The sequence below is a fragment of the Cobetia sp. ICG0124 genome (assembly GCF_004006355.1).
Classification (GTDB): domain Bacteria; phylum Pseudomonadota; class Gammaproteobacteria; order Pseudomonadales; family Halomonadaceae; genus Cobetia; species Cobetia marina.
The window spans coordinates 2180636-2235802 of the sequence record NZ_CP024893.1; the positions used below are offsets into that span (position 1 = coordinate 2180636).

Annotated in this window: 58 protein-coding genes and 3 pseudogenes (2 of these 61 only partly in view); 23 read left to right on the plus strand and 38 right to left on the minus strand. The window is 63.7% G+C overall.

The features are described from left to right. Positions 1 to 606 carry the 5' portion of a glycine cleavage system aminomethyltransferase GcvT gene (gene gcvT / locus CU110_RS10115; RefSeq protein WP_084209002.1) on the minus strand. Its footprint begins 528 nt before the window's first position, so 606 of the gene's 1134 nt are visible here — the first part of the coding sequence; the start codon lies at positions 604 to 606; the stop codon falls past the left edge of the window. 39 nt (positions 607 to 645) lie between these two features. Further along, positions 646 to 2013, minus strand: coding sequence for a sodium:alanine symporter family protein (locus tag CU110_RS10120; RefSeq protein ID WP_077372732.1), 1368 nt, complete (start codon positions 2011 to 2013; stop codon positions 646 to 648). Between the two features lie 256 nt (positions 2014 to 2269). Here CU110_RS10120 and gcvH point away from each other — a divergent pair, with 256 nt between their 5' ends. Then, a complete protein-coding gene (gene gcvH / locus CU110_RS10125; protein WP_077372729.1) occupies positions 2270 to 2662 on the plus strand; it encodes a glycine cleavage system protein GcvH in 393 nt (130 codons plus the stop codon). A gap of 106 nt (positions 2663 to 2768) precedes the next feature. Then, the gene (gene gcvP, locus CU110_RS10130; protein WP_084209003.1) at positions 2769 to 5663 is read left to right on the plus strand and encodes an aminomethyl-transferring glycine dehydrogenase; all 2895 of its coding nucleotides are present in this window, start codon (positions 2769 to 2771) and stop codon (positions 5661 to 5663) included. A 156-nt stretch (positions 5664 to 5819) separates the two neighbouring features. Here gcvP and CU110_RS10135 read toward each other — a convergent pair whose 3' ends face one another. The 8 genes from CU110_RS10135 to CU110_RS10170 all read right to left on the minus strand — a co-directional run bounded on the left by CU110_RS10135 (position 5820) and on the right by CU110_RS10170 (position 13687). Beyond that, entirely contained in the window at positions 5820 to 7472 is a 1653-nt protein-coding gene (locus tag CU110_RS10135) for an ABC transporter substrate-binding protein (protein ID WP_240499748.1), read from the minus strand. Between the two features lie 179 nt (positions 7473 to 7651). Beyond that, positions 7652 to 8710, minus strand: a complete 1059-nt coding sequence (locus CU110_RS10140; protein WP_127735796.1) for a DUF4955 domain-containing protein — start codon at positions 8708 to 8710, stop codon at positions 7652 to 7654. Next, a complete protein-coding gene (locus CU110_RS10145; protein WP_127735799.1) occupies positions 8635 to 9117 on the minus strand; it encodes a hypothetical protein in 483 nt (160 codons plus the stop codon). The genes CU110_RS10140 and CU110_RS10145 overlap by 76 nt, the downstream gene beginning before the upstream one ends. Positions 9118 to 9279: 162 nt before the next feature. Then, positions 9280 to 9552: a DUF2160 domain-containing protein gene (locus CU110_RS10150; protein ID WP_043334560.1), complete on the minus strand. Its 273-nt coding sequence runs from the start codon at positions 9550 to 9552 to the stop codon at positions 9280 to 9282. Positions 9553 to 9625: 73 nt separating this feature from the next. After that, positions 9626 to 10426: a carbohydrate ABC transporter permease gene (locus tag CU110_RS10155; RefSeq protein ID WP_084209005.1), complete on the minus strand. Its 801-nt coding sequence runs from the start codon at positions 10424 to 10426 to the stop codon at positions 9626 to 9628. A gap of 11 nt (positions 10427 to 10437) precedes the next feature. Then, entirely contained in the window at positions 10438 to 11307 is an 870-nt protein-coding gene (locus CU110_RS10160; RefSeq protein ID WP_077372715.1) for a sugar ABC transporter permease, read from the minus strand. Then, on the minus strand, positions 11307 to 12521 hold the full coding sequence (locus CU110_RS10165; RefSeq protein ID WP_084209006.1) for an ABC transporter ATP-binding protein: 1215 nt from the start codon (positions 12519 to 12521) through the stop codon (positions 11307 to 11309). The genes CU110_RS10160 and CU110_RS10165 overlap by 1 nt, the downstream gene beginning before the upstream one ends. Beyond that, positions 12521 to 13687 (minus strand): ABC transporter ATP-binding protein, encoded by a 1167-nt coding sequence (locus CU110_RS10170; protein WP_084209007.1) that lies wholly within the window; start codon positions 13685 to 13687, stop codon positions 12521 to 12523. Before CU110_RS10170 ends, CU110_RS10165 begins: the two co-directional genes overlap by 1 nt. Before the next feature lie 426 nt (positions 13688 to 14113). Between CU110_RS10170 and CU110_RS17090 the strand changes: the two genes are divergently transcribed. Next, the gene (locus tag CU110_RS17090) at positions 14114 to 15169 is read left to right on the plus strand and encodes a hypothetical protein (RefSeq protein ID WP_240665351.1); all 1056 of its coding nucleotides are present in this window, start codon (positions 14114 to 14116) and stop codon (positions 15167 to 15169) included. Beyond that, the gene (locus tag CU110_RS10180) at positions 15057 to 15857 is read left to right on the plus strand and encodes a sigma 54-interacting transcriptional regulator (protein WP_240665561.1); all 801 of its coding nucleotides are present in this window, start codon (positions 15057 to 15059) and stop codon (positions 15855 to 15857) included. Before CU110_RS17090 ends, CU110_RS10180 begins: the two co-directional genes overlap by 113 nt. 123 nt (positions 15858 to 15980) lie before the next feature. Here CU110_RS10180 and CU110_RS10185 read toward each other — a convergent pair whose 3' ends face one another. The 6 genes from CU110_RS10185 to CU110_RS10205 all read right to left on the minus strand — a co-directional run bounded on the left by CU110_RS10185 (position 15981) and on the right by CU110_RS10205 (position 20788). After that, the gene (locus tag CU110_RS10185; protein ID WP_077372706.1) at positions 15981 to 16832 is read right to left on the minus strand and encodes an ABC transporter permease; all 852 of its coding nucleotides are present in this window, start codon (positions 16830 to 16832) and stop codon (positions 15981 to 15983) included. Positions 16833 to 16835: 3 nt separating this feature from the next. Next, on the minus strand, positions 16836 to 18137 hold the full coding sequence (locus CU110_RS10190; RefSeq protein WP_084209009.1) for an ABC transporter permease: 1302 nt from the start codon (positions 18135 to 18137) through the stop codon (positions 16836 to 16838). 137 nt (positions 18138 to 18274) lie between these two features. Next, positions 18275 to 19360 carry an extracellular solute-binding protein gene (locus tag CU110_RS10195; protein ID WP_077373234.1) on the minus strand — a complete coding sequence of 362 codons (1086 nt, stop codon included), beginning with the start codon at positions 19358 to 19360 and terminating at the stop codon, positions 18275 to 18277. Between the two features lie 118 nt (positions 19361 to 19478). Beyond that, positions 19479 to 19640 (minus strand): TOBE domain-containing protein, encoded by a 162-nt coding sequence (locus CU110_RS17095; protein ID WP_240665352.1) that lies wholly within the window; start codon positions 19638 to 19640, stop codon positions 19479 to 19481. Beyond that, complete coding sequence (locus tag CU110_RS10200) at positions 19637 to 20605, minus strand: ABC transporter ATP-binding protein (RefSeq protein WP_240665353.1); 969 nt, start codon at positions 20603 to 20605, stop codon at positions 19637 to 19639. Before CU110_RS10200 ends, CU110_RS17095 begins: the two co-directional genes overlap by 4 nt. 21 nt (positions 20606 to 20626) lie before the next feature. After that, positions 20627 to 20788 carry a YqaE/Pmp3 family membrane protein gene (locus CU110_RS10205; RefSeq protein ID WP_043334518.1) on the minus strand — a complete coding sequence of 54 codons (162 nt, stop codon included), beginning with the start codon at positions 20786 to 20788 and terminating at the stop codon, positions 20627 to 20629. A 516-nt stretch (positions 20789 to 21304) separates the two neighbouring features. Here CU110_RS10205 and CU110_RS10215 point away from each other — a divergent pair. From CU110_RS10215 to CU110_RS10230, 4 genes are all read left to right on the plus strand, one after another. Beyond that, positions 21305 to 22054, plus strand: a complete 750-nt coding sequence (locus tag CU110_RS10215; protein ID WP_077372697.1) for a glutathione peroxidase — start codon at positions 21305 to 21307, stop codon at positions 22052 to 22054. 92 nt (positions 22055 to 22146) lie between these two features. After that, positions 22147 to 23631 carry a dihydrolipoyl dehydrogenase gene (locus tag CU110_RS10220; protein ID WP_077372695.1) on the plus strand — a complete coding sequence of 495 codons (1485 nt, stop codon included), beginning with the start codon at positions 22147 to 22149 and terminating at the stop codon, positions 23629 to 23631. 38 nt (positions 23632 to 23669) lie between these two features. Beyond that, positions 23670 to 24089, plus strand: a complete 420-nt coding sequence (locus CU110_RS10225; RefSeq protein ID WP_084209010.1) for a CBS domain-containing protein — start codon at positions 23670 to 23672, stop codon at positions 24087 to 24089. A 183-nt stretch (positions 24090 to 24272) separates the two neighbouring features. Next, the gene (locus tag CU110_RS10230; RefSeq protein ID WP_127735808.1) at positions 24273 to 25703 is read left to right on the plus strand and encodes a D-serine ammonia-lyase; all 1431 of its coding nucleotides are present in this window, start codon (positions 24273 to 24275) and stop codon (positions 25701 to 25703) included. On the opposite strand, the gene CU110_RS10235 is transcribed toward CU110_RS10230, so the two are convergent. Further along, on the minus strand, positions 25631 to 26215 hold the full coding sequence (locus CU110_RS10235) for a VTT domain-containing protein (protein WP_084209012.1): 585 nt from the start codon (positions 26213 to 26215) through the stop codon (positions 25631 to 25633). The two genes, CU110_RS10230 and CU110_RS10235, sit on opposite strands and share 73 nt — an antisense overlap. A 91-nt stretch (positions 26216 to 26306) precedes the next feature. Beyond that, a complete protein-coding gene (glcC, locus tag CU110_RS10240) occupies positions 26307 to 27113 on the minus strand; it encodes a transcriptional regulator GlcC (RefSeq protein WP_127735811.1) in 807 nt (268 codons plus the stop codon). 3 nt (positions 27114 to 27116) lie between these two features. Between glcC and glcD the strand changes: the two genes are divergently transcribed. The 4 genes from glcD (at position 27117) to CU110_RS10260 (ending at position 31709) form a co-directional block, all read left to right on the plus strand. After that, a complete protein-coding gene (glcD, locus tag CU110_RS10245) occupies positions 27117 to 28616 on the plus strand; it encodes a glycolate oxidase subunit GlcD (RefSeq protein WP_084209014.1) in 1500 nt (499 codons plus the stop codon). 62 nt (positions 28617 to 28678) lie between these two features. Next, a complete protein-coding gene (gene glcE, locus CU110_RS10250; RefSeq protein ID WP_084209015.1) occupies positions 28679 to 29881 on the plus strand; it encodes a glycolate oxidase subunit GlcE in 1203 nt (400 codons plus the stop codon). Between the two features lie 28 nt (positions 29882 to 29909). Next, on the plus strand, positions 29910 to 31247 hold the full coding sequence (gene glcF / locus CU110_RS10255; RefSeq protein ID WP_127735814.1) for a glycolate oxidase subunit GlcF: 1338 nt from the start codon (positions 29910 to 29912) through the stop codon (positions 31245 to 31247). Positions 31248 to 31301: 54 nt separating this feature from the next. Next, positions 31302 to 31709: a heme-binding protein gene (locus tag CU110_RS10260; protein ID WP_077372671.1), complete on the plus strand. Its 408-nt coding sequence runs from the start codon at positions 31302 to 31304 to the stop codon at positions 31707 to 31709. 128 nt (positions 31710 to 31837) lie between these two features. Here CU110_RS10260 and CU110_RS10265 read toward each other — a convergent pair whose 3' ends face one another. Then, on the minus strand, positions 31838 to 32743 hold the full coding sequence (locus CU110_RS10265; protein ID WP_084209017.1) for a LysR family transcriptional regulator: 906 nt from the start codon (positions 32741 to 32743) through the stop codon (positions 31838 to 31840). Between the two features lie 189 nt (positions 32744 to 32932). Between CU110_RS10265 and mgrA the strand changes: the two genes are divergently transcribed. Further along, positions 32933 to 33961, plus strand: coding sequence for an L-glyceraldehyde 3-phosphate reductase (mgrA, locus tag CU110_RS10270; RefSeq protein ID WP_084209018.1), 1029 nt, complete (start codon positions 32933 to 32935; stop codon positions 33959 to 33961). Positions 33962 to 34074: 113 nt separating this feature from the next. Here mgrA and xylB read toward each other — a convergent pair whose 3' ends face one another. The 10 genes and pseudogenes from xylB to CU110_RS10315 all read right to left on the minus strand — a co-directional run bounded on the left by xylB (position 34075) and on the right by CU110_RS10315 (position 42301). Next, on the minus strand, positions 34075 to 35592 hold the full coding sequence (xylB, locus tag CU110_RS10275; RefSeq protein WP_084209765.1) for a xylulokinase: 1518 nt from the start codon (positions 35590 to 35592) through the stop codon (positions 34075 to 34077). Positions 35593 to 35616: 24 nt separating this feature from the next. Further along, a complete protein-coding gene (locus tag CU110_RS10280; RefSeq protein ID WP_307722823.1) occupies positions 35617 to 36318 on the minus strand; it encodes a nucleoside/nucleotide kinase family protein in 702 nt (233 codons plus the stop codon). 59 nt (positions 36319 to 36377) lie between these two features. Further along, positions 36378 to 37163: pseudogene (locus CU110_RS10285) on the minus strand (L-iditol 2-dehydrogenase); the annotation flags it as partial. 32 nt (positions 37164 to 37195) lie between these two features. Then, positions 37196 to 37906 carry an HAD family phosphatase gene (locus tag CU110_RS10290; protein ID WP_240499560.1) on the minus strand — a complete coding sequence of 237 codons (711 nt, stop codon included), beginning with the start codon at positions 37904 to 37906 and terminating at the stop codon, positions 37196 to 37198. Further along, complete coding sequence (locus CU110_RS17995) at positions 37869 to 38573, minus strand: TOBE domain-containing protein (RefSeq protein ID WP_346427124.1); 705 nt, start codon at positions 38571 to 38573, stop codon at positions 37869 to 37871. Before CU110_RS17995 ends, CU110_RS10290 begins: the two co-directional genes overlap by 38 nt. 35 nt (positions 38574 to 38608) lie before the next feature. Continuing rightward, positions 38609 to 38857 (minus strand): ATP-binding cassette domain-containing protein, encoded by a 249-nt coding sequence (locus CU110_RS18000; protein WP_346427192.1) that lies wholly within the window; start codon positions 38855 to 38857, stop codon positions 38609 to 38611. A 293-nt stretch (positions 38858 to 39150) separates the two neighbouring features. After that, a pseudogene (locus tag CU110_RS18005) lies at positions 39151 to 39441 on the minus strand (hypothetical protein); the annotation flags it as partial. After that, the gene (gene cydX / locus CU110_RS10305; RefSeq protein ID WP_024951692.1) at positions 39398 to 39499 is read right to left on the minus strand and encodes a cytochrome bd-I oxidase subunit CydX; all 102 of its coding nucleotides are present in this window, start codon (positions 39497 to 39499) and stop codon (positions 39398 to 39400) included. The gene cydX and the pseudogene CU110_RS18005, both read right to left, overlap by 44 nt. A gap of 48 nt (positions 39500 to 39547) precedes the next feature. Continuing rightward, complete coding sequence (cydB, locus tag CU110_RS10310) at positions 39548 to 40681, minus strand: cytochrome d ubiquinol oxidase subunit II (RefSeq protein WP_084209031.1); 1134 nt, start codon at positions 40679 to 40681, stop codon at positions 39548 to 39550. Positions 40682 to 40687: 6 nt separating this feature from the next. Further along, positions 40688 to 42301: a cytochrome ubiquinol oxidase subunit I gene (locus CU110_RS10315; protein ID WP_127735826.1), complete on the minus strand. Its 1614-nt coding sequence runs from the start codon at positions 42299 to 42301 to the stop codon at positions 40688 to 40690. 132 nt (positions 42302 to 42433) lie between these two features. On the opposite strand from CU110_RS10315, the gene CU110_RS10320 reads away from it, so the two are divergent. The 3 genes and pseudogenes from CU110_RS10320 to CU110_RS10330 form a co-directional block, all read left to right on the plus strand. Further along, positions 42434 to 43018: a lipopolysaccharide kinase InaA family protein gene (locus tag CU110_RS10320; protein ID WP_164850351.1), complete on the plus strand. Its 585-nt coding sequence runs from the start codon at positions 42434 to 42436 to the stop codon at positions 43016 to 43018. Positions 43019 to 43165: 147 nt separating this feature from the next. Next, positions 43166 to 43759 carry an OmpW family outer membrane protein gene (locus CU110_RS10325; RefSeq protein ID WP_065392614.1) on the plus strand — a complete coding sequence of 198 codons (594 nt, stop codon included), beginning with the start codon at positions 43166 to 43168 and terminating at the stop codon, positions 43757 to 43759. A gap of 11 nt (positions 43760 to 43770) precedes the next feature. Further along, a pseudogene (locus tag CU110_RS10330) lies at positions 43771 to 44319 on the plus strand (OmpW family outer membrane protein); the annotation flags it as partial. Here CU110_RS10330 and CU110_RS10335 read toward each other — a convergent pair. Continuing rightward, entirely contained in the window at positions 44307 to 45239 is a 933-nt protein-coding gene (locus tag CU110_RS10335) for a DMT family transporter (protein WP_127735832.1), read from the minus strand. The pseudogene CU110_RS10330 and the gene CU110_RS10335 sit on opposite strands and share 13 nt — an antisense overlap. Positions 45240 to 45282: 43 nt before the next feature. Between CU110_RS10335 and CU110_RS10340 the strand changes: the two genes are divergently transcribed. Both CU110_RS10340 and CU110_RS10345 read left to right on the plus strand, forming a co-directional pair. Next, positions 45283 to 45900, plus strand: a complete 618-nt coding sequence (locus CU110_RS10340; RefSeq protein ID WP_127735835.1) for a hypothetical protein — start codon at positions 45283 to 45285, stop codon at positions 45898 to 45900. Then, on the plus strand, positions 45888 to 46157 hold the full coding sequence (locus CU110_RS10345) for a hypothetical protein (RefSeq protein WP_127735838.1): 270 nt from the start codon (positions 45888 to 45890) through the stop codon (positions 46155 to 46157). The genes CU110_RS10340 and CU110_RS10345 overlap by 13 nt, the downstream gene beginning before the upstream one ends. On the opposite strand, the gene CU110_RS10350 is transcribed toward CU110_RS10345, so the two are convergent. From CU110_RS10350 to CU110_RS10365, 4 genes are all read right to left on the minus strand, one after another. Continuing rightward, positions 46097 to 46987, minus strand: coding sequence for a carboxylate/amino acid/amine transporter (locus CU110_RS10350; RefSeq protein WP_127735841.1), 891 nt, complete (start codon positions 46985 to 46987; stop codon positions 46097 to 46099). The genes CU110_RS10345 and CU110_RS10350 overlap by 61 nt on opposite strands. 264 nt (positions 46988 to 47251) lie before the next feature. Beyond that, positions 47252 to 47470, minus strand: coding sequence for a hypothetical protein (locus CU110_RS10355; protein WP_127735844.1), 219 nt, complete (start codon positions 47468 to 47470; stop codon positions 47252 to 47254). 116 nt (positions 47471 to 47586) lie between these two features. Further along, positions 47587 to 48270 (minus strand): carboxylesterase, encoded by a 684-nt coding sequence (locus CU110_RS10360; RefSeq protein WP_077372570.1) that lies wholly within the window; start codon positions 48268 to 48270, stop codon positions 47587 to 47589. Continuing rightward, on the minus strand, positions 48267 to 49016 hold the full coding sequence (locus CU110_RS10365) for a haloacid dehalogenase type II (RefSeq protein WP_240665354.1): 750 nt from the start codon (positions 49014 to 49016) through the stop codon (positions 48267 to 48269). Before CU110_RS10365 ends, CU110_RS10360 begins: the two co-directional genes overlap by 4 nt. On the opposite strand from CU110_RS10365, the gene CU110_RS15825 reads away from it, so the two are divergent. Next, entirely contained in the window at positions 49009 to 49242 is a 234-nt protein-coding gene (locus CU110_RS15825) for a hypothetical protein (RefSeq protein ID WP_164850231.1), read from the plus strand. The two genes, CU110_RS10365 and CU110_RS15825, sit on opposite strands and share 8 nt — an antisense overlap. Before the next feature lie 23 nt (positions 49243 to 49265). Here CU110_RS15825 and CU110_RS10370 read toward each other — a convergent pair whose 3' ends face one another. Both CU110_RS10370 and CU110_RS10375 read right to left on the minus strand, forming a co-directional pair. Beyond that, positions 49266 to 49598, minus strand: coding sequence for a hypothetical protein (locus tag CU110_RS10370; RefSeq protein WP_084209038.1), 333 nt, complete (start codon positions 49596 to 49598; stop codon positions 49266 to 49268). Between the two features lie 30 nt (positions 49599 to 49628). After that, the gene (locus CU110_RS10375) at positions 49629 to 49970 is read right to left on the minus strand and encodes a hypothetical protein (protein WP_084209039.1); all 342 of its coding nucleotides are present in this window, start codon (positions 49968 to 49970) and stop codon (positions 49629 to 49631) included. Positions 49971 to 50164: 194 nt separating this feature from the next. On the opposite strand from CU110_RS10375, the gene CU110_RS10380 reads away from it, so the two are divergent. The 3 genes from CU110_RS10380 (at position 50165) to brnQ (ending at position 52508) form a co-directional block, all read left to right on the plus strand. Then, positions 50165 to 50836, plus strand: coding sequence for a DUF1853 family protein (locus CU110_RS10380; protein WP_164850352.1), 672 nt, complete (start codon positions 50165 to 50167; stop codon positions 50834 to 50836). 64 nt (positions 50837 to 50900) lie between these two features. Next, positions 50901 to 51086, plus strand: coding sequence for a hypothetical protein (locus CU110_RS10385; RefSeq protein WP_127735851.1), 186 nt, complete (start codon positions 50901 to 50903; stop codon positions 51084 to 51086). 81 nt (positions 51087 to 51167) lie between these two features. Beyond that, positions 51168 to 52508, plus strand: coding sequence for a branched-chain amino acid transport system II carrier protein (gene brnQ / locus CU110_RS10390; protein WP_205632705.1), 1341 nt, complete (start codon positions 51168 to 51170; stop codon positions 52506 to 52508). A 1-nt stretch (position 52509) separates the two neighbouring features. On the opposite strand, the gene CU110_RS10395 is transcribed toward brnQ, so the two are convergent. Then, positions 52510 to 52980 (minus strand): gamma-glutamylcyclotransferase family protein, encoded by a 471-nt coding sequence (locus CU110_RS10395; RefSeq protein ID WP_240665355.1) that lies wholly within the window; start codon positions 52978 to 52980, stop codon positions 52510 to 52512. Then, positions 52946 to 53368 (minus strand): YqcC family protein, encoded by a 423-nt coding sequence (locus tag CU110_RS10400; protein WP_127735854.1) that lies wholly within the window; start codon positions 53366 to 53368, stop codon positions 52946 to 52948. Before CU110_RS10400 ends, CU110_RS10395 begins: the two co-directional genes overlap by 35 nt. Before the next feature lie 76 nt (positions 53369 to 53444). On the opposite strand from CU110_RS10400, the gene CU110_RS10405 reads away from it, so the two are divergent. Further along, on the plus strand, positions 53445 to 55167 hold the 5' portion of the coding sequence (locus tag CU110_RS10405; RefSeq protein WP_084209042.1) for a cation:proton antiporter. It continues 266 nt past the right edge of the window; only the first 1723 of its 1989 coding nucleotides appear in the window; its start codon is at positions 53445 to 53447; the stop codon falls past the right edge of the window.

Below are 55167 nucleotides of genomic sequence, written 5' to 3' on the forward strand. Positions count from 1 at the left end.
GATCTCGAAACCATCTTCACCGGTATACCCGCTGCGACTGACCCAACACTCGATGCCATCGATGGTGACATGGGCATGATGCATGAAGGTCAGCTCGCAGGCCTCGGGCGACAGACGCTGCATGACCGCGTGAGCCAGCGGCCCCTGCAGGGCGAGCAGCGCCCGATCCTCCAGCACCTCAAGCTCGATCTCCATCGGCAGCCCCACACGCAGATGCGCGACGTCCTGATCCTTGCAGGCAGCATTCACCACCACATAGAGGTGATCGCCACCATTGACGATCATCAGGTCATCGAGGATACCGCCGGTATCACTGGTAAAGAGTCCGTAACGCTGCATGCCCACCGGAAGATCGACGATGTCCGTCGGTACCAGCGTCTCCAGCGCCGCCTGCACGTTCTCTCCGCGCAGGATCAGCTGCCCCATGTGCGAGACATCGAACAGCCCCGCCTTGGCACGCGTATGCTCGTGCTCCTTCTTGACGCCCAGCGGATACTGGACGGGCATGGAATAGCCTGCAAACTCGACCATCTTCGCTCCCTGCTCGACGTGCAGGTCATGAAGCGCGGTCTGCTTGAGACCGGTGACAGCGGCGGAATCGGACATCATCATTCTCCAGAGTGGCATGCAACATCTCTCCGACGATCAGCGGTCTTCGCCCGCCAGCACTTCCTTGCCGTCAAAGTAGTCGCGGGTCAGCTTGAAGACCACCGGCGACAGCAGCGCCAGACCAATCAGGTTCGGAATCGCCATCAAGGCATTGAAGGTATCCGCCATCAGCCAGATGAGATCCAGCTTGGCCATCGCGCCCACCGGAATCGCGATCACGAACACGATGCGATACAGCATGATGGCGCGCGTACCGAACAGGTACTGGAAGCACTTCTCGCCATAGAAGGACCAGCCAAGGATGGTGGTGAAGGCAAACACGGCCAGCGCGATCGCGACCAGATGGTTGCCGACACCCGGCAAGGCCTGATCAAAGGACATGGAGGTCAGCGCCGCCCCCGTCTCACCAGAAGACCACAGGCCGGAGGTGATGATGGCCAGCGCGGTGATGGTGCAGATGACGATGGTATCGATGAAGGTGCCCAGCATGGCGACCAGCCCCTGACGTACCGGGTTCTTGGTCTGCGCGGCAGCGTGGGCGATGGGCGCACTGCCCAGGCCGGCTTCATTGGAGAAGATACCGCGCGCCACACCGAAACGGATGGCCGCCATCACCGCCGCACCGGCAAAGCCGCCAGTCGCCGCGACTGGATTGAAGGCGTAGGTGAAGATGAGGCCGAAGGCGTGACCGATCTGGTCAGCATTGATCACCAGAATGACGATGCCCGACAGGAAGTAGGCAATCGCCATGAACGGCACCAGCTTGCCCGCCACGCTGGAGATGCGCTTGATGCCACCCAGAATGACCGCACCTGCCAGCACCATCATCACGACACCGGAGGCCCAGTGCGGAATGGCAAACGAGGTTTCCAGGGCATCCGCCACGGAGTTGGACTGCACGGTATTGCCGATGCCAAAGGCCGCGAAGCAGCCGAAGAAGGCAAAGGCGCCCCCCAGCCAACCCCACTTGGCCCCCAGTCCGTTGCGGATGTAGTACATCGGACCACCGACGTGGTTGCCGTTGTCATCCACTTCGCGATAACGCACCGCACAGACGGCCTCGGCGTACTTGGTCGCCATGCCGACCAGCGCCGTGATCCACATCCAGAAGATCGCCCCCGGTCCACCCAGCGCGATCGCCGTCGCCACACCCGCGATGTTGCCGGTACCGATGGTAGCGGAGAGTGATGTCATGAGGGCATTGAACGGCGACATTTCACCATCGCCATCCTTGCCGGGCGCGCGCCCGCTCCACAGCAGCTTGAAGCCGGTACCCAACTTGCGGATCGGCATGCCCTTGAGGCCCGCCTGAAGATAGAAGCCGACCCCGAGCAGCAGGATCAACATCACCGGGCCCCACACCACGCCATTGATGGCGGTAAAGAGAGAACTGATCATTTCCACGCAGATTTCCTCCGCTGAATTGTTGTTATGACTCGATGCGAGGAGAGGACAGCTCACATTAGCGGAAGCTTCCAGTCTTCACTACCCCAACAGGGCTTTACGCTGGAATGTGAGCAAAACGTCACGCAAAAATCATGAACTCGCCAAAAGTCGTAGAGGCACGACGCGCTCAGCTACTGCCACGTGTCGAGACCTTCGTGCATAATGGCGCAACGATTCCCTGAATCAGAAAATCTTTTCACATAGGAAAACACTCATGAGCAACATTCCTGCCACGCTTAAGTACACCGAGAGTCACGAGTGGGTTCAGGACAACGGTGACGGTACCGTGACCATCGGCATCACCGACCACGCTCAGGAAGCGCTGGGCGACGTCGTCTTCGTCGAATTGCCGGAAATCGGTCGCGAACTGGCGCTGGAAGAAGAGTTCGGTGTCATCGAGTCCGTCAAGGCGGCCTCTGATCTGTACGCGCCGCTGGCCGGCGAAGTCATCGCCGTCAACGAGAGCCTCGAAGACGCGCCGGAATCCGTCAACGAAAGCCCCTATGACGATGCCTGGATTCTGAAGATGAAGGTCGCTGACAGCGCCGAGCTGGAAAAGCTGCTCGACGCGGACGCCTACACCCAGCTGGTGGAAAGCGAAGCCTGATCACGGTTGGCCTCCAGCCGCTGTCCGAGACCTCCTGCGCCGGCAAGGCGATGTTCCTCCCGCGGACTGTCACTTGCAGTTCCCGTTGCAGCACAGGATTCCTTGCATGGCTCACGAGACGCTTACCCTGGCCCAGCTGGCCGGGCACGATGATTTCATTTCCCGTCACAATGGCCCGACTGCCGCCAATGTCACGCGCATGCTGGCGACACTGGGTGAAGACAGCATCGAGACGCTGATTGACCGCACCGTGCCGGCGGCCATTCGTCTGGGACGCGAGCTGGACCTCGAAGGGCCGCGCACGGAATCCGAGGCACTGGACTATCTCAAGCGCCTGGCGCGTCAGAACAAGGTATTCAAGACCTATATCGGCCAGGGATATCACAACACCCACCTGCCGGCGGTCATCCAGCGCAACGTGCTGGAGAATCCGGGCTGGTATACCGCGTATACGCCGTACCAGCCGGAAATCGCCCAGGGCCGTCTCGAGGGGCTGCTCAACTTCCAGCAGGCGGTGATGGACCTGACCGGCATGGAACTGGCCAATGCCAGCCTGCTGGATGAGGCCACCGCCGCGGCCGAAGCCATGGCGCTGTGTCAGCGTGGCAACAAGAAGAACAAGAGCAATCGCTTCTTCATCGCCGACGATGTCCTGCCCCAGACGCTGGACGTCATGCGCACGCGTGCCGATTACTTCGGCTTCGAGCTGGTCATCGATGCTGCCGAGAAGGTCGGTGAGCACGACATCTTCGGCGCCCTGTTCCAGTATCCGGGCAATACCGGTCAGGTACGCGATCTCGCACCGCTGCTGGACGCGGCACGCGCCAATGGCGCGATGACCGTGGTGGCCGCCGACCTGCTGAGCCTGGTGCTGCTCAAGTCGCCGGGCAGCCTCGGCGCCGATATCGTCGTCGGCACCTCCCAGCGCTTCGGCGTGCCGATGGGCTTCGGCGGCCCGCACGCCGCCTTCTTCGCCACCACCGACAAGCTCAAGCGCTCGATTCCGGGCCGCATCATCGGGGTCTCCAAGGACTCGCGCGGCAATCCGGCGCTGCGCATGGCGATGCAGACCCGCGAGCAGCACATCCGCCGCGAGAAGGCGACCTCCAACATCTGCACCGCCCAGGCGCTGCTGGCCAACATCGCCGGCTTCTACGCCGTCTATCACGGCGCCGAAGGCCTCAAGCGCATCGCCACCCGGGTGCATCGCCTGACCAGCATTCTCGCCGAGGGCGTCACGCGCTGCGGCATGACACTGGCCCACGACAGCTGGTTCGATGCCATCACCGTCACCGGCGTGGATGCCGGCAAGATCCATGGTCGCGAGCTGACCCACGAGATCAACCTGCGCCACCACGGCGACGGCCGCATCACCATCAATCTCGACGAGACCACTACCGCCGCTGACGTCGGCGTGCTGTTCGACGTGCTGCTCGGCGAGGAGCACGGCCTGTCCGTCGCCGCGCTGGACCAGGACCTGCTGGCCAAGGGCGCAAGCGCGATCCCGGCGGCCTGTCAGCGTGACAGCGACTTCCTGACCCACCCGACCTTCAGCCGCTATCACTCAGAAACCGAGATGCTGCGCTACCTGAAGCGCCTGGAGAACAAGGACCTGTCGCTGACCCACGCGATGATTCCGCTGGGCAGCTGCACCATGAAACTCAACGCCACCACCGAGATGATTCCGGTCACCTGGCCCGAATTCGCCAACGTCCACCCGTTTGCGCCCTCGGATCAGGTGGTCGGCTACAAGCAGATGATCGACGAGCTGTCGGCCTTCCTGGTCGAGATCACCGGCTACGACGCCATCTCCATGCAGCCGAACTCCGGCGCTCAGGGGGAATATGCGGGACTGGTCGCGATCCGTCGCTACCAGGCCTCCATCGGTGAAGGGGCGCGCGACATCTGCCTGATCCCCAGCTCCGCCCACGGCACCAATCCGGCCTCCGCCGCGATGGCCGCCATGAAGGTGGTGGTGGTCGAGTGTGATGCCAGCGGCAACATCGACATCAATGACCTGCGCGCCAAGGCCGAGCAGCACAGCGACAAGCTGTCCGCGATCATGATCACCTACCCGTCCACCCACGGCGTGTTCGAGGAAACCGTGCGCGAGGCCTGTCAGGTCGTTCACGATCACGGCGGTCAGGTCTACATCGACGGCGCCAACATGAACGCCCAGGTCGGCATCTGCCGTCCGGGAGACTTCGGCGGTGATGTCTCGCACCTCAACCTGCACAAGACCTTCTGCATTCCCCACGGTGGCGGCGGTCCGGGCATGGGCCCCATCGGCGTCAAGTCACACCTGGCACCCTTCGTCTCCAACCACGTGGTCACCCCGCTGGAAGGCGTGAAGCCGGAATGCACCGCCGTCTCGGCCGCCGCCTTCGGTTCCGCGGCGATCCTGCCGATCTCCTGGGCCTACATCAAGATGATGGGCGCGCAGGGGCTGCGTGAGGCCACCGAGCTTGCAATCCTCAACGCCAACTACATCGCCACGCGTCTCGATGGGCACTATCCGGTGCTCTATCGCGGCAAGAACGGCACCGTGGCGCATGAGTGCATCATCGATATCCGCCCGCTGAAGGCCGCTTCCGGCATCAGCGAGGAAGACATCGCCAAGCGCCTGATCGACTACGGCTTCCACGCCCCAACCATGTCGTTCCCGGTGGCGGGCACGCTGATGGTCGAGCCCACCGAGTCCGAGTCGCTCTACGAGATCGACCGTTTCTGTGAGGCGATGATCGCGATTCGCGCCGAGATCGCCCGTGTCGAGCAAGGCGAATGGACCCTGGAAGACAACCCGCTGGTGCACGCGCCGCACACCCAGGCGGACCTGATGGACGCCGAATGGAACCGTGGTTATTCCCGCGAGATCGGTGCCTTCCCCAGCGAGCACGTCAAGGCGGCCAAGCAGTGGCCGGCCGTCAACCGGGTCGACAACGTGCATGGCGATCGCCAGTTGATCTGCTCCTGCCCAAGCATCGACCTCTACCGTGATTGAGAGTCTCGATTGAGAGCCAGCAATGAGGCAGTGATGAAACGCTGTCGCTGATCGCTCTGGCAAAAAAACGCCCCTGCCGGGTAACCGGCAGGGGCGTTGTCGTTGCAGCGGTCATTCAGGAGCCTGCTCAGTGGCGCAATGACGCGCCAGCCGAGATCACTCCTTCCAGCTCTTGAGCAGCTCGTCGTAGGCGATGGTCTCGCCCTTGGGCTTCTCGTTGTCCAGCTTGGCCTTCGGCGCACCCGGCTGGGCGAACCAGTACTCCGCATCACGTTCCTCGTTGAGCTTCGGCCCACAGTTGTCCATCACCTTGGCGCGCTCGAGACGCTCGAGAATGCGGTCCTGCGCCTTGGCCAGGCCATCAAGCGCTTCCTGCGGCGTGGCTTCACCACTGGCGGCCTGGGAGATGTACTGCCACCACAGCTGGGCCAGTTTCGGATAATCCGGCACGTTGGTGCCGGTCGGCGACCACTGCACCCGCGCCGGGCTGCGATAGAACTCGACCAGACCGCCCAGCTTCGGCGCGGCATCGGTCATCGCCTGGGACTGGATATCCGACTCGCGGATCGGCGTCAGACCTTCCAGGGTCTTCTTGAGCGAGACGGTCTTGGCGGTCACGAACTGCGCATACAGCCAGGCGGCGTGACGATTCTTCTCCGGCGTGGAGTCGAAGAAGGTCCAGGCACCCACGTCCTGATAGCCAAGCTTCATGCCCTCTTCCCAGTACGGGCCATGCGGTGACGGCGCCATGCGCCACTTGGGCGTGCCGTCGTCGTTGACCACCGGCAGACCATCTCTTGTCATGTCAGCCGTGAAGGCGGTGTACCAGAAGATCTGCTGGGCGATGTTGCCCTGGGACGGCACCGGGCCGGACTCGGAGAAGGTCATGCCCTGAGCTTCCGGCGGTGCGTACTTGCCCAGCCAGTCGACGTACTTGGTGGTGGCATAGACGGCCGCCGGGCCATTGGCCGCGCCGCCACGCGTCACCGAGGAACCCACCGGCTGACATTCCTCGACACGAATGCCCCACTCATCTACCGGCAGGCCGTTGGGCAGGCCCTTGTCGCCGGCACCCGCCATGGAGAACCAGGCATCGGTGAAGCGCCAGCCGAGTGACGGGTCCTTCTTGCCGTAATCCATGTGGCCATAGACCCGCTTGCCGTCGATTTCCTTGACGTCATTAGTGAAGAAATCGGCGATGTCTTCATAGGCTGACCAGTTGACCGGTACGCCCAGCTCGTAGCCGTACTTGTCCTTGAACTGCTTCTTCAAGTCTTCACGCTCGAACCAGTCGGCGCGGAACCAGTACAGGTTGGCAAACTGCTGGTCCGGCAGCTGATAGAGCTTGTCATCCGGGCCGGTGGTGAAATCCAGCCCGATGAAGTCATCCAGATCCAGGGTCGGCGAGGTGAAGGCCTTGCCGTCGCCTTCCATCATGTCGCTGATCGGCACGACCTTGCCATAGCGGAAGTGCGTGCCGATCAGGTCGGAGTCATTGACGTAGCCATCGTAGATGTTGCGCCCGGACTGCATCTGGGTCTGCAGTTTCTCGATGACGTCGCCTTCCTGGATCAAGTCGTGGGTCAACTTGATGCCGGTGATCTCGCTGAAGGCCTTGGCCAGCACCTTGGACTCGTATTCATGGGTGGTCAGGGTTTCCGAGGCCACCTTGATTTCCATGCCGCGCAGCGGCTCGGCGGCCTTGATGAACCACTCGAGCTCGGACATCTGCTCGTCCTTGCTCAGCGTGGAGGGTGAGAATTCCTGGTCGATCCACTTCCTTGCCGCATCCTGATACTGATCGGCCATGGCCTGACTGGAAAGACCCGCGAGCCCCGCCGCCGTGGCGAAGGCGATGGCGTAACGCAGGCGTGCGGGTCGAATGATGTGCTGACTCATGGGATGTCCCTTCATTGGCGTTATTGTTGTGTCGCGTCGTCCAACAACCACTTCCGTCAATCACGTATCACGCGGCGCGAGATGCCGCGTCACGGGTGCGTCTCGCGAAGCAGCTCGCGTTGTGCCCGGTAGAGCGAAGCCGGCTTGACAGCCTCGCCGGGGGATTCCACTCGCGCCTGCAGCTTGTCCAGCGCCTCAAGCTGCGGGTAGTCCGTCACGCCCTTGGCGTTCATCACCCGCTCGTAATCATGACGACTGGCGATGCCCAGCGCGCGGCCGGTGGCGCCCACTACCGTCGGCATGATCACCTTGCCGAAGTGTGAGTCGGCGCGCATGAAGGGCCAGGCATCGTGCGGCTTGCCGGTATTGACCGGATTCCACAACACCAGCCCGCGGAGATGATTGGGCTGATGGCCGACACTGGCGCCCCAGCGGTCGCGTACATGGCCGCCTCGCTTGCGGTCGAAGAGATTGTCCCGCGGCTGCTGACCATGCAGTTCGATCCCACTGTCACCGCCATGCTCCAGTTCAAGGTAGACGTTATGGGTCGCGTAGCGGGCCACGCCGGGCGCATGCCAGGCATGACTTTGGTCGACCACCTGCCTTGCCAGCACCTGATTGCTGTCACTGATCGTCATCGCGATATGTCCCGGCTTGCCGGTCATCCTCACGTCCTCGAGCGTCACCTGGGAGCTGTGGCGCACCTTCACTCCCTGATTGAAACTGTCGAGCCGAACATCACGCACCCAGCCATCGGTGATGCCATCGAGATCCAGCAGGCCGAAGCCGCTGTCGTCCTCGGCGCTGCGATGATGCTTGAAGCGCCCTCGCCAGTTGCCCTTGAGCGTGATGCCTTCGACCCCGACCTCATGCGCCGGATGGATGCGCGCGATACGCCACTGCTCACCGGGGAAGCGCTCGTGCACCACGGGCAACGACAGCGTCAGCCGATTGCCTTCTCGTGCCAGCACACGGTAGCGAGCGCGCTTGACCACCCCATCCCGCTCGATCAGCCAGCGCGACTTGCCGGTTCTGGCCTCCTTTTCCATCTGATAGGGTGCCAGAGCACGTGCTACCGCTTGCGGGCGCTTGTCGATGCTCTCCAGCAATACCTCATCCCCCGCCTTGAGCGATGACGCCTGTGCCACGCCCGCCCCAGCGTCCTGCCTTCCTCCAGATTGCCAAGATGCAGCAACCAGGGCGTGCTCCAGTACCAGCTGGCGTGCAACGGCAGCATCGGTCGGGTCTGCTTGAGACGGGTTCTGTCGCTTCCATCTCCCGCCAGTGTCCAATGACTGCCGGCCAGGCTCAGCCCCTGCATCTTGAGCAATGCCTCGCGCAGTGACTGCTGACGCGCCTTGTCCGAGACTGCCGCCTTGAGCGCGATCATCCGTGCATAGAACCAGTCGCGCTCCGCGGGGCCGAACAATACATAGTCACCGGCGGGGAAATAGAGCACCCCATGGCGCTGAGGACTGTCCGCATCATGCTCGCCCTGCTGCTGCCAACGACGCATCGCGGCATGGGCGCGCAGTACCGCCTCTCGGTCACTCACGTCGTCCGTGCCATCAGCGCCATAATCCGTGACATCGAAGCGGCCAGTCAGAACCGCTTGGGACTCCTGTCAGCACCTCGGGTTCCCTGTTGCCACCGGGCGACGCTGCCCGTCGTCAACGCTCACACCCCTCTTCTCATCCCCCCTCACTTCACCCTCACCTCATCCCCACTTCATCAACACCAGCATCCAGACGACACAGACGATGCTGATCATCCACAGCACCTGATCAGTGAAGCCCAGCCACAGCAGATGCAGCCAGCCGCTGGAGAGCAGGCCGATGAACAGTCTGTCGCCACGCGTGGTCGCGATGGGCAGAAAGCCCTGGCGACTCAGCGTCGGGGTCACGAACTGCCAGGCGGTCATGCCCAGCAGCAAGGTGCCGATACCGGCAAAGAAGAGTGACGTGGGCAGTGTCCAGGCCATCCATTCCATCATCATGTCCTCTTGTAGGCCGCCAGCAGCGACTCGCTGGCGGCAATGACAGCGGCGCTCGTCTGGCCGCCGCTCACACCCGACCCAGGGCGAAGCCCTTGGCGACGTGATTGCGCACGAAGTAGATCACCAGAATGCCGGGAATCAGCGTCAGGGCGCCGGCGGCGGCCAGCACGCCCCAGTCGATGCCCGAGGCCGAGACCGTTCGCGTCATCACCGCCGCGATCGGCTTCGCCTCCGTCGAGGTCAGGGTTCGCGCCAGCAACAGCTCCACCCACGAGAACATGAAGCAGAAGAAGGCGGTCACCCCGATGCCCGGGCGAATCATCGGAATGAACAGCGTCAGGAAGAAGCGCGGAAAACTGTAGCCATCGATATAGGCCGTCTCATCGATCTCCTTGGGCACGCCGGACATGAAGCCTTCCAGAATCCAGACCGCCAGCGGCACGTTGAACAGACAGTGCGCGAGTGCCACCGCCAGCGGAGTATCGAACAGTCCCACCGAGGAGTAGAGCTGGAAGAACGGCAGCAGGAAGACCGCCGGCGGTGCCATTCGATTGGTCAAGAGCCAGAAGAACAGATGCTTGTCACCCAGGAAGCGATAGCGCGAGAAGGCATAGGCCGCCGGCAGTGCCACCGTCAGCGAGATGGCCATGTTGAGCACCACATAGCTCATCGAGTTCACATAGCCCATGTACCAGCTGGGGTCGGTGAAGATCACCCGGTAGTTGTCGAAGGTGAAGTTCTGTGGCCACAGGGTCAGGCCGCCGAGAATCTCCTGATTCGACTTGAACGACATGATCAGCAGCCAGTAGATCGGCACCAGCAGGAACAGCAGGTAGATCGTCATTACCAGACGCTTGCGTGTTTTCATCACTCGTCTCCTCAGGCGTCGTCACTGTCCTGGTGGGTCATGGCGGTATAGAACAGCCACGAGACCAGCAGGATGATGAGGAAGTAGATCAGCGAGAAGGCAGCGGCGCGTCCGAGATCGAACTGGCCGATCGCCATCTGGGTCAAGGTCTGGGACAGGAAGGTCGTGGTGGTACCCGGCCCGCCACCGGTGAGAACGAAGGGCTCGGTGTAGATCATGAAACTGTCCATGAAGCGCAGCATGATGCCGATCAGCAGCACGCTCTTGAGCTTGGGCAGCTGGATGTAGCGGAACACGGCCCAGGGTGAGGCACGGTCGATGCGCGCGGCCTGATAGTAGACATCGGGAATGGCGCGCAGCCCCGAGTAGCACAGCAGTGCCACCAGCGACGTCCAGTGCCAGACATCCATCACCAGCACCGTCACCCAGGCGTCGGCCGGATTGGAGGCGTAGTTGTAATCGATGCCCAGTTGCCCCAGCGCCCAGCCGTAGAGCCCGATGTCCTCACGCCCGATGATCTGCCAGATGGTGCCGACCACGTTCCAGGGAATCAGCAGCGGCAGGGCCAGCAGGATCATGCACAACGAGACCATGAAGCCCTTGCGCGGCATCGAGAGCGCCACGGCGATCCCCAGCGGAATCTCGATGGCGAGTACCGCGAAGGAATAGACGAACTGGCGAACCAGCGAGTCGTGCAGGCGCTCGTCGCGCAGGATCTCGCGATACCATTCGGTTCCCACGAAGAAGCGTGTGGAGGGATCGAAGATGTCCTGCACCGAGTAGTTGACCACCGTCATCATCGGGATGATGGCCGAGAACGCCACCACGATGACCACCGGCAGCACCAGCCACCAGGCGCGATTGTTGTGTGTGCGTTGCATCAGGCGTTTCCTCCCGGCTGCTCTCCACTTTCCCCTCTGGCAAAGCTGTCCGCCTCGCCGCTGTCGGGCGCGCCGGCCTGTGACAGATCCAGCAGATGCTCATCGAGATAGAAGCGCTGCCAGCGGGCCGGTAGCCGCAGCCGCACACCCCCGACAGGGATAGGCGCATCTTCCTCGATACGTGCCTTGAAGATGCAGCCACCGCCGATGTCGAGATCCACTACCTTGTAGGTGCCAAGATCCTGCACCAGCGTGACCTGACCACTGAGCCAATGCTCGCGGGTGTCGGAAACCGCCGCAGCGGGTGAGCTGTCGCTGGCCTCGAGCTCGACGAATTCCGGACGGATGCCCAGCTTCAACTCGCCCTTGCGCTCCTCAAGCGTCGCCAGCAGCGCCCGTGGAAGGTGCAGCAAGGGCGCGTCCTCCCCCGTCCCGAGCCGCACGCCCTCTGATTCCAGCGTGATGCTGGCCAGATTCATGCCCGGCGAGCCGATGAAGTAGCCCACGAAGGTGTGAGCGGGGTCCTCGAACAGCTCGCGCGGGGTACCGAACTGCACGATGCGGCCTTCATACATCACCGCGATCTTGTCGGCGAAGGTCGAGGCCTCCAGCTGGTCATGGGTGACGTAGACCATGGTGATGTTGAACTGCTCATGGATCTGCTTGAGCTTGCGCCGCAGCTTCCACTTGAGGTGGGGGTCGATGACGGTCAGCGGTTCATCGAACAGGATGGCGGCCACGTCATCACGCACCAGCCCGCGGCCCATCGAGACCTTCTGCTTCTCGTCGGCCGTCAGGTTGCTGGCACGCCGCGTCAGCAGGTCTTCCAGCTCCAGCACCTGGGCGATCTCACGTACCCGAGACTGCACCTTGTGCTCCGGCTGGCGCTGATTGCGCAGCGGGAAGGCCAGATTGTCGAAGACGGTCATGGTGTCGTAGACCACCGGGAACTGGAACACCTGAGCGATGTTGCGCTCTTCCGGCGGCAGCCGATTGACCACGCGATCATCGAAGCGCACCTCGCCCTCGGAGGGGGCCAGCAGCCCGGAGATGATGTTGAGCAGCGTACTCTTGCCACAGCCCGACGGGCCGAGCAGCGCATAGGCACCGCCCTGCTGCCAGACATGGTTCATGCGCCGGATGGCGTAGTCACTGTCAGCCGTAGGCGTCGCCAGGTAGCTGTGCGCCAGATCATTGAGGTGTATTTCCGCCATCAGGCCAGCCCTCCGCCAGTCGTGGTGGGTCGCTCGGGCGAGCGGATCAGTGCCCCGTCGCCGCCCGGGCCTGCCACTTCACCGCCAGCGCGGCCCTTGTCATCCGCGAAGACGAACAACTTGTGCGCGGGGGCATAGACCCGGATGGCATCATCCACGGCGAAGTCGTGGATACCGGACAGGTGCAGCACCAGGGAGTGATCGTCATTGCTGACATGCAGGAAGGTCTCGGAGCCGGAGATCTCGGCGATATCCACCGTGACGGCGAACTCGAGATCATCGTCGGCCAGCGGCGCCAACCCCAGATGACTGGGACGGATACCGAAGCGATAGGCCCCGCTCTCGAGCCCCACCAGTGGTGTGGGCAGCACGAACCGGCTGCCCTGCTCGCCGGCACTGGCGGCACCGGAGAACGCCAGTTCACGCCCACGCACCTCGGCCTCGAACAGATTGATCTGCGGCTCGGAGTAGAGCTTCGCCGCCTCGACACTCACCGGATGATGGTAGACGGCCTCGGTAGGCCCGGACTGCAACACCCGCCCTTCATGCATCAGGGTGGTGGTGCCACCGAGCGCCAGCGCCTCACCGGGTTCGGTGGTGGCGTAGACGGCGATGGTGTTGCGGGTCGCGAACAGGCTGCGCATCTCGTGGCGCAGCTCTTCGCGCAGCTTGTAATCAAGATTGACCAGCGGCTCATCGAACAGCACCAGGTCAGCATCCTTGACCAGCGCCCGCGCCATGGCCGTACGCTGCTGCTGACCGCCGGAGAGCTCCGCCGGCTGACGCGCGAGGAACTGCTCGATATGCAGCATCTCGGCGATCTCGTGCACGCGGCGACGGATTTCCTCCGGCGCCATGCGCGCCAGCTTCAGCGGCGAGGCGATGTTGTCGTAGACGCTCAGACTCGGGTAGTTGATGAACTGCTGATAGACCATCGAGATGTTGCGCTCGCGCACCGGGCGGCCGGTCACGTCCTCGCCGTTCATCACGATTCGCCCATCACTGGGCACATCGAGGCCTGCCATCAGGCGCATCAGTGAGGTCTTGCCGGACAAGGTGCGTCCCAGCAGCACATTGAAGGAGCCGGGCTCGAAGGTCAGGTCCACCCTGTCGATATGGGTCTCGCGGCCAACCCGGCGGGTGACCGCCTCAAGGCTCAAGGACATGGCGCTGTCTCGTCTGGTGAAAGTCATCGGGGCAGGGACACGGCCAACCACTGCCGAGTGTTCATACCCACCTGGTGGCTCTCATCTAGCGAACCCTGTGCCAGCCGCGCGCAACCCCGTGCCCCCCGACACCCTCTGCCAGCCCTCGCATACCGCCAGATCGCCCTCTTTCGTTGATCATTCAGTCACTTGCCAGATGCGACCAAGGCAGGGGCAGACCATGGTCTAGCCCGTCAACCACCCCGTCTCCCGCTACTCTGATGAACAGTGTCTGAACACTGGAGTCCTCGGAACTGAACACTCGCCACGCACAAGTGAACATTGCCGTGAACACTCCCCAAGACCGAAAACAGCATCGATGACAGCACCGATAACAGCATCAATAACAACAGAGGCCTGAAAGGCCCGCCGCACAAGGGATGTCTCATGACAGCACGCCATCATTCCGCCAGCCACGTCGATAACCACGTCGATAACCACACCGCCGCCCCCCCAGCTCACTCCACGCCCCATCCCGCCGCTGCTCCCGTGGCACTTCAGCATTCCTCACTGGTGTGTCCGCCGGAAGAGCTCGTCTGGCGTCAGCGTCAGGCCGCCAGCCTGATGGCGACGGTGGCGTCAGCGGTGGCCGGTCATACCCTTAACCTGCTCGATCACTGGCAGGCGTGTCTGGTACTGACCGACCGCGACGGCGTGGTGCTGGCAAGCTACGGCCATCAACAGCTGCTGGGCAATGACGCCACCCTGCTGCGCCCCGGCGCGCGCTGGCGCGAGGAATCGCTGGGGCATAACGCCATCGCCGAGACGCTGAATGCGCCGCGCGCCAATCGCCTGGCACGCATCGCGCTCGACGCGCATGACGCCGAGTGCCTCAAGGGGCTGGCCAGTGCCAGTGCCGCCCTGCTGGCGCCCGCGAGCTGGAACAGTCGCCGCGGGCTGACCCCCTGTGCCTGCGAGGGCTGCCTGGGACTGATATGCGATCCCTATCGCGTCCGCCAGTACAGTCTCGGCATGCTCGGCGTACTGGCGGATGACATCGAGCAACGCCGTCTCGATGAGGCGCTCGGGCATGATCATCATCTGTTGCGCCTGCATCTCAACCGTTCTCAGCTGGACTCGCCCAGCGCCGCCCTGCTGGCTGTCACGCCGCAGGGCCAGGTCGCGGCCGCCAGTCGCAGAGGGCTGCAGCTGCTGGCAGCGCACCTTGAGCTCTCGCCATCGCCAGATTGCGCGGAACACCCGGCGGACAACGGCCACTCAGGCCGCTGCCTGCCATCCAAGCCTTGCGCGCCTGCATCATGGCGATGCCGGCTGGGCCCGAGTCTGCGAGCTGCTGGCACGGCTGGTGAACGCTCGCCTGCCACTGCTGCTGCAGGGCGAGACAGGTGTCGGCAAGGAAGAGGTGGTCAAGGCGCTGCATCAGGCCAGTCATCGCGCCCATCAGCCGCTGGTCGCCATCAATTGCGCGGCATTGCCCGATGAGCTGGTCGAGGCTGAGCTGTTCGGGTATCGGCGCGGCGCCTTTACCGGTGCCGACCCTGCGGGGCGCGAGGGCCGACTGATCGAGGCCAATGGCGGACGCCTGTTTCTGGATGAGATCGGCGACATGCCACTGCATGTGCAGGCGCGTCTGCTGCGCGTGCTGCAGGAGCGTGAAGTCACCCCGCTGGGCGGCGGCAAGCCGCAGCGGGTCGATTTCGAACTGGTGGCCGCCACCCATCAGCCTCTCAGCGAGCTGGTCAAGGCAGGTCACTTCCGGGCGGACCTCTACTACCGACTGTGTGGCGCCAGCATCGCCCTGCCGCCACTGCGCGATCGCCAGGACATGGCTGGATTGAGCCATGCCCTGCTGACACGGCTGTGCCGGGAGCAGCAACGCGAGCTGCCACGCATCACCCCTGATTTCCTGAACCGTCTCATGCAGCATGATTGGCCGGGCAACGTGCGTGAGCTGGACAATGTGTTGCGTCTGGCACTGGCGCTGTGCGATGGGCCGTCTCTTGAAGCGTGCCACGTGATGCTGTCGGGCGACCTGCCCCCGCTGCATGACCTCTCCAGTGCCGAGGAGCTGCAGAGCGCGCTGGACGCGCTGGGCGGCAACGTCTCGCGTCTCGCTCGGGAGCTGGGCATCAGTCGCACCACGCTCTACAAGCGACTCGGCGCGGCCTGACGCAGCAGGCTTCTCCTCAAGCCCCGGCCCTGAAACGCCCGTGCCCCCGCAGACAGACTCTGCGGGGGCACGGGCGTTTCACACGACTCACATTTCTTACCGCTACCAAGCACCTAACACTCATCAGCTCGGCGTCAGGCCGCGCAGGCGCTCATTGCGACGGCGAATCAGCTCCAGTGTCGTCAGCAGCAGGATCGAGACCAGCACCAGCAGCGTGGCCACCGCCAGAATCGTCGGACTGATCTCCTCGCGGATACCGGACCACATCTGGATCGGGATGGTGGTCTGCGCCGGCCCGGCGATGAACAGCACCACCACGACTTCATCGAACGAGGTGATGAAGGCGAACAGCGCACCGGACACCACGCCCGGCGTCACCAGCGGCAGGATGATGCGGAAGAAGGTGCGACTCGGGCTGGCCCCCAGCGAGTGCGCCGCACGCGTCAGAGAGTGATCGAATCCGGACAGCGTCGCCGTCACCGTGATCACCACGAAGGGAATGCCTAGCGCGGTGTGCGCCAGAATCACGCCCAGATAGGTCTGCGTCAGCCCCAGCTTCGAGAAGAAGAAGAACATCGCCGCGGCACTGATGATCAATGGCACGATCATCGGCGAGATCAGGATCGCCATGATGGTGTTGCGAAACGGCATGAAGCGACTCGAAAGCCCAAGCGCGGCAAGCGTGCCCAGTACCGTGGCCAGCACCGTCGCACATACCGCGACGAAGATGCTGTTCTTGATCGAGCGCATCCACTCATCCGACGTGAAGAACTCCTGATACCAGCGCAGCGAGTAACCCTCCGGGTCCAGCGACAGCATCTTCTCCGAGAAGGTGAAGTAGGGTTCGGCATTGAACGAGAGCGGAATGATCACCAGGATCGGCCCGATCAGGAACAGGAAGATCAGCGCACAGAGTGCGCAGAACACCCAATGCCAGATCCGCTCACCACGTGTTGCATAGGAAGGTATGGCCATCTGTCACCCCAGTTTGACCTTGTCGACACCGATCAGGCGGTTGTAGACGAGATAGAAGAGGATCACCACGACCAGCAGGATCGAGCCAATGGCCGCTGCCAGTCCCCAGTTGAGCGAGGTCTGCATGTGATAGGCGATGAAGTTGGTGATGAAGCGGCCCGACTGCCCGCCCACCAGTGCCGGCGTGATGTAGTAGCCGATGGAGAGGATGAAGACCAGAATCGAGCCTGCTCCGATACCCGGCAGGGTCTGCGGGAAGTAGACGCGTCGGAAGGCGGTGATCGGCCCGGCACCCAGCGAGCGCGCCGCGTGCATGTAGCTGGGCGGAATGGTCTTCATGACCGAGTACAGCGGCAGGATCATGAAGGGCAGCAGGATATGGGTCATCGCGATGATGGTGCCGGTCTTGTTGTAGATCATCTGGATGCGCGCCTCCTCGGCGAGTATCCCGACGCCTACCAGCATGTCGTTGAGCACCCCCTGCTGCTGCAGGATCGCGATCCATGTCGTGGTGCGTACCAGAAGCGAAGTCCAGAACGGCAGCAACACCAGAATCATCAGCAGATTGCCGCGCCCGGCAGGCAGGGTCGCCAGCAGCCAGGCCACCGGATAGGCCAGCAACAGACATAGCCCGGTGATCGCGGCGCTCATCCAGAAGGTGCGGATGAACAGCGAGACATGGATCTGCAGATATTCCGGCTTCTCGACGATCTCGCCAGTGGGAGAGAACTGACGATCCACCGCCGCCAGATAGTAGGAAGCCGTGTAAGGCGTGGACTCGCGCTTGATCAAGCGCCAGATGTCCGGGTCCTGCCAGTCCTCATCGGCCTCGATCAATGCCGCCTTGTAAGGGGCCTCCATGCGAGCGGCCTTGCGTGCACTCTTCATGAACAGTGAGCGCATGCCCGACATTTCATAGTTGAGACGTGAGGCGACACGCCCGAGATTGCGCGCCTTGAGGCCCGCGGCAAGGTCGTCTGCCAGCGCGGCGTAGGTAGCCTCATCCGGCAATCCCTCGCCGTCCCAGTCAACCAGCGCCTGACTGGTGCGCGGCAGATAGGTGGAGACTTCCGGGTTGTCGACACTGCGCGACAGCATGTCGAAGATGGGCATGACGAAGGCCAGCCCGATGAAGATCAACAGCGGTGCCACCAGCAGCAACGCCTTGAGACGGCTGCGGCGGATGGCACGATTGAGACTCTGTTTCAGGGGCACGCCGTCGGCGGTGGTCAGTGCCGCGCCGGGTGCTCCATTGGGGTCATGTTCTGCGCTTCCGGACGTGGCCGGGGCGGAGGAATCGCTCATCCTGCACTCCTTGATCGGCTATCCGAGGATGCCTGAGCCGTCAGCCGCTTCCCGCACGCTGCCGGGCGATCAGGCATGATCAAAAAGGCCCCGGCGCGCGGTCGTGCGCCACCGGGGCCATCGGGTCAGTGCGGGGATCAGCGTGCCAGCCAGGCGTTGAAGCGCTGGCTCAGCTCATCGAGGTTGTCGGCCCAGAACTCGTCATCCTTGGGAATGGCGGTCTCGAAGTTGGGGCCGTAGGTCGGCATGTGCGGCTTCATGTCGATGCCCGTATCGGCGTGGGTCGAGACCAGCGCCGCAGACGAGGTACGTGCCGGACCGTAGGAGATGTACTTGGCCTGGTCCGCCAGACGCTGGGTGTCGGTGGCAAACATCAGGTAATCCTTGACCTTGTCGAGCTTGCCGGTCGGGACGACCCATCCGTCCAGCTCGAACACCTGAGCATCCCAGACGATGGCGAAGGGCTGCTTCTCGTTGACCTCGGCATTGAAGATACGGCCGTTGTAGGCAGAGGCGAAGGCCACTTCCTTGTCCGCCAGCAGCTGCGGCGGCTGGGCACCCTCCTCCCACCAGATGACGCTGTCCTTGATGGTATCGAGCTTGGCGAAGGCACGCTCGATGCCTTCATCGGTCTCCAGCATGTCGTAGACCTCTTCCGGTGCCACACCATCAGCGACCAGTGCCCATTCCATGTTGTTGATCGGCTTCTTCTGCAACGCACGCTTGCCGGGGAACTCCTCGAGATTGAAGACATCATCGATGGAATCCGGCTGCTTGTCCTCGGGGAACATCTCGGTATTGAAGGCCACGATGTTGGAATAGACGATCTGCGGCACGAAGCACTCACTGAGCGAGCCTTCGATGAAATCCTCACTGGCCGGTGTTCCATCCGGCGCTGCCGCGAACAGGGTGTCCGGGTCCAGCGGCTCGATCAGCCCTTCGGAGCAGGCGATCAGCGCGTCGCTGGGCAACATGTCGACCAGATCCCAGGTGACGTTGCCTGCCTGTACCTGGGCACGCAGCCCCGAGAGCGCATTGGACGACTTGTCGATATTGACGACGGTATCGCCGCTCTTCTCTTCCCATGGCTCGTGATAGGCCTTGAGCTGGCTTTCACTGTACGCCCCGCCCCACGACACGATATTGAGTGTCTCGGCCTGAGCTGCGGTGGCGCCAAGGCTTGCCGTGGCGACCGCCACGACCAGAGCGGCACGCAGTGGCATGCTGAAGAGATGAATCGATTGATCACTGACATGGGTGAATCTCCCTGAATTCTTGTTGTTGTACTGCACTCTTGTCGCGAATCGTGCTGTTGCTCTCTCGGGTAAGCCTGTGCTGTCGTCAGGCATCCAGTGCTCGGCAATCGCAGGCATCCCACCCGACCTGCAATGTCTGTCCGGGCCGCAAGGGTGGATAGCCTTCGGCATTGGGTGTCTTGATGATGAATTCGTCACTGCCACATACCGCCACTCGCGTGCGCAGATGATCTCCAAGATAGATCACCTCAAGCACCTCGGCGGTAAAGACATTGTCGGGAGGGCACCTGCCTCTTCGCTGGACAGCAGACGCACCCGCTCCGGGCGGAGCGACAGTTGGGTACGCTCGCCAATCTCATTGACGGCGACCTTGAGTGCCCGCACCTGCTCGCCACTGTCGAGGGTCACGGTGCAATGCGCGTCTTGTGCTTCCAGCTGTGTGACCTGCCCGTTGAGGCGGTTGTTCTCGCCGATGAAATAGGCGACGAAGGCATTCTCCGGCGCCTCATACAGCGCCTCGGGGGTCGCCAGCTGCTGGACGATGCCATCATTGAAGACCGCGATGCGGTCCGACATGGTCAGCGCTTCCGTCTGGTCGTGAGTCACGTAGAGCATGGTGACGCCGAGACGCTGGTGGATGCGCTTGATCTCGAACTGCATCTCTTCACGCAGATTCTTGTCAAGCGCCCCCAGCGGCTCATCCATCAGCACCAGTTCCGGCTCGAAGACCAGCGCGCGCGCCAGGGCGACCCGCTGTTGCTGTCCGCCGGAGAGTTGCCCCGGGCGGCGATCCCCGAATTCGCCGAGCCGCACCATGTCCAGGGCATTGGCCACCTTGGTGGAAATCTCTTCCTTGCTCATGCCGCGCACTTCCAGCGGAAATGCCAGGTTCTCGGCCACGCTCATGTGCGGAAACAGGGCGTAATTCTGGAAGACCATGCCGATGCCGCGCTTGTGCGGTGGCAAGTCGTTGATGGGGGTACCGTCGAGAAGGATGTCGCCATGAGTCGGCGTTTCGAAGCCCGCCATCATCATCAGGCAGGTAGTCTTGCCGGAACCGGACGGCCCCAGCAGGGTGACGAACTCGCCGCGCCGAACTTCAAGATTGAAGCCCTTGACCACCAGCGTTTCGCCGTCATAGCTCTTTTGCACATCATTGAAGATCGCGAAGCAGGAGCTGGTCTCCTGCGGCGCGTCGGGCTCTGCAGTCATGACCATGCGTGGTATCCATGGTCAGAACTTGGTGATGACCCACACGGCGTGGATGATCCCCGGCAGGAAGCCGAAACAGGTCAGGATGATGTTGATCCAGAAATGCTTGTTGGCGACCCCCACCTGCATCAGTACGCCCAGCGGCGGAAGGATGATGGCCAGAATGATGCGAATGATATCCATAGTTTGCTCCTTGCGGGTGGACCCGGGAGTCACGATTGACCTTCTGTGCAAGCGACTCGGACTCCGCTGCCAGTTGCTCGTGATAGCGCTCCCAGTCCTCCCAGTCATGTGGCGTGCCACTGCGGGGGCGGTGACTGCCCGACTCACGTGCACGTGCCCAGGCGTGTTCTTCCAGACTCTGAGGCTTGTCCTCTTCCTTGTCCTTGTCGCCATCCAGGCCGTGCTTTGCCATGTACTCTCTTGCGTTCATCTGCTGCCTCGCTTGTCAGGCGCGAAACCTGACGATGCTGTGACTTACCCACTACCTGCGGCTGACACCGAGCAATATCAAGCCTGCACACCGCTTTCGAACAAAAAACGTCATCAAGAAAAGCTATCGCATCGCTTGATGCAATCAAATTCACCCGCCCCCGGCATCTGCATAGACTGGCTCCAGTTTCGCAAGGCACTGATTCTTCAGTCTTCATCGCCTGCCAACCCATTCAACATTCTCTTGTCGAGATCGGAGCCAATTTCATGCAACTCGAGTCACACGAAGGCCAGCAAGTCCCCAACGTCAGCTTCAAGATTCGCCGCGACGGCCGTCTGGTCGAACGCACCAGCGAGGAGATCTTCTCAGGCCGCAACGTGGTGGTCTTCGCCCTGCCGGGTGCCTTCACCCCGACCTGCTCTTCCACCCACCTGCCGCGTTACAACGAACTGGCCGATCGTTTCTATGCGGTCGGGATCGACGAGATCGTCTGCCTGTCGGTCAACGACGCCTTCGTCATGGAATCCTGGGGCGAGCATCAGGAAGCCGAGAACCTGAGCCTGATCGCCGATGGCAACGGTGACTTCGCACAGGGCATGGGCATGCTGGTCGACAAGAGCGATATCGGCTTCGGCAAGCGCAGCTGGCGCTACTCCATGCTGGTGCGCAACGGCGTGGTCGAGAAGCAGTTCATCGAGCCGCAGAAACCGGGCGACCCCTTTGAAGTCTCCGACGCCGACACCATGCTGGATTATCTGGACCCGGAAGCCGGCCGTCCCAGCTTCGCCACCTTGTTCAGCAAGCCGGGCTGCCCGTACTGCGCACGTGCCAAGCAGATGCTTGATGAAGCCCGCATCAGCTACGAAGTCATCGAAGTCGGCACCCGTGGCGTGACCTCTCGCACCCTGCGCGCCATGACCGGCCAGGCCACCGTGCCTCAAGTCTGGATCGACGGTGAGCACGTCGGCGGCAGCGATGAAGTCGCCCGCTACTTCGGCAGCCTGACCAGCGCCTGAGCGCTTCACGCTGACGTAACCCCATCGCCATCTCGTTTCATCATGCGCGGGTCACGTCAGGTGCGCCGCTGGCGCACCTTGAGGAGTACGACGTGAACGAACGCCAGGTTGAAGTCGCCATCATCGGCGCAGGCAGTGCAGGACTCGGCGCCTATCGCGCCGCCAAGGCCCACACCGATTCCGTGGTCATGATCGAGGGCGGCCCCTACGGCACCACCTGTGCCCGTGTCGGCTGCATGCCCTCCAAGCTCTTGATCAGTGCGGCGGAAGCCGCGCATCACGCCCGTGATACCGCACCGTTCGGCATCAATATCGAAGGCGAGGTCAAGGTGGATGGCCGCGCCGTGATGGACCGCGTCAAGCGAGAGCGCGACCGCTTCGTCGGTTTCGTGGTCGAGTCCGTGGAAGGCATCCCGCCGCAGGACAAGCTGCGCGGCAATGCACGCTTCGAGACCGCCAACAGCCTGATCATCGGCGACAACGAGACCCGCGTGACCTTCGAGCGTGTCGTGATCGCCACCGGCTCGCGCCCCAGCTACCCGGGCTTCTTCGAGAATGCCGGTGACCGCCTGATCATCAATGACAACGTCTTCGAGTGGGACGACCTGCCGGAATCCGTCGCCGTCTTCGGCCCGGGCGTCATCGGGCTGGAGCTGGGCCAGGCGCTCACGCGTCTCGGCGTGCGCATCCGCATGTTCGGCGTCGGCGGCGCCATCGGCCCGCTGCGTGACGAGAAGCTGCGTGCCAATGCCGATCGCGTCTTCAACGAGGAGTTCTATCTGGACCCGGACGCCAAGGTCGAGAAGATCGAACGTGTCGAGGACGAGAACGGTGCCGGTGTCGAGATCACCTTCATCGAGCGTGGCAGCGAAGCTCGCCTGACCGAACGTTTCGACTATCTGCTCGCGGCCACCGGTCGTCGCCCGAATGTCGATCGCCTAAATATCGACGCCCTCGGGCTGAAGCTGGACGAGCGCGGCGTGCCGATCTTCAATCGCCACACCCTGCAGACTCGCCTGAGCGATGACACCCCGAGCCATGTCTTCATCGCCGGCGACGCCAACAACGACCTGCCGCTGCTGCACGAGGCCTCCGACGAGGGCCGTATCGCCGGTGACAACGCCGGTCGCTTCCCCGAGGTGCGTGCCGGTCACCGCAAGAGCACCATCGCCGTCGTCTTCAGCGATCCGCAGATGGCGACCATCGGCCTCTCCACCGCCGAGATCGAACAGCGCTACGGTGCCTGCGACTGCTACGCGGTCGGCGAAGTCGACTTCACCGGCCAGGGCCGCTCCCGCGTGATGCGCATGAACAAGGGCATGCTGCGCGTCTATGGCGAGCAAGGCACTGGCCTGCTGCTGGGTGCCGAGATCTTCGGTCCCCGTGCCGAGCACCTCGCCCACCTGCTGGCCTGGTCCCATCAGCAGCGCATGACCATCGAGCAGATGCTGGAAATGCCCTTCTATCACCCGGTGATCGAGGAAGGTCTGCGCACCGCGCTGCGGGATCTCAATGCCAACCTGCAGCTGGGGCCGGCCGTGGTCGAACGCTGCATGGAGTGCGGCCCGGGCGACTGATCTCGCCGCACGACAGCGGCGAAGCAGGAGACCTGCCCATGAAAGCCACACAACTGAAGGTCCCTTCGACCCTTCGCGACATCATGTCCCGCGACTGTTATCGGGTGAAGGCTCGCACCAGCATCCTGGAATTCGCCCACGGCCTGACCCATCACCGTCTGCCGGGTGCGCCTGTGGTCGATGACCTGGATCGTCTGGTCGGTTTCATCTCGGAGCAGGACATCCTCGGCAAGCTGCTCGACAGCGCCTATCACTGCGGCCAACACGCACAGGTCGGTGACCTCATGCGTCACGAGGTCCTGAGTGTCGGCCCCAATGACAGCATCACCGACCTTGCACAGCGCATGAATGGGCATCAGCCCAAGGTCTATCCCGTGGTGGAACAGGGACGCCTGATCGGTGTGGTGACACGTCGTGATGTCCTGAGTGCCCTGCTCACCATGCAGGCGGGTTGCTGAAAGAACAGTTAAAGCCAGACATAACATCGCGATAACATCATGTCCTTGCCAACTATGACTGCAGCTTTGGCATTTCTATCCCGAGGGTGGCCAAAAAAATCGGCCTTTTTTGTCACAGACCTTTACCAGATGTGAAAGCTGGGCTACGTGCGTTGCCTGATGAAGACGCCACAAGGACATCGCATGTCTGCCACGCCCCATGATCTGAGTGCCCTCACCCTGCATCATCCGGAAATTGCCACTCTGAGGGCTCGCCGGGAAATCAGCTGGCTGAACCCCGGACGACTCGACATCACGCAAGCGCAGGCCTCGCCGGCATTGCAGGCAAGTGGCGTGGGCGAACAGGATATCGAGGCTGCCGAGGCGCGCCTGGCACGTTTCGCGCCCTGGATTGCCGAGGCCTTTCCTGAGACGGCCGCCGCGTCAGGGCGCATCGAATCACCGCTGGTGGCAGCGCCCAGCTTGCAGCAGGCGCTGGGCGCACTCCCCGGCCGCCTGATGATCAAGTGTGACCATCAACTGCCGATCTCAGGGTCCATCAAGGCACGTGGTGGCATCCACGAGGTGCTCAAGCATGCCGAGCGTCTCGCCATTGACGCAGGGCTTGTGCGTCTTGATGACGACTATCGCACCTTCGAACACCCCGCGATTCAGGCACTGCTGGCCAACCAGCGGATACTGGTGGGCTCCACCGGCAACCTTGGACTCAGCATCGGGATCATGAGTGCCCGACTCGGCTTTCGCGTCACCGTCCACATGTCGGCGGATGCCAAGCAGTGGAAGAAGGACCTGCTGCGCTCGCGTGGCGCAGAGGTCGTGGAGCACAGCGGCGATTACAGCAAGGCGGTCGAGGCTGGACGCCGGGAGGCGCAGCAGCCAGACGCCCACTTCATCGATGATGAAAGCTCGCGGGATCTGTTCATGGGCTACGCCACGGCAGCCAGCCGCCTCGCGCGGCAGCTCGAGGATCAGGGGATTGCCGTGGATGCCCGCCATCCGCTGTGCGTCTACCTGCCGTGTGGCGTCGGCGGCGGCCCGGGCGGCGTGGCCTACGGCCTCAAGCAGGTCTTCGGTGACGCCGTGCACTGCTTCTTCGCCGAGCCGGTCAATTCCCCCTGCATGCTGCTGGGCATGTTGACCGGGAAGCATGACGGCATCGCGGTGGAGGATATCGGACTGGACAATCGCACCTGTGCCGATGGCCTGGCGGTGGGGCGCGCCTCGGCCTTCGTCGGACAGGTGATGGCACCGCTGCTCAGTGGCATCTACACCCTGTCGGATGACAGCATGCTCGAATGGCTGGCGCTGGCGCATGACAGCGAAGGGCTCAAGCTTGAGCCGTCGGCGCTGGCCGGGGTGCCCGGCATCATCCGCGTGCTGCGCAATGACGCCCCCGAGTGGCACGCCTGGCGAGCGGCTGTCGGGCTGGATGACGGCGAAGTGCAGGCCAGCACCACCCATGTCATATGGGCCACCGGCGGCAGCATGGTGCCCGATGAGATCTGGCAGGCCGACTATCAGCGTGGCAAGGCGTTGCTGGATCAGGCGATGAACGCCTGCCATAACCACACGCCCGTCAGGGTCAGCCCGATCACGCCCAGCGGGCGTGAATAGCGTTGCCAGAGGGCCATCGCCTGATCCTCGACCAGTGCCACCAGGGCCGCCAGTCCGAAATAGCGCACTCCGCGCCCGACCAGTGCCGCCAGCAGGAACAGCCCGACCGGATACCCGCTGGCACCGGCGACCAGCATGGCGCTCTGGAAGGGAATCGGCACGATGCCGATCAGCATGATGGCGAGGAAGCCCTGCTCGCTGAAGCGCTGCTGGAAGGCTTCGAAGGCCTGCTGACCGCCGAAGAAGCTGATCAACCCATCGCCCCACGCCGCCAGTGCATAGGCCCCGAGATAGAACCCCAGCAGCGCCGCGGTGAGGTTGCCGGCCAATGCCACCGCGGCCACTCGCCAGCGGCGCTCGGGATGGCGCAGCATCCACGGGATCAGGATGACCTCGATGGGAATCGGGATCAAAAGGGTTTCCAGCATCGAGGCGATGAACAGCCACAGCATGGCGTGGCGGGATTGATTGAGGCGGTCGAGCCAATCACTCGCGGAAGAGAGTTTCCACATGAAGGCAGCACGTTGTCCTGAATGATGAGCTGACCACTTTGCCTTGAGTCCGCCCCGCTTGCCAGCCTGGCCACACGCCAAACCCTGCGCGCTACTCGAAGCCTTCCAGACGCATGGCAGAGCGGATGAGCCGCTCATCTTCCGCTTCCAGCTCACGCAGACTGTCGCGAATGCCGTGCAGGTGGTCCAGCGCCGCTCTTTCGGCAGCGTCCGGCTGCTGGTCCATCACCGCACGATAGATGGCCGTGTGCTGAGCATTGATCTGGCCGCGGGGAATCGGCCGATGGTAGAGATTGCGCAGCGAGGCGAACACCGAGCTGAGCAGCAGGTCATTGATGCCCTTGAGCGTATGCACCAGCACCGGATTGTGGGATGCCTCACAGATGGCGTGGTGAAAGGCGTGGTCGTGACGCGCCAGCTGCTGGGCATCCGGCAGCGCCTCATCGCCCTGCGCTGAGGACGGAAAGTCCGGCGAATACTCGCGCACGCAGGCCGCCATTGCCTCGTAATGACGCCGGATCAGTACTCTATCCGCCGGCGTACCCCGCTGGGCGGCCAGTCGCGCCGACTGCCCCTCCAGCAGCGCGCGCACCTCGAGCAGGTCATACAAGGTGCGCGGCTGGTCCCGAAACAGGTGCATCAACGGACTGATATCGCCGCTCGGCAACAGCTGAGCGACGCTTGAGCCCTTGCCGTGGCGAGTCTCGATGATGCCCTTGCCACGCAACAGCCTCAGCCCCTCGCGCAGCGAGGCGCGTGAGATACCCAGTCGCTCACAGAGCCTGCGTTCCGAAGGAATCATCTGCCCCGGCTTGAGCACACCATCCAGTATCAACTGCTCGAGGCGCGCCGCCGCATGCTCCGGCGCACGCTGCTCACCGGACTCTCCTGGAGGCATGGCATGAATATCCTGTATGACCCGACGCTGGATGGCCCTCTCCCCCAGCACGAAAAGTCCCGGGTACTGGCGCACCTCACCACGCTGCTGCCCGACCTCACCCTGCTGCATCGCGAAGAGGATCTGCATCCCTTCGAATGTGATGGACTGGCGGCCTATCGCGTCATGCCGATGCTGGTCGCGCTGCCCGAGCGTGTCGAACAGGTCGCCGCCCTGCTGCGCGAATGCCACTCGCTGGGGGTTCCGGTGGTCACGCGCGGTGCTGGCACTGGCCTTTCCGGCGGCGCCTTGCCGCTGGAACAAGGCGTGCTGCTGGTGATGTCGCGCATGGCGCGCATTCTCGAGCTCGACCCCGATGCGCGTACCGCGCGCCTGCAACCCGGGGTGCGCAACCTGGCCATTTCAGAAGCTGCCGCCCCATACGGGCTCTACTACGCGCCGGACCCCTCCTCGCAGATCGCCTGCTCCATCGGCGGCAACGTGGCCGAGAATGCCGGCGGCGTGCACTGTCTCAAGTACGGCCTCACCGTGCACAACCTGCTCAAGCTCGAGGTGCTGACCATCGAGGGCGAGGCGATGACGATCGGCGCCGACAGCCTCGACTCCCCCGGACTGGACCTGCTGGCGCTGATGACAGGCTCCGAAGGCATGCTGGGCGTGGTCACGGAAGTCACGGTGCGTCTGCTGCCCCGCCCCGAGACGGCCAAGGTGCTGATGGCAAGCTTCGCCGATATCGACAAGGCCGGCCGTGCGGTGGGCGACATCATCGCCTGCGGCATCATCCCCGGCGGGCTCGAGATGATGGACAACCTCGCCATCCGCGCCGCCGAGGACTTCATCCACGCGGGCTATCCGGTGGAGGCCGCGGCCATCCTGCTCTGCGAGCTGGATGGTGCCGAGGCCGATGTCGTTGATGATTGCGCACGGGTTCGCGAGGTGCTGGAACGCGCCGGTGCCACCGAGATCCGGCTCGCCCGTGATGAGGCCGAGCGCGCGCGCTTCTGGGCCGGACGCAAGAATGCCTTCCCTGCCGTGGGCCGCATGTCGCCCGATTATTACTGCATGGATGGCACCATCCCGCGCCGCGAACTGCCCGCTGTGCTCAACGGTATCGCCGAACTCTCGCGCCAATCGGGGCTCGCGGTGGCCAATGTCTTCCATGCCGGTGACGGCAACATGCACCCGCTGATCCTGTTCGATGCCAACAAGCCCGGGGAGCTTGAGCTGGCCGAGGAGGTCGGCGGCAGGATTCTGGAACTGTGCGTGGCCGCCGGCGGCAGCATCACCGGCGAACATGGCGTGGGCCGCGAGAAGATCAACCAGATGTGCGCGCAGTTCAATCACGAGGAGATCAGCGTCTTCCATGCCGTGAAGGCCGCCTTCGACCCCACCGGGCTGCTCAATCCCGGCAAGAACATCCCGACGCTGGCGCGCTGTGCCGAATTCGGTGCCATGCATGTGCATCACAACCAGCTGCCACATCCGGAGCTTCCGCGCTTCTAGACAGCTGCCGCATTTCTGGACAGCTTGCGCGCGTCTGGACGGTTTTTCTATAGAGATATGCCATGCCAGAGCCAGATGATTCGCTCCAGGATCAGGTGCCAAGCCATGCCGAGTGCGCCACACCTGCCGCCAGCCAGCACACGCAGGAACACGATGCCAGTGAGGCACTTTGCGAGCAGGTCCGCGCCGCCCATGAGGCGAGACGCCCGCTGCGCATCGCCGGCAGTGGCAGCAAGACCTTTCTCGGCCGTGAAGTGGCTGCCGAGGAAGTACTCGACATGCGCACGCACCACGGCATCACCCACTATGACCCCGTGGAGCTGATGGTCTCGGTACGTGCCGGCACACCACTGGCGACGTTGGAGGCCGTGCTCGCCGAACAAGGCCAGCATCTGAGCTGCGAGCCGCCCCACTTCGGCCCCGCAGCGACCGTCGGCGGCACCCTTGCCTCTGGACTCAGCGGCCCACGCCGCCCCTGGAGCGGCAGCCTGCGCGACCTGGTACTGGGCACGCGCATCATCAGTGCCGACGGCAAGGCGCTGCGCTTCGGCGGCGAAGTGATGAAGAACGTGGCGGGCTACGACCTCTCGCGCCTGATGTGCGGTGCCCAGGGCACGCTGGGCGTGATCAGCGAAGTCTCGCTCAAGGTGATGCCGCGCCCGGTGGCGAGCGAATCGCTGTGCCTGGAGCTAAGTCTCGCCGAGGCGCTGACTCGCCTGGATGCCTGGGGGCGCACGCCGCTGCCGGTCACGGCGACCAGCTGGCATGACGGTCGCCTCACCCTGCGCCTGGAAGGGGGCGAGCGTTCGGTCCAGGCCGGGCGCGAGCAATTGGGCGGCGAGGTGTTGATGCCTGACCAGGCATCGGCGCACTGGACCGAGTTGCGTGAGCACCGCCTGCCCTTCTTCACCGCGCGTGCGCCACATCAGGCCCTGTGGCGACTGTCCTTGCCGCTGGCACTGGATCACGTCGAATGGCAAGCCGCCGTCAGCGAGCTGCTGGGTCATCTTGAGGACGCCGACCTGCTGTGTGACTGGGCAGGCGCCCAGCGCTGGCTTTACAGCGACGCCCCCGCTGACAGGGTTCGTTCGCTGGCCAGCCGGCTGGGTGGCCATGCCATCTGCTACAGCCCGGGAGCCGTCGCTGCCGAGGACAGTCCATTGATGCCACTGGCCGCCATCAATGCACGTTATCACCTCCAGCTCAAGCAGCAGCTGGATCCTCACGGCATCCTCAATCCCGGTCGTCTATATGCCGAGATGTGATTCACTTCATGACGGGAGACGCACCTGAATGCAGACCCACTTCAGTGACGCCGCACTTGCCAGGCCGCACATCCAGCGAGCCGACAAGGTTCTGCGCAGCTGTGTACATTGCGGCTTCTGCAATGCCACCTGCCCGACCTATCAGCTGCTGGGCGATGAGCGCGATGGACCGCGTGGACGCATCTATCTGATCAAGCAGCTGCTGGAAAGCGATCCCGAAAGTCCCGACGAGGCAGTTCGCGAGCAGGCAACGCAGATCACCCGCGAGACCCAGCAGCATCTGGATCGCTGCCTGAGCTGTCGCAGCTGCGAGACCACCTGCCCGTCAGGCGTGCAATATCACACCCTGCTGGATATCGGCCGTCAGGAACTGGAACGGCGTGTCGGACGCCCCTGGCGTGAGCGCCTGCTGCGCGCCGGGCTGCGCCATGCGCTGGTCGAACCTGCTCGCTTCAAGGCCTTGCTGGCACTCGGGGTGCGCTTCCGCCCGCTTGCGCCGGGCGCGCTGGCCGACAAGATCCCGCTGGCCCGCGAGCACGACCGTCACGCTGAGCACCCGGCCGGCCCCGTCACCGCGACGCCTTCTGATCAGGCGCTTTCGCGCCAGGTGCCTTCTGATCAGGCGCTTTCGCGCCAGGTGCTGATGCTGGAGGGCTGCGTGCAACCGGGTCTGGCTCCCAACATCAACGCCGCCACCGCCCGCGTGCTGGCGCGCTTCGACATCGGCGTCACGCCGATCCGCGAGGCCGGCTGCTGCGGCGCCATCGACTATCATCTCAACGCCCAGCAGGCCGGTCGCGCGCGCATGCGTGCCAACATCGATGCCTGGTGGCCGGCCATCGAGGCGGGAGCGGAGGCGATCGTGCAGACCGCCAGTGGCTGCGGCGCCTTCGTCAAGGAATATGGCGAGATGCTGGCCGATGACCCGGACTATGCTGAGCGCGCCGCGCGCGTCAGTGCCCTGGCGCGTGACATCGTCGAGGTGCTCGGTGAGGAGATCGCCCGCGATGACCGACCGACCCGCCCCCCCCGCGCGGCCTTCCACTGCCCGTGCACCCTGCAACATGCCCAGGGTCTGGGCGGTGAAGTGGAGAAGATATTGCGCGCGCTGGGCTTCACCCTGACCCCGGTCGCCGAGGGGCATCTGTGCTGCGGTTCCGCCGGCACCTACTCGATCACGCAACCGGAGTTGTCACGCCAGCTGCGAGACCGCAAGCTTGAGGCGCTGGAGGCCAACGGGCCTGCGCGCATCGCCACTGCCAACATCGGCTGTCAGACGCATCTCTCGAGCGCCGGACGCACGCCGGTAAGTCACTGGATCGAACTGGTGGATGACGCCCTGCCCGAGACGCTGCCGCAGGCATGACGATTCACCATTATTGTTACTCTTGCTGTCACTTTCACTTGCCAAGGAAGCCCGATGATCACTCGCCACGTACTGACCCTCGCTGACGTCAATCAGATGCTGGACGCCGCCCAGAAGGAAGCCGAGACCAACGGCTGGGCCGTTTCCATCGCCGTTGCCGACGATGGCGGCCACCCGCTGGGCCTGCGTCGCCTGGACGACACGCCGGCGATGACCGGCTACTTCGCCCAGCAAAAGGCCAAGAGCGCTGCCCTGGGGCGCCGCGAGACCCAGCTGTTCGAGGACTCCATCAACGGCGGACGCACCGCCTTCCTGTCAGCGCCGGAGCTGGAAGGCATGCTGGGCGGCGGCGTGCCGGTGATGGTCGAGGGCCAGATCGCCGGCAGCATCGGCGTGTCCGGCGTCAAGCCGGAGCAGGATGCCCAGATCGCCAAGGCTGGGGTCGCCGCACTGGGTCTCTGAGACCCAGCCAGCCCGAATAAACAGCCTTTGCCAGCCTGAAGAAAAAGACCCTGAAGAAAAAGACCGCCGCGCCAGTCATGGTGCGGCGGTCTCTTGTTTTATACCCGATCTGCGCCTGGGCCTTTCATTCACGCACTGCAAGGCGGCATGGCGGCTTCCACCGCCGCCATGAAGGCGCGCAGCTTGCCCGACTGCGGCAGGCGCTGGGGATAGAGCATGTAGATGCTGTTGGGCTCGCCCTCCTCGTGCGCCAGCAGACGCACCAGACGCCCCTCGGCCAGCTCACGATCCACCAGGTAATGAGCGACCCGGATGATGCCGGCGTGATCCAGCGCCTGCTGCTTGAGCAGACGATGATCATTGATCGCCAGTCCGCCAGCGGGGCTTACCTCACCACTGGCCAGCGGCCAGCCGGATTGCCCGGCCCAGCGGTGGCAACGGTGGTCGGCAAGTGCTGCGGCCGTGTGAGGGGTGCCCTGCGCCGCAAGGTACTCGGGCGAGGCACAGCAACAGTGGACGTAATCCAGCAGGCGCCGCGCGATCAGGTTGTCCGGTGGCGTGCGCGTGGCGCGAAACGCCACGTCAAACGGTTCGCGCGTCAGATCATGACTCTCGTAACTGACGTCCAGGCGCAGCTCGACCGCCGGGTGGCGGGCCTGGAAGTCATTGCAGACCCCGATCAGATAACGCTCGGCAAACAGCACCGGCGCCGTGATGCGCAATACGCCGCTGAACCCCTGTCGCGGGTGCTCCCTCCCATGCTCGAGGTCGTGCTCGAGGTCACGCTCCAGTGCCAGCAGCTCGCTGCGCACGCCTTGCATGCGCTGGCGGATACGCTCGCCCTCCTCGGTCAGGCGCACCGCCCGCGTGGTGCGAATCAGCAAGGGCGCCCCGATATCGTGCTCAAGCCGCCGCACCTGCTCGGAGAGATGGGCGCGCGAGATGCCCAGCACCCTGGCCGCCTGCGTGAAGCTGAGCGATTCCGCCACCTGAGCGAACAACATCAGGCGCTCTACCTGCTTGTGATGCTGCATCCAGCCTGCTCCTCATGCCAGCTACTAGGGATTGGAGGGATCGAGCCTGCCACAGCATTGTACGTTCTGGCGAACAATCTATTCGTTCGCATGTGCTTATCAGACCGACAGACGCGACCTAGACTGAAGGTGTCATCCGAGGTCATTTCCCCGAGACATCCCCGCCTTCACTCGCGAAAGGACTCCGCCATGCGCTATACCCCGGCTGAAGATCGCTACGAACGCATGCAATACCAGCGCTGCGGCAAGAGCGGCCTCAAACTGCCCCGCCTGTCACTGGGGCTTTGGCACAACTTCGGCAACAACGCCCATGAAGACAATGCGCGCGCCATCTGCCACACCGCCTTCGATCTGGGCATCACCCACTTTGATCTGGCCAACAACTACGGGCCGCCCCCGGGCAGCGCCGAGGAAATGTTCGGCCGCATGCTCAAGCGCGACTTCGCCGGCTATCGCGATGAGATGGTGATCTCCACCAAGGCGGGCTATTACATGTGGCCTGGCCCCTACGGCGAATGGGGCAGCCGCAAGTACCTGCTCTCGAGTCTGGATCAGAGCCTCAAGCGCATGGATCTCGATTATGTCGACATCTTCTACTCGCACCGCTTCGACCCCGACACGCCGCTGGAGGAGACGATGGGGGCGCTGGACAGCGCCGTGCGTTCCGGCAAGGCGCTCTATGCGGGCATCTCCTCCTACAATGCCCAGCGCACCCGTGAAGCGGCCGCCATCCTGCGCGAGCTGGGCACGCCGTGCATCATCCATCAGCCCAGCTACTCGATGATCAATCGCTGGATCGAGGAAGACGGCCTGCTCGACACCCTCGATGACGAGGGCATCGGCTCCATCGTGTTCTCGCCGCTGGCCCAGGGCGTGCTGACCGACAAGTATCTGGGCGGCGTGCCAAAGGACAGCCGCCTGGCACGTGGCGGGGCGATCAAGGAAGACCACCTCACCGAGGACAACCTGGAGCGGGTGCGCGCCCTCAATGCCATCGCCGAGCGGCGTGGCCAGTCGCTGGCGCAGATGGCGCTCGCCTGGGCACTGCGCGGCAACCGCGTCACCACCGCACTGATCGGCGCCAGCCGTCCACAGCAGGTCAGTGATTGCGTCAAGGCGCTGGATCACCTCGACTTCACCCAGGCGGAGCTTGATGAGATCGACCGCTACGCCGTCGATGGTGGCGTCAATCTGTGGGCGCGCTCGTCCAATGCATAAGCTCGCACAGCGTACGTATGAGCTAAGACTGATGCAGTGAAGTGCCTGAAACACATCGCCCCCGCCGAGTGAGTCTCGACGGGGGCGATGTTGTCTGGCTTGAAGCGCTGATGTCAGCCGCCGGTGGGAATGCCGTGCTCGCTGGCCAGCAGCGCGCGGTAATCGGCATAGCCCTTGCGGTAGGCGGCCACTCCCTCGGGCTGGGGCTGGGTGTGGGTCGTCAGGTCCAGCGCCACCAGCCGATCACACAGCGCCTTCAGCGTCTCGCTGCGTGGCCCCTCTCCCTGCGCGTCCCGCTGGCGCAGACACCAGCCGGCCTGAATGGCGGCGCCCAATGCGGCGGCCTCGGTCACCTGCGGGCAGACCACCTCGAGGTCGAGAATGTCCGCCAGCATCTGACGCCACAGCGGGCTCTTGGCACCTCCCCCCACCAGCCGAATCTGGCGCGCCGCACTGCCCAGCGGCCCCATGCACTCAAGCGCGTAGCGCAGGCCGTAGCTTGCGCCTTCCATGGTCGCGCGGCACAGGTTGGCCGGGGTGGTGTTGCGGCTGTCCAGCCCATGGAAACTGGCCTGGGCACGCGGCAGCATCGGCACGCGCTCGCCATTGAAGAACGGCAGGATCTGCACGCCCTCGGCCCCGGGAGGCGCGCTTGCCACCTGCGCGGAGAAGGTATCGATGTCGAAGCCGAACATCTCGCGCACCCGCGTGGTGGCAGAGGTGACATTCATGGTGCACACCAGTGGCAACCAGCCGCCATCGCTGGCGCTGAAGGCAGCCACCTGAGGGTCACAGCCCTCGGGATACTGAGCTGACCACGCGCATACCGTGCCGGAGGTGCCCATGCTCAGCGTGACGCGCCCCGGCGCGATGTTGCCGGTACCGATGGCGCTCATCATGTTGTCCCCACCACCACTGGAGACGGCGACATCCGGGCGCAGCCCGAAGCGCGCGGCGATCTCAGGCCGGATATACCCGGCGGGCTCATGGGATTCGATGAGTCTGGGCAACACGCGCTGCGCGTCCAGTTCCGGGGCGATCTGCGCGAAGACATCCTGATGCCAGCAGCGGCGCCGGGTATCGAAATAGCCGGTGCCCGAGGCGTCGCCGTATTCGGCGACATGCTCCCCGGTCAGCCAGAAATTGAGATAGTCATGCGGCAGCAGGATGCTGGCGATGCGCTGATAGCGCTCGGGATGCTGCTCACGCAGCCAGGCGAGCTTGGAGGCGGTGTAACCGGTCTGCAGCACCAGTCCCAATGCCTCCAGACAGCCCGCCTCTCCGCCCAGCGCCTCGACCAACGCGGCGTTATGCTCGCGGGTCTCGGTATCACACCACAGCTTGGCCGGATAAAGGGGCACGCCCGCCTCATCCAGCACCACCATGCCATGCTGCTGACCGGACACGCCGATCGCCTCGATGCGCAGCGGCTCCAGCCGCGAGGTGGTCAGTGCCTCATCGAAGGCACCTTCCAGCGCGGCGACCCAGTCGAGCGGGTCCTGCTCACGGCGCCCGTTGGCCCCTTCCTGCAGCGCATGACTGCGCTGGCCCTGGGCCACGATCCGCCCGGAGTCCGGGTCGAGAATCACCACCTTGGTGCTCTGGGTACCACAGTCAACGCCGACCCACATGCGGCTCTCCTTGCCATCCATCATTCAGCTGTCATCCGCGTCGGGGCCGATGGGGTCGTTCGCCAGACGCCAGCGCCAGTCGGCGTTGAGCGAGTCCTGCTTGATCAGATGCGCATTGAGCATGTCCTTGTGATGGGTACGCTCATGGGCACCCCGCGCATCCTGGCCCATCTCGCGCCAGCGATGCAGCAGGCGCGGCACCAGGACCTCATCCTCGATGTCCAGGAAGATGCGGATGTCGAACAATTCCAGCAACGCATCCCAGGGCGCGTGGCGCAGCAGCAGATAGTTGCCCTCGACCAGCACGATGCGATGACGGGGCTCGACCACGCGGCCTCCGGCACGCGCCAGATCCAGCGGGCGGTCGAACACCGGCACGGCCACCGGGCCATCATCGGCGCGCACCCTGACGAGGTCGTGATAGAGCCCGCGCGCATCGAAGGTCTCCGGAGCGCCCTTGACGTAGAGCAGCCCCAGAGGGGCCAGCACGGCGTTGTCGTAGTGATAGCCATCCATCGGCACCACCACGGCGATGCCGGGTTCCAGCGCGTTGAGGGTCTCGCACAGGGATTCCGACAGCGTCGACTTGCCCGCCGCCGGCGGACCGGCGAGGGCCACGATGGTACGTGTGCGCTGACTGGAGGCATGTTCCGCCAGCACACGGCTGGCCATGTCGTCCAGTGAGGGCGACATGTGGGCCAGGCGAGAATCGGGTAAAGATGTCACGTGACTACCTCATTCATGGATGCACACCCTTGCAGCAGGACGGAAGGTGTCTTTCATCCTTAGCTCATCCAGTTGCCACCGTCGACATTGAGTGTCTGGGCGACGACGAAATCGCTGTCTTCACAGGCCAGGAATACCGCGGCGCCGGCATGGTCATCCGGCAGCCCCATGCGCCCATAGGGCACAGCCTCCCCGACCAGCCGCTTCTTCTCTCCCAGCGGGCGCTGTTCGTGATGGGCAAACAGCGCATCGACCTGATCCCACATCGGCGTATCCACCACACCCGGCGCGATGCCATTGACATTGATGCCATGGCGGATGAGATCAAGCCCGCAGGACTGGGTGAGACTGATCACCGCCGCCTTGGAGGCGCAATAGGCGCTGACCAGCGCCTCACCTCGCCGCCCTGCCTGCGAGGCCATGTTGATGATCTTGCCGCCCTGCCCGCGCTCGACCATCGTCCTGGCCACCGCCTGCAGGGTGAAGAACAGCCCTTCGACATTGACCGCCAGCTGGTGGCGCAACATGCCTTCGCTGACCTCAAGCACCGGCGCCATGGCGAAGACGGCCGCATTGTTGACCAGAATGTCGATCGGGCCCAGCTGGGCCTGCACGCACTCCAGCATGCTCTGACGCGAGACGCTGGAGGTCACGTCCAGCGTCACCGCCAGCACCCGCGCCTGCGGCCCGGCCCGTGCACGCAGTCGCTTCGCGGCACGCTCGGCCGCCTCGCCATTGATGTCCGCCAATGCCACATAGGCACCTTCCGCGACATACCGGGTGGCGATGGCCAGACCGATGCCTCCCGCACCGCCCGTGACCACGGCCACCTTGCCCTTGAGCCTTGCACTGCGGGACTGTCACCCCCTGACGGTGCTCATGTGGCGCTCAGGTCGCTGGCCTGTCCAGCATGCAGCTGGCGAATCAGACCGTTGACCTCTTCCATGGTCGCACAGCTCTGCCAGGCACCCGCCTCCTGCTGACGCTGCGCATGCCCCGGCGGAATATGTCCGGCACCGGTAAAGCCGATCACGCGCAGACCGGCCGCGACCGCCGCGCTGACACCGGCCAGGCTGTCCTCGACCACCACGCATTCCTCGACATCACGCCCCAGCTGACGCAGTGCCAACTGATAGACATCCGGCGCAGGTTTCGGCCGTGCGACCTGCTCGGCCGTGAACAGCGGCACCTTTCCCAACCAGCGATCCAGACCCGTGGCGGCCAGCGAGGCACGCACTCGTCGCTCGGCGCTGTTGGAGACGATCGCCACCGCCAGACCCCGGGTCATCAGCTCGCCCAGCAGTTCCGCCATGCCCTGGATGGGCGCAAGCTCACTGGCCAGACGCGACTCGATGGCGTGATCGATGCGCTCCATCGCCTGCGGCGGCAGCGTGTGTGCGCTCATGGCCTCCAGATGCCCCAGAATGGCATCAGTGGTCATGCCCAGCGCCGCACGCAGCTCCGCCTCGGTATCCAGGTCCGGCAGCCATTCCCCCAGCTGACGTGACAGCACCTCCTCCGCCAGTATCTCGCTGTCCACCAGCACGCCATCACAATCGAAGATCACCTGCTGCAAGGGTGTACTCATGTCGGCCTCCTCCTCGGGCTTCCCGTTCATGCGCGGGCTGTGCGCGGGCTGCCTGTGCGGCACCGGCACTGGACAGTGAATTGTCCTGGCGCGTCAGGCTGGTCAGCGGGTGACGGTTGAGATTCTGCAATGCCAGGCCCGCGGCGGTGAACAGGTGCGCACGCTCGGTCTCGAAGCCGTAGCGGATGCGGTCTCCCACACGGCTGTCGACGTCGCCATCCGCCATCAGAATCCAGCCGCTGTCGGACTGCTCGTCAGACTTGAGGCCGCCGATCGGCGCATCGCCGGAGCCGTCCGGGGTCGCCAGATAGAGCGACGTCACCCCGCCCAGACGCTCGATGACCTGAATCTGACCCGTGAACGGGCCATTCTCATCGAGCACCAGATGCTCCGGCCGCACGCCCAGCGTAAGAGTATCGCCGACACACACCGAGGCACCGTCTTCCGTCTGACTCACGACCGGAATCAGGTGCTCACTGCCATCCGGCAGACGCACCGTGACCCCTTCGACCGCCACGGAGGTGACGGTGAGGTCGAGGAAGTTCATCTTCGGTGAGCCGATGAAACCGGCCACGAAGCGGATTGCGCGGGTGATGGTAAAGCGTCCATCGGCGAGCCGACCTGCTCGATCCACACCGCCCTGCAGCACGACGATCTTGTCAGCCATGGTCATGGCCTCGACCTGATCGTGGGTCACGTAGATCATGGTGGCGCCCTCTGAGCTCGGCATGCAGGCGCGCCAGTTCGATGCGCATCTGCACGCGCAGCAGCGGCGTCCAGGTTGGAGAGCGGCTCATCGAACAGGAAGATGCTCGGGTTGCGCATCGCCATGGCACGCCCGATGGCGACACGCTGACGCTGGCCACCGGACAGCTGCCTTGGGCTTGCGATCCAGCAGCGGACCCGAGATGTGCAGCACGCTCGGCGGCCGCGTTGACGCGTTCTCGGCACGCTCTTCGCTTCGGAGACGCCGGCGAGCTTGCAGGCTGAAGCCCATGTTCTCGCCCACCGTCATGTGCGGGTAGAGCGCATAGCTCTGGAAGACCATCGCCAGGCCGCGCTCGGCCGGTGCCGACATCGTTCATTGACCAGATTGCTCGTCGATCAGGATGTCGACCGTCGACGATCGCGTTCTCGAGACCGGCGATCATGCGCATCAGCGTGGACTTGCCGCAGCCGGACGGGCCGACGAAGCACCACGAATTCCTGGTCTGACGCGGCACCAGACCGACCCCATGCGTGAAGCCGGCCCCCAGCCCCCACAGCGCGATCAGCAGCATCAGATAGCGCGGCCCGGTGGCCATCGAGGCGATGGCATCCGGCCCCAGCAGCATCCAGATGGCCACCATGGCAGACAGCAGCAGCGAGGCCAGATGGGCAGGGCGAGTTCGGCACCAGGCCGGTGGTCGTGAGGCGTACCAGGGTCGTGACATCGAGCTCTCCTTGATCAGAACGGTCGGCGGCGCAGAAGCATCGTTGAGGCCGCCTGCCTCAATCATCGTCAAAGGTGTGAGTCTGCTCAAGCCACAATGCATTGATGATGCCCGCGAAGCAGGCCAGCAGTACACCGAGAATCCAGGCGAAATACCACATGAAGTCGTCTCCCGGCGAGGGCGGCGCCCTCGCCCAATGATGCCTGCCTCAGTACAGACTGTGTCCGTCCTGCTCGACGTGACTCACCGTGACACGCCGCCACATCTTCACGTAGCACCAGGTGGTGTAGAGGATGATGGTCGGCACCATCACCAGCCCCGCCACGGTGACGATGGACAGTGTCAGCTCGCTGGAGACCGAATCCCACAGCGTCAGGCTGGCCTCGCCCATGCGCGAGGACGGCACGATGAACGGGAACATGCTGATGCCTGCGGTGGCGACCACACCCCCTACCCCAATTGAGCTTGCCGTGAAGGCTGCCCCGCCCTGACGTCTGGCCGAGAGCCACATCGCGGTGACGATACCCGCCACGGCGCTCAAGGGCGCGAGCAACGTCAGTGGCTCACGCGCGTAGACATCCATCCAGCTGCCGGGTCCGACCTGCTTGTCCAGCAGCTTTAGCGCCGTGCCGGTATCGCCCATCTGATCGATGCTGTAGCCCATGCCGGACAACCACACCCACAGTCCGCCCAGGCCAAACAGCCCGAGCGAAAGCAGTCCCAGCGGCTGCACCAGACGCGCACTGCGCGCCGCCACGGCGTCATCGGCACGCGCCACCAGCCAGGTACCGCCATGCAGCATCACCATCACGACGGACAGCGCCGCACACAGCAACGCGAAGGGATTGAACAGCCCGAGATAGCTGCCGTCGTAGCTGGCACGCATGTACTGATCGACTTCCAGCGGCACGCCCTGCAGCAGGTTGCCGAAGATGAGGCCGAAGAAGGCAGTGGGAATCAGGCTGCCGGCGACGATGCCGCGGTCCCACCAGCCCCGCCATTGGGGGCTCTCGAGCTTGGAGCGATAGTCAAAGCCCAGCGGACGGAAGAACAGCGAGAACAGGATGGTCAGCATCGCGAAATAGAAGCTGGAGAACGCCGCGCCATAGACCACCGGCCACACCGCGAAGACGGCACCGATGGCGGTGACCAGCCATACCTGATTGCCATCCCAGTGCGGCGCCAGCGTGTTGATCACCACGCGCCGTTCGCTGTCACTGCGACTGACCAGCGGCATCAGCATCGCCGCGCCCATGTCCATGCCATCGGTGATGACGAAGCCGATCAGCAGCAGACCCACCGCCACCCACCAGAACAGCTTGAGGATCTCGTAATCCCACATGATCCATTACTCCTTGAATGACAGCGAAGGATTGAGCGACATGCCCTCGTCGTCTCGCAGGGCGCCGCGCTCGACGCCGCGCTCGAAGTGATAGCGGCCGGTATGCAGGGAAGAGGGTCCCTTGCGCGCGAAGTGGAACATCAGCCACATCTCGATCACGAAGAACAGGCTGTAGAAGGCCAGGAAACCGCCGATGGACCACCACAGATCCGACTCATCCAGGCTCGAGGCCGCCATGAAGGTCGGCAGGATCTCCCCCACCGCCCAGGGCTGACGCCCGAATTCGGCCACGAACCAGCCGGTTTCCACCGCGATGAACGGCAGCGGGATCGACAGCAGGCAGATCCACAGGAAGGGGCGCACATCGAAGCGATGCTTGGCACTCATCCATACCGCGACGATGAAGATCGCGAGCATCGCCATGCCACAGGCGACCATGATGCGGAACGAGAAGAACATCGGCGCCACCGGGGGGATCGAGTCGGCCGCGGCCTTGTCGATCATCTCCGGCGTGGCATCGGAGGGCGTCTCGACATAGCGCTTGAGCAGCATGCCGTAACCGAGATCCTGCTTGACGGCATCGAAGGCCTTGCGGGTCGCGATATCGTCCTGACCCTCCCGCAGCTGCTGGAGCAGATCATAGGCCTGCATGCCATTGACAATGCGTCCGCGGTGCTCCTCGGTCAGCTCCTTGATGCCCGGAATCTCGGTATCCAGCGAGCGCGTACCGATCAGTCCCATCACATAGGGAATGTGGATGCCGTAATCGGTGTGCTGGGTCTCCTCGTTGGGCAGACCGATCAGCGTGAAGGACGCTGGCGCCGGCTCGGTCTCCCACATCGCCTCGATGGCGGCCATCTTGGCCTTCTGCACGTCGCCCACCTCATAACCGGACTCATCGCCCAGCACGATGACCGAGGCCACCGAGAACAGTCCGAAGGCCGCGGCGATGGCGAAGCTGCGCTTGGCGAAGCCCAGATCCCGCCCCTTGAGCAGGTAGAAGGCGCTGATACCGAGCACGAACATGGCGCCGGTCACGTAGCCTGCCGACACGGTATGCACGAACTTGGCCTGGGCGACCGGATTGAAGATGACATCCGCGAAGCTGGTCAGCTCCATGCGCATGGTCTCGAAGTTGAAGGCCGCCCCGACCGGATTCTGCATCCAGCCATTGGCGATCAGGATCCACAGCGCCGAGAAGTTGGAGCCGAAGGCGACAAGCCAGGTCACCATCAGGTGCTGACGCTTGCTCAGGCGGTCCCAGCCGAAGAAGAACAGCCCGACGAAGGTGGATTCGAGGAAGAAGGCCACCAGGCCCTCGATGGCCAGCGGCGCACCGAAGATGTCGCCGACGTAATGCGAGTAATAGGCCCAGTTGGTGCCGAACTGGAACTCCATCGTCAGGCCGGTGGCGACACCGAGCGCGAAGTTGATGCCGAACAGCTTGCCCCAGAACTTGGTCATGTCCTGGTAGACCTGCTTGCCGGTCATCACATACAGGGATTCCATGATGGCCAGCAGGAAGGCCATGCCGATGGTCAACGGGACGAACAGGAAGTGATAGAGCGCGGTCATGCCAAACTGGAACCGCGACAGCTCCACTACGGTATCGGAGATCATGTCTAACCCCTGTTCAGCGCCTCTCGGGGCCCACGTGCCACGGCGCCCCGTGGCCATGCCGACTACTGTGACCCCGCCCTGGGGAATCTGCTGGATTACCACGGCCTGAACCGGTTCGAGGCCCTGTGGCACGTGGCCGCCCAGGACGTTGATGCCCCTAACCGTGAGCGCGGAGGCACCTCGACGGTCTCGCTGCTCACTCTCGAGGACGAGCAGGGCCAGACACATCGCCTCTACCTCAAGCGCCAGACCAACCATCTGGGCCGCAGCCTGTCACGCCCACTGGGCGAGCCGACCTTCTCGCGCGAGTGGCGTGCCATCCGCCACTATCACGCGCTGGGCATTCCTTCGGTGGATGCCGGCTGGTATGGCGAGCGCCGCACCGGCAAGGAGTGGCGCGCCATCCTGATCACCTTCGATCTCGACGGCCGCGATGATCTGGACCACTGGCATGCACGCTGGCCGGCGCTGGACGATACCCGACGCACGCAAGTCATCACTGCCAGCGCACGTCTCGTGCGACAGATTCATCAGGCCGGCATGATGCACGGCTGCCTGTTCCCCAAGCATCTGTTCCTCAGCCGCCCACGCGTAGCATGCGCTCACCTCACGAGCCGCCTACGACCAACGTCTCATGAATCTGTCGTGAAAATGAACGGCCCTGTCGCTGTCCTGCGCCACCTCCAGTCTCATCCTCGAGACATGCACCTTTTCTGAAATAATCGGTAACATCCGCTAACAAGACGTCAAATATGTTTTCAAACATTGTTCTAAAAAAATGCTTGCCAAAAAGAACAGTGTTTTTTATAGTTCATCTCGTCCCCTGAACAAGGCAGCCTTGCCAAGCTTCAAGGAGAACATCACATGAAAACCATCAAGATCCTGACTGCTACCGTCATCGCCGGCACCATGGCAATGGGTGCACAATCTGCACTGGCCTACGGCAAGGGCGACATCTTCCTGCGCGGCGGCGTTGCCAAGGTCGACGGCAAGAGCAACAACGGCAATGGCCTGATCGCCAAGGATGAATCCGGTTTCGCCGGCTCCGTGGGCTACATGTTCCACGACAACCTGGCAGTTGCTCTGCAGTCCACTGAAGCATTCAGCACCGACTGGAAAAACAGCGACGGTGGCTTCGATCAGATGCCGATCAACCTGATGCTGCAGTACTACCCGCTGGGCGGTACCGAAGCTCGCGTTCAGCCTTACGCTGGCGTCGGCCTGAACTACACCCACTTCTCCGGTGAGTCTGCCGGTGGCCAGAGCATGGACATCGACGACAGCTACGGCGCTGCTGCCGAGCTGGGTGTTGACCTCAACATCAACGAATCCTGGGCCGTCAATGGCTTCGCTCGTTACGCTGACGTCAAGGCCGACACCAAGATCAACGGCCAGGACGTGAACGACACCGAGCTGGACCCGGTCACCGTCGGTGCCGGTGTCACCTACCGCTTCTAAGTGCTCTCGATTATGGTGCCGGCCAGTTCTGGACGCGTGCGGGTGTCGCCAAGGTCTCGCCTAAGAGCGACAACGGTCGCATCGATGCCATCGGTGCCGACGTGGACGTCGATGATGACAGCGCCTTCGCCTTCACTCTGGGGTATCGCTTCACCGATACCCTGGGGATCGAGCTGCTGGCCGCGCAGAATTTCGAGCATGACATCTCGCTGAATGGCCAGAAGGCCGGCTCCGTCGATCATCTGCCACCGACCCTGACACTGCAGTACTACCCCCTCGGTGGACGCGACTCCCGCATCCAGCCGTATATCGGTGCAGGCGTCAATTACACCCACTTCTCCGATGAAACCCTCGATGACGGCACCAAGCTCGAGATGGATGACAGCTGGGGCGCGGCCGCACAGATCGGTGTCGACCTGGTCATCAATGAGCATTGGGCGGCCAACGTCGCTGCCTGGTATCTGGATATCGATTCCGATGTCACCGTGGCGGGCAGCGTCAACGACAAGGTCGAGATCGACCCGATCGTGACCATGGCCGGTATCAGCTATCGCTTCTGAGGCGCTGACGGCGACGTGTCGTCAGCCGGCGCCCTGGCTACCTTGCCCGGACGGGGGCGATCCAGCACCAGTCCCAGCACGACCAGCGCCGCTCCCATCACCATCAAGGCGGTCCACTGCTCATCGAACAGCCACCAGGCCATCAGCGCGGCACACGGTGGCACCAGGAAGAAGGTACGTGCGACCTGGTGGGCCTCGCCACGTTCGAGCATCAGCATCAGCAACCAGATGGCACCCACCGAGATGGCGATCACCAGCCAGGCGAGGGTCAGCAGCAGACGAGGCGTCGGGTCGAAGGCGAAGCTACCTACGCTGCTGGCTGCGATGAGGAAGACACAGCCCGCTCCCAGATACTGGAATACCAGCCCCTCCACCAGCCCCATCCGACCACCGACACGCTTCTGCCACAGCGTCGAGCTGGACACGCCGATGAGCGCCACCAGACACCACAGCAGGCCGATCATCGGCCACTCGAGCGTGGCGCTTGCGGCGCCTGCCCCCTGAAGCACGCCCGCCCCCAGCACCAGACTGACGCCAATCGCGCCACACCCCAGCCCCAGCCACTGCCTGGCGCCCAGACGGATACCGAACAGCGGCAGTGACAGCGCAGCCGTCACCAGAGGGTGCAGGCTGACCAGCAAGGCCGTCAGCCCCGCAGGCAGCCCGGCCTTGACCGCCGCGAACACGCCACCCAGATAGGCGCCGTGCAACAGCATGCCGATGCCCATCTGAGCCAGCTTGTCATAGCGCTGCCCCCACTGGCGCGGCTTGCGGCGTATCCACAGGATCAGCCCCAGCACCGGCAGTACCAGCAGGCTGCGCACCAGCAGCAGCGTGAAAGGCTCAGCATCCAGGGTGCCGAAACGTGCGGCGATGAACCCGGTGGCGAACAGGAAGACGAAGGTCAGCGGCATCCACATCAGATTGACTCCAGCGCCGCGCTACCAACAGCTGGCGACGCGCTTGAAAGCCGAGATGGCCACGGGGCAACTCGTCCCCGGACAACGGCTGCCCTCATTGCGCCGCCAGGCGGCCCTGTCAGGGCTGGGACTCAACAGCGTGATCCGCGCCTATGGGTCACGCTGCACCCCTCTTGCCACTCCGTCACTGGCCATCGATGACCCGGCCTGGCAGGCCATGGCACATGCCAGCGACCCGGCGCTGGCTCCGCTGGGCGCGGCGCATCCCGAGCTGGATGCGCCCGCCGTGCGGCGCCTCTATCGGCTGGTGCGCCAGAAGCTCAAGCATCACGCCGAATCCCCCAGCGCCTACGCGCTGCCCCCGGGCTCCCCCGCCCTGCGCGAGGCCATTGCCTCTCACCTCAGCCACCATGGCCATCACTGTCACGGTGACACCCTGTTGCTGTGTCAGGGGGCTCAGCAAGGCATGTCGCTGATTCTCCGAAAATGGCGCGCAAGCCGGGGACGCTGTCGCATCGGCATCGAGGCCCCCGGCTATTTCGGTGTACTTGCGGCGGTGGAAGCCAATGGTCACGAAGCCATTGCCCTGCCGACACATGCCGGAAGCGGACTGGATATCGAGGCATTGGCCAGACTGCTGGACTGGCCATGCAGGGGCTGATTCGCGCACGCTGGGCCGATGGCATGGGCGACATGCCATGGATGCACGCCGCCCTCGCGGAGCTGATCGCCAGCGGCGATTACGGGCGCCATGTCCACCGCATGCGCCGCTGCTACGCGAAGCGCCTGCAACTGCTGCGCGAGACGCTTGCCTCTGCTCTCGGCGATGGCGTCTGGCTGCCCGGTGTCAGTGGTGGCTATCTGCAGTGGTGCGGCCTGCCGGGACTGGACTGCTCACGCTGGCGCGCCCAGAACTGATTGATCAACAGCGCCAGCACGATGACCGCCCCGCCCAGCGCGAGACGCGGCAGGTCCGCGTCGCGATTCCAGATCAGCAGATTGACCAGCAGTCCCGCCGGTACCAGCGCATTGTTCATGATCGCCAGGGTACCGGCATCGACGCGCGTCGCTCCCTTGTTCCACAGGAAGTAGCCCATCCCGGACGCCACGATGCCCAACCAGCCCAGCACCACGAAGTGCACCGGCTGCGAAGGCAGCTTGTCGGTATTGCCGAACAGCAGGAACATCACGACCACCAGCGCCAGGGCGCCAAGATAGAACCAGCCGAACACATGACGGTGCGCGACACCTTCAGGCAGCTGGGGCGAGAGATGACGATAGGCGACCTGGCCGATGGCAAAGCACAGATTGGCCCCCTGAACGACGGCAAAGCCGAGCCAGAAGCCCTCGGTGACCCCGTCGTAGCGAATGATCGCCGCACCGATGACCGCCACCATCGCCGTGAGCAGGTAGAATGGCGACAGCCGACGTTTCATCATGTCATCCAGGAGGGTGATGTAGATGGGCGTGAAGATCGTGAACAGCAGCACTTCCGGGACGGGCAACAGCAGGAAGGAGCGGTAGAAGAAGATGTACATCAGCCCCAGCTGCACCGCGCCGATGGCCATCAGCTGCCAGCGGATGCGTCCACTGATCGCCCGTGGGCGCAGAAAGGGAGCAAAGATCAGGCTGGCCAGCACGATGCGTGTCAGCACGGCCAGATAGCTATCGACCTGACCGGACAGGTAGACGCCGATCAGGGAAAACGAGAAGGCCCACAGGGCTGTGACACCGATCAGGTAGGACATGACGAGTAAACCCGTTAGGCAGAGAAAGTTGACAGGCATTGTAACCCTCCACGCGCTGCTTGAGCAGATACGCCACCTGGAATTTTCGTCACGCTCAGGGCCTGCCTCACGCAACGCCTGGTCCGGCCATGGCAGCGGTGAGGTGAAGACTCGTGGGACATCCTCTTCAATGAACAGGGACAGTTCCGACTGGAGGGCCAGGCCAGCAGTGTCACGTTCCGCAATCGCTATCGCTGGCGACTGAGCCCCGACGGCACTGCCCTGTCACTGAGCCATGAGCGCCGCGGCCGCGATGCGGCGGTCTTCCTGTTCGACCTGATCGAGGCTCCCGCAGGCGATGGTGACCACTTCATCAGCCGCGAGGCACACCTGTGCATCGATGACCTCTATTCCGCCACCCTCGTCATCATGCGCGATGCGGATGACAAGCCCTGCGGCTTCGACCTCGACTGGCGCATCACCGGCCCGCGCAAGGATGAACATCTCGCCTATCGCTATCGCTGCTGAACGTAACCCGCCGCTGCCGGCACATGAAAACGCCGCTGACGAACCACTCCGTCAGCGGCGTTGTGGGACTGGCGGCCGATACTGGCGGCCGATCAGGCCAGCAGGCGTGCCGTGAACCATTCGCCGATCGCCTCGATCTCCTCGAGACACACGGCGTGCGCCATCGGCCAGGTCTGCCATTCAAGCGGATGCCCGAGGGCGCGAGCACTCTCGGCGCCAGCCTCCCCCAGTGCCAGCGGCACGATGTCATCCTGGGTGCCGTGATGGACACTGATGGCCAGCCCCTGATTGGCGGCTGACGGCGTGATGGTCGCGCTGGTGGCGAAATAGGTGGAGAGCGCCAGCAACCCACCCAACGGCCGCTCACAGCTCAACGCCGCCTCGTAGACCACGGCACCGCCCTGAGAAAAGCCTGCCAGCAGGATGCGCTCACTGGCGATCCCCTGCGCGACCTGCTCCTCGATCAAGGCATGCACGTAAGCCGCGGACTCGCGCAGCTGCACTTCATCGACACGCCGCCCAAGATTCATCTCGAGAATGTCGTACCAGGCCGGCATGCGCATGCCGCCATTGACGGTCACGGCCAGCTCACGCGCGTGCGGGAAGACGAAACGTACGCCGTGATCCGCCGGCAATCCCAGCGCCGGCACCACGGGCACGAAATCACTGCCGTCCGCCCCCAGCCCATGCAACCAGATGACACAGGCATCTGCCTGGCCCTGAGGCTCGATGATCTGCGGACTACGGTGGCCATGCTGGGGTGATGCGTCGTTCATCCCCTGGACGCGAGACATAAAAAAACCCGCCAATCGGGCGGGCAATGAATGTCGGGACAGCGACACCCAGGACAGGAAAGCGCTTGAGAAAACTCCAGGATGTCGGCCAGTTCGTTCACATCCTGCACGACATGATCCGGCGCCTTTGACAGCGGGAAGAGTGCCTTGCCCGGGCGGGCGATGAAGGTGGTCTGCAAGCCCGCTTCCTTGGCACCCGCGACATCCCAACCATGTGCAGCGACCATCATGGCCTCTTCAGGTTCGACATCGAGCTTGTCCAGCACCCACTCATAGGAACGCAGGTCCGGCTTGTAGATCTGGATATCTTCAATGCTGTAGCGAGCATCGAAATACGGCAGCAGTCCCGCGTTCTCGAACTGGGCCTTGACGCCCTTGTTGGACGAGTTGGTCAGACTGACGATCTTGTAGCCTTCAGCCTTGAGCCTGGCCAGACCTTCCTTGACGTCAGGGTGAGGCGGGAGTGTCAGCAACGGTGTGATGATGGCCTTCTTCGCCTGCTCATCCGTCAGTTCGACACCGTTGTTCTGCGCGACCACCAGCAACGAGGCGACACCGATCTGCCCGAAGTCGTGATAGTCCCGGGTCACGGTAGACACCAGGGAGTAATGCAGCATGGTCGAGAACCACAGGGGCAGCAGGTCTTCTCTTCCCCCCAGTGCCTCACCGACCGAACTGCGCATCGAGGTCAGGTCCAACAGCGTTTCATTGACATCGAAGATGAGCACCTTGGGCTTATCGACGACATCATCCGCCATCGCATTCCCCGACATCAGGCCGATACCCAACAACACTGAACCTGCCACCTTCTTGAGTTTTCCGCGCACCATCATGGGTCTCCACTTGATCGATATCATGGCATCCGGCCTCGACATTTCCGGCATGCCGCTCGGCAATCAACAACGTTTAATCACCGTGACCCACCATGACACCTTTACCATGAACTGGCGATGAATCTTCACGAAAAACGCGGGAAATCAGACGCTTTCGCTCAGGGCATGCTGGACGCGGGTGGCGGAAACGCTCTTGCCGGCATCATTGACGTACTGGCGGGAATCACGAGTGATCTGCGCCTGCTGACCATTGACGCTCTGGTTGTTCAGCGCCTGCTCGACACGACTGGCCGCAACACTCTTGCCGGCATCGTTGAGATGCAGCGGCTGAGCCGCTACCTGCTGGGCCTGACCGTGGATCACGGATTCGCTGATGGTGGCGCGAACCTGCTGGTCGGCAACGCTATCAGCGTTGGCAACGCCTGCGGTGGTGACGGAGAGAACGGCGGCGGCGATGAGGGCATTGAAGGTCTTCATGATGTGACTCCTGGAAATGACACTGACGAATCAGGCGTTGTCGCTGATGCTCTGCTGGACTCGGCTGGCTGCGACACTCTTGCCCTGCTCGGAAACGGTGTCATTGGCCCGGGATACGGCAGCGGTCTGCTGGCCACGAATGTGCTCGGCATTGAGTGATTGCTCGACACGTCCGGCGGCAACGCTCATTCCAGTCTCCGCGAAGCTCTGCTGGCTGGTGGCTGCCGGCTGGGACTGGCCGATGATCTGCTGGCTGTTCAGCGCATTCTGGACGCGCAGAGCGGCAGGGCTGTCATCAGCGGCAAGGGCGGACGTGCTGGCAGTGGCGATGACGGCAGCGGCGATCAATGTCTTCAGTGTGGTGTTCTTCATGGTCTATCTCCTGGTCCTGGGTAGCGGATGATTCCGCGTGAAGTCGTTGTCAGCGAGTGAAGGATCTGGCGAGTAGCCCCTGCCCGGGCTCCGTCCTCCATTGGCTGTGGGTCGTGCTTCGCTTCGATAATTAACAGACTAATCTTTATTCCGCTTTCTAACTAGCCGTACCATTGGAAGCTCACTGTTTCGCCTTGAGCAACGCCGGGCAGACCCTGCGTGGCGAATGCGAGCGCTATACGCATCCGCGCGTCAGGGATATCGCCTGGCTGTTGAGTGCCCCGGACCTGCTGACACTGCTCCCTTATCAGCGCCCGACTCTCGAGGCGTTGGGACTGGGCGACGACATCACTCGCCATCGCTGGCTGAGCGAGCTTGAGCAGGCCCCCGAGGCACTGGAATCCGCGGTGGATGAGCGTCGCCACCATCGGCTCGGTCTCTATCACGAGCTGCTGTGGCGGTTCGTGCTGGCCCACGCCCCAGGCAGCCGACTGTTGGCCCACAATCTCAGGATCATGGAAGGCAAGATCACGCTGGGCGAGCTGGACATGCTGTATCTGGCGGCAGGCGATACGACCCCCACCCACCTGGAAGTCGCGATCAAGTTCTATCTGGGATTGCCACAAGGTCCGGGGCCGGCGGATGGCCTGGAGCGCTGGATCGGCCCGGGTGGCGCCGACAGTCTCGCCATCAAGACGCGACGCAGTCTTGCGCACCAGCTGCCACTGGCGCTCAGCGAGCGGGGACAACAGACGATTCGTCAGGCGCTCGACGGGAGACTCGGCCCCCGGGTGGCTCGCGGGCCAATGCCTGGCCATGCCCGGCGGTCTGTTTCGCCCCTGGCAGCCGGAGACACCTGCCGATGAGCAGCTGCCGCCACCGCGTCACTGCCATCCTTCAAGCGCGGCGCAGGCTGGCTGGTGGGTCCCCGTGAGCCAGTTTGCCGCCTTCTGCCAGCGCCTCGACAGTACCGCGATGGATACCGCGCCGCTGCTGGGCTGTCTCAGGGAAAAGCCCGCCTGGCTGGCCCCTCCCCCTGCGCAATCACTGACCGGGTGGCGCGAGCTGCAACTCTGGCTCGAGGACTATTTCGCGCCCTCTGACGCTTTGTCTTGATGCGTGAAATCAACGATAATGCGCCGCGTCAGATTCAGGCGACCTGCCGCAACGCATCCGCTGAATCCGTAGGACGTCATCTTGAAAACACGACTTTCCAGCCTCGATATCGTGGCGCTGGGCTTCATGACATTTGCGCTCTTCCTTGGCGCTGGCAACATCATCTTCCCGCCTCAGGTAGGTCAGGGCGCAGGGGCCGAGTTCTGGCCAGCCGCACTCGGCTTTCTGACCACCGGTGTCGGCATGCCGCTGGCCGGAATCGTTGCGGTCGCCGTGATCGGCGGCGGGCTCGACAAGATCACCTCCCCGCTGCCCAAGTGGGCGGCAGCGGCCTTCGGCGTCGCCATCTATCTGTCCATCGGGCCGATGTTCGCCATCCCGCGTACCGGCACCGTCGCCTTCGAGATGGGCATGCGTCCGTTCATCGACATGACGCCCGAGTCAGGCCTGGCATTGCACTCGGTGGTGTTCTTCGGCATTGCCACCCTGATCGCCCTGAGCCCCGGCAAGCTGATGGACGTGGTCGGCAAGTGGCTGACTCCGCTGTTGATCGCGCTGCTGGCACTGATCGCGCTGTTCACCATCATCGACCCGCAGGGGCCGCTGGGCCCGGTGAGCCCCGAGTGGGCCGAAGCGCCCTTCATGACCGGCTTCCAGCAGGGCTACCTGACCATGGATGCGCTGGCCTCGATGGTGTTCGGCATCCTGATCGTCTCCGCGATCAAGGCGCGTGGCATCACCGCCACCGCTGACGTGACGCGCTACACCCTGTGGGCCGGCGCCATCGCCGCGATCTGTCTGGCCGCCGTCTATCTGCCGCTGACCTACATGGGCGCCACCAGCCATGCTCTGGTGACGGAAGCCGCCAAGGGCGAACTGATTCCGGTCTACGTCGAGGCCTTGTTCGGCGATGCCGGCAAGCTGATTCTGGCGCTGGTCATCACTCTGGCGTGTCTGACCACCGCGGTGGGCCTGCTGACCTCCTGCGGCGAGTTCTTCCATCGCCTGCTGCCGAGCGTGCCCTACCGTCTGCTTGTGATCGTGATGGCCGTGGCCTCGGCGTTGATCGCCAACCTGGGCCTCTCGACCCTGATCAGCGTCTCGATTCCGGTACTGGTCACGCTCTATCCGCTGGTGCTGGTGCTGACGCTGCTCTCCTACCTGCGCCCGCGCCTGCATGATGCACCGCGCGTGTTCGCCTGGAGCCTGGGCCTGACCCTGCTGGTCAGCCTGCTCGATGGCTTCGAAGCCAGTGGCATCGATTCCCTGATGGCCATCTCGCACCGCATCGAGCCGCTGCTGCCGCTGGCCTCCATGAATCTGGGCTGGCTGGCACCTGCACTGGCGGGCCTGATCATCGGCATGCTGGCCAGCCGTCGTGACCAGACGAATCTGGACCCGGTACTGACCGAGCAACGCTGAGTCAGCGCGGCGTGCTGCGTGACAGCCCCAGCCGTGCGAGCGTGTCATCATCCAGCGAGTGCACCGCTTCCACGTCTGCCAATGCCGTGAAATAGTCCGGGGTCAGGAAGTCACGTCCGCCCAGCAGGTGCTCGAGATACTCACGGGCCGGCTTGAGTCCCTGACTAGTGCGCTCCGGCAAGGCGATGTACACCCAGGCCTCGATGACACCGTCACGTGTCACGATGGCATGACGAAAGCGCTCATATTCATGTGGGCGCCCCTCGTAGGGGTCCATCAGGGTGATCTGCTCAGGGTCGCGCAGCTCGTAGAGCACCCCTTCGACACGCTCACCCCGCGCCGGTTGCACATTGGCATGTGCGATCCCCGGAACACGCGACGCCTTGTCGAAACTCAGCCGATGCTCCTCCAGCCAGCCATGCAGGGCACGACGCGTGTCACCGATGCGTGCCGCGACACGCGCCGGATTCATGTTGCTTCCGTAGGCGAAGTAGTACGGCATACGTGATCAGCGTATCGATCTCGCGCACGACTTCCGTCATCGCCACGCGGCGCTCCGGACGCGCATCCTTCAACCAGGCCTCGATGGCAGGCGCCACGTCACACTTCACCGGGAAGCTGCCACGCGCGTCACACAGTGCCTCGAGACGCGCGATGAACACGAAACGCAGCCACTGGCCCATGTCCATGCGGTCCACGCAGAAGGGCTCCACGCTCATGAAGGCCTCTGGGGTCGGTGTCTCCATGCGCCACAGATCCGCCGCCTTCATCGTCGCTTCCAGGCGTGCCAGCAGGTCACGCAATTCGTCATGCGCGTTGCCGGCGAGTTCGCCGTCCTGGGGTATTTCGGTCGGGTTCATGACACCTCCGTCAATTCATGCATGATGCGTTCACGGTATTATCCCGTTCATACGCTTGGAAGGCCAGGAGGGCCAGATGGCAGATAGCCTGTTCAATGACGTGATGATCCTGCTGGGGGCCTCGGTAGTCGCGGCGGCGCTGTTCCGACGCCTGCACCTGCCACCGGTACTGGCCTATCTGGCGGTGGGCTTTCTGGTCGGCCCGCATCTGGCAGGCTGGATAGGCCGTCCGGAAGAGCTGGCCTTTCTGTCGGAGTTCGGCCTGGTCTTTCTGTTGTTCTCGCTGGGATTGGAATTCTCGATGCCCCGCATGCGAGCCCTCAAGACCACCGTCTTCGGACTGGGAGCCTCCCAGGTGGTGGTCTGCAGCGGACTCTTCTGGGCGCTGGGCTGCGCACTGGGGCTGACCCCTGCCGCGGCGCTGGTCGCGGCCGGCGCACTGGGACTTTCTTCCACGGCCATCGTGACGCGGGAGCTGGCGCGCTGGAACGAGCTGGACAGCCCCCACGGCCATGCCGCGGTGGGAGTGTTGCTGTTTCAGGACCTTGCCGCCCTGCTGTTCCTGATCCTGATTCCGGCCATGGCGGGAGATGGCAGCCAGCTGCTCAGCGATCTGGGCGTGATGCTGGCCAAGGGCATCGGCCTGGTGGTGGTGATGATGGCCATCGGCAAATGGGTGCTGCCACTGGTCTTTCAGGAAGTCGCGCGCTCACGCTCGGAAGAGCTGTTCGTGCTCACCGTATTGCTGGTGGCCCTGTTCTCGGCCTGGCTGACCCACAGCCTGCACCTTTCGATGGCGCTCGGCGCCTTCCTGGCGGGCATGATGCTCGGTGAAAGCCATTACCGGCATCAGATAGAGGCGGACATCCGCCCGTTCCGGGACATCCTGCTGGGCCTGTTCTTCGTCTCGGTCGGCATGCTGCTCGACCCGCATGTCCTGCTGGCACAGTGGTACTGGGTGGTGATCGGCGTGATCTGTCTGCTGACCACCAAGGCACTGTTGATCACGGGGCTTGCCAGACTCTCCGGACGACCACTGGATTCGGCCATGCGCACCGGCCTGGTGCTGTCACAGGGCGGAGAGTTCGGGTTTGCCCTGCTGGCACTGGCCAGTCAACAGCAGCTGATGGACACCGATACCGTGGGACTGGTGGTGGCGATCATCATCGGCTCGCTGGTCGTCACGCCCTCGCTCATTCGTCACAACCAGCATCTGTCGCAACGTGCCTGCCGCTCACATACCCCCACCCAGGAAAATCCGCACACCACGGCGCAGTTGAGCGAGGCCACGGCCCCGCTGCACGACCACGTCATCGTGTGCGGCTTCGGGCGTGTCGGTCAGACGGTCGGGCGCTTCCTGACCCAGGAGAAGCTCCAGTGGATCGCCATCGATGCCGACCCCATCCGCGTGCATGAAGCCGCCAGCGCGGGTGAACCGGTGGTCTTCGGTGATGCCCAGCGTCAGGACATTCTGCGCGCACTGGGCATCGAGCGCGCCCGCCAGGTGGTGATCACCGTCAACCAGCTGCCGCATGCACTGGCCATCCTGCATGCCATCCAGCCGTTGCAGCTCCCCGAGCTCAAGGTGCTGGTGCGCACCCAGGATGATGCCGACCTGGACACCTACAAGGCCGCCGGCGCGACCGAGGTGATCCCGGAGGTACTGGAAGGCTCATTGATGCTGGTCTCGCATGTGCTGGTCAATCTCGAGGTGCCATTTCGCCGTGTGGCGCGCTCGATCCAGAAGGCCCGCGAGGCCCGCTACAGTCTGCTGCATGGCTACTTCCACGGCCAGCAGT

Excerpts from the sequence above, each read along its gene's own strand:
- CU110_RS10235 (WP_084209012.1), bottom strand. The coding sequence starts at position 26,215 with ATGTGGAAACTCTCTTCCGCGAGTGATTGGCTCGACCGCCTCAATCAA.
- CU110_RS10375 (WP_084209039.1), bottom strand. The coding sequence starts at position 49,970 with ATGAAGAACACCACACTGAAGACATTGATCGCCGCTGCCGTCATCGCC.
- CU110_RS10135 (WP_240499748.1), bottom strand. The coding sequence starts at position 7,472 with ATGGCCGATCAGTATCAGGATGCGGCAAGGAAGTGGATCGACCAGGAA.
- CU110_RS10170 (WP_084209007.1), bottom strand. The coding sequence starts at position 13,687 with ATGTCCTTGAGCCTTGAGGCGGTCACCCGCCGGGTTGGCCGCGAGACC.
- CU110_RS10265 (WP_084209017.1), bottom strand. The coding sequence starts at position 32,743 with ATGCAGCATCACAAGCAGGTAGAGCGCCTGATGTTGTTCGCTCAGGTG.
- CU110_RS17090 (WP_240665351.1), top strand. The coding sequence starts at position 14,114 with ATGACAGCACGCCATCATTCCGCCAGCCACGTCGATAACCACGTCGAT.
- CU110_RS10225 (WP_084209010.1), top strand. The coding sequence starts at position 23,670 with ATGAAAGCCACACAACTGAAGGTCCCTTCGACCCTTCGCGACATCATG.
- CU110_RS17995 (WP_346427124.1), bottom strand. The coding sequence starts at position 38,573 with ATGGCTGACAAGATCGTCGTGCTGCAGGGCGGTGTGGATCGAGCAGGT.
- gcvP (WP_084209003.1), top strand. The coding sequence starts at position 2,769 with ATGGCTCACGAGACGCTTACCCTGGCCCAGCTGGCCGGGCACGATGAT.
- CU110_RS10155 (WP_084209005.1), bottom strand. The coding sequence starts at position 10,426 with ATGAAAACACGCAAGCGTCTGGTAATGACGATCTACCTGCTGTTCCTG.
- CU110_RS10335 (WP_127735832.1), bottom strand. The coding sequence starts at position 45,239 with ATGTGGATGCCGCTGACCTTCGTCTTCCTGTTCGCCACCGGGTTCATC.
- CU110_RS10400 (WP_127735854.1), bottom strand. The coding sequence starts at position 53,368 with ATGAACCCGACCGAAATACCCCAGGACGGCGAACTCGCCGGCAACGCG.
- CU110_RS15825 (WP_164850231.1), top strand. The coding sequence starts at position 49,009 with ATGAGCACCTTGGGCTTATCGACGACATCATCCGCCATCGCATTCCCC.
- CU110_RS10355 (WP_127735844.1), bottom strand. The coding sequence starts at position 47,470 with ATGTTCATCCTTGCGCGGGCCGGTGATGCGCCAGTCGAGGTCGAAGCC.
- cydX (WP_024951692.1), bottom strand. The coding sequence starts at position 39,499 with ATGTGGTATTTCGCCTGGATTCTCGGTGTACTGCTGGCCTGCTTCGCG.
- glcF (WP_127735814.1), top strand. The coding sequence starts at position 29,910 with ATGCAGACCCACTTCAGTGACGCCGCACTTGCCAGGCCGCACATCCAG.
- CU110_RS10350 (WP_127735841.1), bottom strand. The coding sequence starts at position 46,987 with ATGTCCTACCTGATCGGTGTCACAGCCCTGTGGGCCTTCTCGTTTTCC.
- CU110_RS10325 (WP_065392614.1), top strand. The coding sequence starts at position 43,166 with ATGAAAACCATCAAGATCCTGACTGCTACCGTCATCGCCGGCACCATG.
- CU110_RS10205 (WP_043334518.1), bottom strand. The coding sequence starts at position 20,788 with ATGGATATCATTCGCATCATTCTGGCCATCATCCTTCCGCCGCTGGGC.
- gcvH (WP_077372729.1), top strand. The coding sequence starts at position 2,270 with ATGAGCAACATTCCTGCCACGCTTAAGTACACCGAGAGTCACGAGTGG.
- xylB (WP_084209765.1), bottom strand. The coding sequence starts at position 35,592 with ATGTGGGTCGGCGTTGACTGTGGTACCCAGAGCACCAAGGTGGTGATT.
- glcC (WP_127735811.1), bottom strand. The coding sequence starts at position 27,113 with ATGCCTCCAGGAGAGTCCGGTGAGCAGCGTGCGCCGGAGCATGCGGCG.
- CU110_RS10200 (WP_240665353.1), bottom strand. The coding sequence starts at position 20,605 with ATGACTGCAGAGCCCGACGCGCCGCAGGAGACCAGCTCCTGCTTCGCG.
- CU110_RS10260 (WP_077372671.1), top strand. The coding sequence starts at position 31,302 with ATGATCACTCGCCACGTACTGACCCTCGCTGACGTCAATCAGATGCTG.
- CU110_RS10215 (WP_077372697.1), top strand. The coding sequence starts at position 21,305 with ATGCAACTCGAGTCACACGAAGGCCAGCAAGTCCCCAACGTCAGCTTC.
- CU110_RS10190 (WP_084209009.1), bottom strand. The coding sequence starts at position 18,137 with ATGAGCGATTCCTCCGCCCCGGCCACGTCCGGAAGCGCAGAACATGAC.
- CU110_RS10315 (WP_127735826.1), bottom strand. The coding sequence starts at position 42,301 with ATGATCTCCGATACCGTAGTGGAGCTGTCGCGGTTCCAGTTTGGCATG.
- CU110_RS10230 (WP_127735808.1), top strand. The coding sequence starts at position 24,273 with ATGTCTGCCACGCCCCATGATCTGAGTGCCCTCACCCTGCATCATCCG.
- glcD (WP_084209014.1), top strand. The coding sequence starts at position 27,117 with ATGAATATCCTGTATGACCCGACGCTGGATGGCCCTCTCCCCCAGCAC.
- mgrA (WP_084209018.1), top strand. The coding sequence starts at position 32,933 with ATGCGCTATACCCCGGCTGAAGATCGCTACGAACGCATGCAATACCAG.
- CU110_RS10370 (WP_084209038.1), bottom strand. The coding sequence starts at position 49,598 with ATGAAGACCTTCAATGCCCTCATCGCCGCCGCCGTTCTCTCCGTCACC.
- CU110_RS10395 (WP_240665355.1), bottom strand. The coding sequence starts at position 52,980 with ATGAATCCGGCGCGTGTCGCGGCACGCATCGGTGACACGCGTCGTGCC.
- CU110_RS10195 (WP_077373234.1), bottom strand. The coding sequence starts at position 19,360 with ATGCCACTGCGTGCCGCTCTGGTCGTGGCGGTCGCCACGGCAAGCCTT.
- CU110_RS10150 (WP_043334560.1), bottom strand. The coding sequence starts at position 9,552 with ATGGAATGGATGGCCTGGACACTGCCCACGTCACTCTTCTTTGCCGGT.
- CU110_RS10185 (WP_077372706.1), bottom strand. The coding sequence starts at position 16,832 with ATGGCCATACCTTCCTATGCAACACGTGGTGAGCGGATCTGGCATTGG.
- CU110_RS10360 (WP_077372570.1), bottom strand. The coding sequence starts at position 48,270 with ATGAACGACGCATCACCCCAGCATGGCCACCGTAGTCCGCAGATCATC.
- cydB (WP_084209031.1), bottom strand. The coding sequence starts at position 40,681 with ATGTGGGATTACGAGATCCTCAAGCTGTTCTGGTGGGTGGCGGTGGGT.
- CU110_RS10345 (WP_127735838.1), top strand. The coding sequence starts at position 45,888 with ATGCAGGGGCTGATTCGCGCACGCTGGGCCGATGGCATGGGCGACATG.
- glcE (WP_084209015.1), top strand. The coding sequence starts at position 28,679 with ATGCCAGAGCCAGATGATTCGCTCCAGGATCAGGTGCCAAGCCATGCC.
- CU110_RS10165 (WP_084209006.1), bottom strand. The coding sequence starts at position 12,521 with ATGGCGGAAATACACCTCAATGATCTGGCGCACAGCTACCTGGCGACG.
- CU110_RS10160 (WP_077372715.1), bottom strand. The coding sequence starts at position 11,307 with ATGCAACGCACACACAACAATCGCGCCTGGTGGCTGGTGCTGCCGGTG.
- CU110_RS10290 (WP_240499560.1), bottom strand. The coding sequence starts at position 37,906 with ATGAGTACACCCTTGCAGCAGGTGATCTTCGATTGTGATGGCGTGCTG.